The organism is Enterococcus sp. AZ129, from assembly GCF_051714505.1.
Lineage (GTDB): Bacteria > Bacillota > Bacilli > Lactobacillales > Enterococcaceae > Enterococcus > Enterococcus faecalis.
The window spans coordinates 1-57,671 of record NZ_JBIORY010000001.1 but is presented as its reverse complement, the minus strand read 5'-3'; the positions used below and the strand labels follow the sequence as shown (position 1 = coordinate 57,671).

Here is a 57,671-nt window from a genome sequence, read left to right as displayed (position 1 = left end):
AAATTAACTAAATTGTTTGATTTTCTTCTAAATCGTCCTCATTATACCTTTTCTAGTTTATCTTACTCTTTTGTCTTTTTCAACAAAATAAGGCATTTAAAAGGTAGACCAATTTATTTTCTCATCTTTTTTTAAAGGAATAAAACAGAAAAAAAGAACCTGAAAATGGAATGGACCATTTTCAGGTTCTTTTTTAAATTATTTCTCTGTGAAATAGTTTCCTGGGACTACGCTAATCGTTTTTGTTTGTGTATCCACATCTTCCACGTACAATAGCGAAGTGTAGTCATCGATTGCACGACGGCCATTGAATTTTGACTCAGCAAAAACGGTAATGCCCACAAGTTCTGCTTCAAATTCTTCAATCATACTCTTCATACCATTGACGGTGCCGCCGCCTTTCATGAAGTCATCCACGACTAAAACTTTTGAGCCGCGTTTTAAGCTGCGTTTTGAAAGTTCCATTTTTTCGATACGTTCTGAAGACCCTGATACATAGTTCACGCTCACCGTTGAACCTTCAGTAATCTTAGAATCGCGACGAACAATCACAAACGGAACATTTAAGTAATAAGACACAGCTTGCGCAATTGGCACTCCTTTAGTCGCAACGGTCATTACCGCATCAATTTGTTTGCCTAAATATTTAGAAGCAATAATCCGGCCCACTTGTCTTAATAAATTCGGTTCCCCAAGTAAATCTGAAAGATAAACATAGCCCCCAGGTAATAAGCGATCTTGTTCTGACAAACGATCACATAAATCCATAATCAACTGCTCCGCTTCCTCATAAGGAATTTCAGGGATAAAGCGGACACCGCCTGCAGCGCCTGGAATCGTTTCTAAAATACCTGTTCCACGTTCTTTAAATGTTTTTTTAACAATTGCTAAATCTTCACTAATGGAAGACTTGGCAGATTGGTATCGGTCAGCAAAATATGTCAAAGAAACCAATGTATGGGGATGATCTAAAAGATATTGGGTCATATCGATTAATCGTTCACTTCTCCGAATTTTCAAATTCGTCACTCCTTTTCATTCTATCGTTCCTTATTATAAGGGGTTTAACCGAAAAATTCGAGGATTTTTTTCAAATAACTGAAAATAGTTCGCCATTTCTTTTAAAAAAAAGAAATAAAGGAGAAAAACTTTCGTTTTTCTCCTTAGTTTCTTTGCATTTTTTGTTTTCGTTGGACCATGACAACCACTCGGCGATAAATATTGACTAATAAGAATAAACCAATAAAAATTAGGGTAATGCTTGCACTCGGTGGTGTTTCCAAATAATACGAGCTAGTCAACCCTGTTAGCATGCCAATCAAGCCCATAAACACACTGATGATAATCACCGTGTTGAAGCCTTTACCAATTCGCATACCTATCGCAGCTGGTAAGACCATAATTGCTGAAATTAACAAGGCTCCCGCGATCGGAATCATCACAGCAATCGCCACACCAGTAATTACATTAAAAAGCATCGACATCCAATGAATAGGTAGCCCATCAACATGAGCAGTATCTTCATCAAATGTTAAAACATACATTGGACGTTTAAATAACATAAACAATAGAACTAAAACTACGAATAAAATTGCCAACATAACCACTTGATCCCATGTAATCGTGACGATGGAACCAAATAAATACGATTGAATACTAGCAGCTGAATTGCCTCCTGTTAAATTCATTAAAACTAACGCCAAAGCCAAACCGCCTGACATTAAAATAGCAATCGAAATTTCTGAATAGGTGCTATAAATCATTCGTAAATATTCTAGAATGATTGCAGCCACAATCACGACAATTAAGGTCATTAAATTAGGATTCCAATTAAAAAAGAAGCCTAGAGCCACACCGGCTAATGACACATGTGAAAGGGTATCTGCCATTAAAGATTGTCGGCGAATAACTAGAAAGACGCCGAGCATTGGAGCAATCACTGAGATAAACAGTGCTGCTAAAAAGGCCTTTTGCATAAATGCATAAGAAAGCATTTCTGCCATACGATTCACTCCTTACCGCTAAAATGAACACTACCATTGTAGCGACGTTTAAGCGAATTAATTTTTTAATTCCTGCTTATTTTTTAAATTTTTCCAACATTTCTTTAAGCTGTTCCTTGGCTTTCGTTATTATCGAGCCAGATAACGTTTTATTGGAAACTTTACGTATACGATTCTTCACTCATATGGAAACAACGCCATTTCGAATCTTCTTTGCGGACAAGACGAATTTGACGATCCACATAGGTTTTGATATCTTCATGATCATGCGTAATCATCAAAATAGCTTTTCCATGTTCATGCGCACTGTGTTGCAACAATTGATAAAATTCGTTTCGCGATTGTTCATCCATACCTGTTGTTGGCTCATCTAAAATAAACAAATCTGGATCGGTCGCAAACACTCGTGCTAAACTAATTCGTTGCTTTTGCCCGCCAGAAAGCTCGCCAATTCGTTTGTGGCGCATTTCCCACATGTCCACTGATTTCAAAGCTTTTTCCACATGAAGATGATCTTTTTTCGTCAACGGTTTGAACCAACGATTTCTGGGAAAACGACCTGAACGTACTAATTCAATGACGGTGCTAGGAAAGCCCGCATTGAAAGAAGCGACTTGTTGTGGAATGTAGCCAATACTGATTTTTTCACCAGCACTATTTTTTTTAGCGACCGTAATTTTGCCACTTGTTGGTTTTAATAACCCTAAGGTACTTTTGATCAGCGTTGACTTGGCAGCGCCATTTTCTCCTGTTAAAATAACGAATTCCCCTGGATCAACATAATAAGAAACATCTTCTAAAACAGGTTCATCATCATAATAGAAGGTTAAATTTTCGACTTCAATATAATGCATAAGTTGGCTCCTTTCTGTTGCCAGATTAATGAATGCTTTTTTGTAAAGCAGCGAGGTTTTCTTTCATGACAGACACGTAGTTCTCGCCTGCTTCTTGTTCTTTTTGAGTTAAACTCTCTAAAGGATTCAATACAGCTAATTCGACGCCTGTCTCATCTGCCAATGTTTTGGCTACTTTTGTAGAAGCCGATGCTTCAAAATAGATCACAGAAACATTGTTTGTTTTAATATATTTTTTTAATTCGGCTAAACGACTTGGCGAAGGTTCTTGGTCTGGAGAAATCCCAGCAATCGGTTCTTGGGTCAAACCATATTGTTTTGCCAAATAGCCAAATGCAGCATGTTGCGTCACAAAGGTCCGATTTTTAGCGCCTGCAAATGCAGCTTGGTATTCCTTATCTAGCGCAGTCAATTTTTCCAAATAAGCAGCGGTATTTTTTTCAAATACGGCTTTTTTCTCAGGATATTTTTTGATAAGCGCATCCCGAATCGCTGTCACTTCTTTTTGCGCTAACACGGGATCTAACCAGACATGCGGATCCAGTTCGTGGGAATGGTTATGGCCTTCATGACCTTCTTCGCCAGATTCTTCCTCTTCTGTCCCTTGCATCAATTGAATGGATTGACTGGCTTCCACGATTGAAACTTTTTTCGTGTCCAAGTTTTCAATAACATTCGGAACCCAAGTTTCTAGCTCTTTACTATTATAAACAAAGACATCCGCATCAGTAATTTTCGCTAAGTCTTTTGCGCTTGGTTCATAATCGTGTGGTTCCGTTCCAGCTGGAATCAACAGCTCAACCTCTCCCTCATCACCAACGACTTGTTTTGCGAAATCGTACATCGGATAAAAAGTAGTCATTACCGTGAGCTCTTTCTTCTCTTTTGGCGATTGTGTGGTTTGCCCACAGCTAGCTAAAAGAAAAGCACTGATTGCTAAAGTAACGCCGATTATCAAACGGCGGTAGATTTTCGTCATGTTCTGTCCTCTTTTCGATTTACCTATTATAAACCGTAATATTTACGATTTGCCAGGAATAATGTACCAAATGGATCACGGGACGTCAAGGAATAAATTTAAAAAACAACAGAGCGTGGGACAAAAATCACTTTGGATTTTTGCTCCACGCTCTGTTGTTTTTATTTATTTCAATGTCCGAACCAAATAAACTTCTTCGCAAAAGCCTTTGAGTCCATTATAAATCCGTTGTGCTCGTGTTTTCTTTTCACATAAAGCAAAGACTGTCGGTCCACTGCCGCTCATCAACGCTGCATCAGCGCCGTACTTCAGCATGCGATCCTTGATTTGTTGCACGATCGGATGTCTGGCAATCGTGACACTTTCCAACGCATTGCCAACCGTTTGGGTCATCCCAGTATAATCACCATTTTCAATAGCTATTCTTAGTCCAGCAATATCTGGATGGTGCAATTCATCTACCGCTAAATCATTAAAAACGGTACTAGTAGATACACTAATTCTTGGTTTAACTAACACAATCCAACATTGAGGCATGGTCGGTAATGCTTCAATTTTCTCCCCACGTCCGTTTGCAAAGGCTGTTCCGCCCCTTAAACAGTAAGGAACATCCATACCAATTTGGCTGCCAATTTCACAGAGTTCGTCCATCGTCAACCCCAGATTCCACAGCTTGTTCAAGCCTCGTAATGCTGCGGCACAGTCACTGCTCCCCCCTGCTAAACCAGCTGCCACGGGGATACGTTTTTCAATATATATTTTAATTCCTTTATGAATATTATAGGTACGCTTTAATAAGTCAACTGCTTGATAGACATGATTCCGTCGATCCACGGGTAAAAAAGAGCTGTCCGTTTCAATACGAATGATGTCTTCTTCTAGATTTTCAAAAGTTAAATGATCGGCTAAATCTACACTTGCAAAAATAGATTCAACTTCATGATAGCCATCCACACGTTTATGCAGAACATCTAACCCAAGATTAATTTTCGCAGGAGCTCGTTCGATTATTTCCATCGGTTCCCTGATTCACCTTCCTTAATCTTTTGTCTACCAACATTTTAATCTTTTAGATTCTATCATATGTCCATGAAGAAGTACACCGAAGATTGCTCTTTCTCTGACGACAGATGGCTGAAATTAAAAAGAGCTTAGGAACGAAGGGCTCTTCCTTCACTCCTAAGCGGACTTTCTAAATTATACGGCTTGACCGATGAATTCGATTTCAACGGTGCGTGTTAAAACATCTGAATAGCTGTAAGATACACGTTCAAATGAGTTCTCGTCTGGATCCAAGTCAACAACAAAAACAGATGGATAAGTCTCCGTTAAGATTCCTTTACGTTCTGTTTGGCGCTTTCTTCCAGTCTGAGCAACTAACATAATTTCACTGCCGATACGGCCTTCCAAATCTTTCTTAATTGACGATAACGTTGTTGGCATTGCATTCACCTCGAGAAACATTATATCACTTTTTTTAAAAAATTTCAAGTTTATCATACTAGAAGTCTGTTTGCAACTACTTTTGCTCGACAAACCGGCTGTTTTGTCGAATTTTTATTCATTTTCTAATGTATATTTCATTTTTGCTTTGGCACGATCATAGGCACTTCGGACAGCTGAAAAAGTTCCCCCACGTACTTTAGCGATTTCTTCTAACGTGTAGCCTTTTAAGTATGCGTTTAAAATTTGTTGTTCCAACGAGGAAAGACGTGTCGGAAAAGCTGCCAATTTTTCTTGAATCATTAATTGACCTAATGGGTCGGTAGCCGCTGTCCCCAAATAGTCCACTAACTCTTCACCAGCGCTTTCTAATCGTTGTTCCAGAGAAATAGACAAGGTATCTGTTCGCCGCTTATAGGCGCATTGATGGCGAATTAAGCTATGTACGTGATTTTCAAAATTTCGTTTAAAAAACTTTCCTAATGATGCTTGTTTTTCTGAATCAAATCGTTCTAACGTCCGAAAGAAGACAATTCGCCCTTCTTGAAGCCAGTCCTCAGTATCATAATCTTTTAAATAGTATTTTTTCATGCACTTATAAATCACTGGCTGATATTGCCCATATAAGGCTTGAAATTGTTCTTGGTCTCCTGCTAATGCTTGTTGAATCTGTTCTAACATAAAAAGCCCTCCTTTTCGATAAAAGTATCGAATGATTTAGGAGAGCATAGCATGTTAGAAATTTATGACTTAAGCGAACATTTGTTTAATCTTTTTTTTGAGACAATTCTTCTAGCTTCTCAGAAAGTTTTGATAACTGCTCCACGTTCCATGGAGAATTTCGACGAAATTGCTGGAAATGGATATCTGTTGCATGAATGGCAATCGTCTTTTCTGTTTTCTGGACAGCTTTGTAAAGTTCATTGGCCGAAGTCCGCAATGCACCTTGTGAAAAGACCACCCATTGTTCAGCCAAATCACTCGTTGCGACTGTTACTTGCGTTAAACGATCATTTTTTTCACCAGCTAGACGTTCAATATAACTATCTGCTGTTTCATCTTCTTTGGTGAAAACCACGGTCAAAAGGTACTTTTTGTACGTTTGCTGAATACCTGGGACTAATTGGGCATCAAAGACCACAATGATTTCTAACCCTTCATATTTGGCATAATTGGACAGACGACTAAGAAGCAGTTCACGCGCATCCTCTAAACGCTCTTGCTTTTTCAACTGGACCAATTCTGGCCAAGCACCAATCATATTATAGCCATCAACGATTAACAATTGTTTTTTCATACAATCGCCTGCTTCTATAATGGGTTGCGGCCACGATAGACTTCATACATTAGCAAGCCTGCAGCCACACCAGCGTTTAAGCTTTGAACGTGTCCAGTCATTGGAATCGTTAATAATTCATCCACTTCTTTATGAAGACCTTGACTCATGCCACGACCTTCATTTCCGATGATTAAGGCAATTGCGCCTTGTGTATTCCAGCGACGATAATCCGTCCCAGACATATCTGTACCAAAAATCCAAAATTGATTCTCTTTTAGCGTTGCAATACTTTGCGCTAGATTCGTTACACGAGCCACTGGAATATGTTCCACGGCCCCTGTTGACGCTTTGGTTACGGTTGGTGTAATTCCCACTGCGCGATGTTTCGGAATGATAATACCGTCCACGCCTGTCGCATCAGCTGTTCGCAAAATTGAGCCAAAGTTATGTGGGTCCTCTAGACTGTCTAAAATTAGGAAAAATGGTGTTTCTGTCTTTTCTTTTGTTTGTTCCAATAATTCTTCTAAAGTTAAATATTGATACGCTGTGATTGCTAAAACCATGCCTTGATGCACGCCGTGATCACTCATCGTATCTAATTTTGCTTTAGGCACCCATTTAACTGGAACAGCCTGTTCTTTCGCTGCTTGTTTTAATTGCTCAATTTTCTCGCCACGAGCATCTTCTTGTAAAAACAATTTATTCCCGCGTCCTTGCTGCAACGCCTCAACAGTGGCATGGAAACCAAAGACAAAGTTATCTGCTAGCTCTTCTGAGGTTCCATCAGCACCTGCTATCGCTGGTCGTGGGTTCCGTTCTTTTGAACGCTTATCTGAACGTTCTGGACGTTTCTTACCTTTTTTAAAAGGACGAGATTTTTCATTTTTCATTGGTTTCACCTACTTTCTTGATACACCAGTTAATTAATTCTTCTAAACGTTCTTTTTGTTGTGTTAAATGTAAATAACCCATCAAGGATTCGAAACCGGTCGCTACCCGATAGGTCGTCACATCAGCATTTTTGGCAAAGGTGTGACTTTTAGCATTCCGACCGCGTTTGTACATCACTTCTTCTTCCTCCGTTAGCATTTCTCCCGCTAACATCGCTTGCATTAAGCTTGCTTGGGCTTTTGCTGACACGTAGTGTGTCGCCATGCGATGCAAAACATTCGGTTTCGTTTGTCCTAAGGAAACTAAATAATCACGAATGTAAATTTCATAAATCGCATCGCCAACATAGGCCAAAGCTAAACCGTTTAATTGTTTGTAATCTCTCATTCACTTCTTCTCCATCTCGTTCCTTGCGGAGTATCTTCTAAAACAATGCCTTGTTCTTTTAATAAATCGCGGATTTCATCACTTCGGGCAAAATCACGGTCTTTCCGTGCTTGGTTCCGTTCTTCAATTAACGCATCGACTTGTGCATCCACTAATTCTTCGTTTTTAAAGAATAAACCAAAAATAGCTAACCAGCCACTGAAAAGCTTATCCATCGCCACTAGAATTGGTTCCGAAACTGTCGCTTGTTCACTGTACTGATTCATCATCTTCGCTAATTCATAAACGACCGTAATCCCGTTAGCTGCATTGAAATCATCGTCCATTTCCGTAATAAAACGTTGTTCTAATTCGTTTAATTGAGCCAAATAGTGTTCATCCTCTGGCAAACTTGCGACCGCATCTGCTTGTCTAAAACGTAAATTTTCAAACGCATTTTTCAATTTTTGATAATTGGCTGCTGCCTCTTTTAGAGTGCTTTCGCTATAACGAATCGGGCGACGGTACTGGGTGGTGGACATAAAGAAACGTAAAATTTGCGGATCCACTTTTTGAATCATTTCATGAACAGTAATGAAGTTACCTAGGGATTTACTCATTTTTTCATCGTCTTCACCAATTGTGACATAGCCGTTATGCATCCAGTAATTGGCAAAGGTATGACCTGTTTTGGCTTCGCTCTGTGCAATTTCATTCTCATGATGTGGAAATTCTAAATCTTGTCCACCGCCATGAATATCAATCGTCTCTCCCAAGTGTTTTGTCGCCATGACAGAGCATTCAATATGCCAGCCGGGACGTCCTTTCCCCCAAGGAGAATCCCAAGAAATTTCATCTTCTTTGGCACTTTTCCAAAGAGCAAAATCCAATGGGTCTTCTTTTAATTGTTGTTCAACGCCAGTTCGTTGACTTGCCCCCACTTCTAATTCATCAATCGATTGATGGCTTAATTTACCATAATTAGGGAATTTACGGGTGCGATAATACACATCACCTGCGACCTCATAAGCAAAACCTTTTTCAATTAAAACGTCGATAAAAGCTAAGATATCAGGCATGTGGTCCATCACCCGAGGATGTAACGTTGCTGGTTGGACATTCAATGCTTGCGTGTCTTCTTCAAAGGCTTTGATAAAACGCTCCGCCACTTCCGGCGCAGTAATTTTCAATTCTTTGGCTGCCTTGATAATTTTATCATCGACATCTGTAAAGTTCGAGACATAATTCACTTCATACCCACGATATTCAAAATAACGACGAATCGTATCAAAGGCGATCGCACTGCGCGCATTACCGATATGGATATAGTTATACACGGTTGGTCCGCAGACATACATCCGAACTTTATGCGCCTCAATTGGCGTAAATACTTCTTTTTCTCTGGTCAATGTATTATAAATTTTAATCATGCCCTTTTTCCACCTTTCTTCCATTTAGACGAACGACTTTCGCAGGAACACCCACAGCTGTGGCATCTGCTGGGATGTCTGAAATAACAACAGCACCCGCACCAATTTTTGAACGTTCACCAATCACAACTGGCCCTAAAATTTGAGCTCGTGCCGAAATCATCGCTCCTTTTTTCACTGTTGGATGGCGTTTACCCGTATCACGACCGGTCCCACCTAACGTCACTCCGTGAAACAAAACAACATCTTCTTCTATTTCCGCGGTTTCCCCAATCACAATGCCCATGCCGTGATCGATAAAAACTCCCGCACCAATTGTGGCTCCGGGATGAATTTCTACGCCCGTTATGAAACGCCAAAATTGTGCATGAATCTTCGCCAACAAAAACAACTGATGCCTATATAAGAAATGAGACAAGCGATGCCAAAACAGGGCGTGCAAGCCAGGATACGTTAAAAGAACTTCTAGTGTAGTCCGCGCTGCAGGATCGTTTCTTTTAACAGCTGCGACGCTACGTTTCAACCAACTCATAGGGTGAACTCCTTTCTATTATACAAAAATAAAAAACGTCTTTTAAGCAACAAAAAAACGTTGCTTAAAAGACGCCCATGCGTGGTTCCACTTTTCTTCACAAGAACTAGCTCTTGCCTCGATACAGTTAACGCCTGCCGACGTCTTCGGTTACTTTTTTCACCGAAGCCACTCATAGATGCATTTCGACAAAAGATGCTCGCTGTTCTCACCACCCACAGCGTCTCTGAAATCCATCTGATTGTCTACTTCTTCTATTCTTTGTGTTTTTATAACACTTTATTTAAATGATCTAATGCTTTTTCTTTGCCTAATAATTCGATAGTTTCACCTAATTCAGGACCATGCATTTGTCCAGAAACAGCAATTCGAATTGGCATAAACAAGTTTTTGCCTTTAACGCCGGTTTCTTTTTGGACGGCTTTAATCGCTGCTTTAATACTTGGCACATCGAAAACGTCCAAGGCTTCTAATTGTTCTTTAAACGCATGTAACACAGTTGGCACTGTTTCTCCTTGCAAGAATTCTTTCGCAGCATCATCTAAAACTGGATGTTCATTAAAGAACAAGTTTGATAGTTCCACAATTTCAGCTGCATAACTCATTTGTGGTTGATACAAGCTAACTAATTGTTTTAACCATTCGATTTTTTCAGGAGATGGATTTTCTTCAACACGACCGTCAGCGACTAAATAAGGAATACACATATCTGTTAGTTCACTTAAGTCCATTTGTTTCATGTATTGATTGTTAATCCATTCTAATTTTTTCGCATCAAAGGCCGCTGGTGACTTGCTTAAGCGTTGTTCATCAAACAATTTAATCAAGTCTTCTTGTGAGAAGATTTCTTCTTCGCCAACAGGAGACCATCCTAGTAAAGCAATAAAGTTGAACATGGCTTCTGGTAAGTAACCTAATTCACGGTATTGTTCAATAAATTGTAAAATTGTTTCATCACGTTTGCTCAATTTTTTGCCAGTTTCTGAATTAATGATTAAGGTCATATGGCCAAAGACAGGTGGTGTCCATTCAAACGCTTCGTAAATCATTAATTGTTTTGGTGTGTTCGCAATATGATCATCGCCACGTAAAACGTGAGAAATTTTCATTAAGTGATCATCTACTGCAACGGCAAAGTTATACGTTGGCATCCCATCACGTTTTTGGATGACAAAATCGCCACCAATGTTATCTGACTCAAAAGTAATTTCACCTTTTACGATGTCATCAAATTTGTATTCTGTGTTACGTGGCACACGGAAACGAATCACTGGTTCTAGACCAGCCGCTTCTTTGGCTGCTTGTTCAGAAGGTGTTAAATTCGCACAAGTGCCTGCGTAGTGAGGCATTTCCCCACGAGCTTGTTGTGCTTCACGTTCTGCTTCTAATTCTTCTGGCGTACAATAACACTTATACGCACGATTGCTACTTAATAATTGATCAATCAATGGTTGGTAAATTTCTTTACGTTCTGATTGACGATATGGACCATATTCTCCCGGATGAGCAGGTGATTCATCCCATTCCATCCCTAACCATGCTAAGTTTTCCAACTGACTTTTCTCGCCGTCTTCGATGTTCCGTTTTTGGTCGGTATCCTCGATACGAATGATAAATTCTCCGTCATTGTGGCGGGCAAATAAGTAGTTAAATAATGCTGTTCTTGCATTCCCAATGTGCAAGTGTCCAGTTGGACTTGGTGCGTAACGCACACGAACTTTCGTCATGTTCATTCCTCTTTCCATTTTTTAAAAACAGACGGTTTAACGTCGTTTTCAGTTATTTTTCCAATAAAGCAACGGCAATTGCGCCGATTCCTTCTTTTTTACCAACAAAGCCCATCGTTTCCATGGTCGTTGCCTTAATGTTCACTTGTGTGACCGCTAAGTGGCAACTCGCGGCTAGATTCTTTTTCATCTCTGCCAAGTATGGGCTCATCTTTGGCTCTTCCGCTAAAATTGTACAATCAATATTGCCAATAGTAAAGCCCGACCGCCCAACTTTTTCATTTACTTTTTTTAATAAGTTTACAGAATTCGCATTTTTGAACTGCGGATCGGTTTCGGGAAACAGTTGCCCAATATCACCCAGACCAGCGGCACCAAGGATTGCATCAATAATTGCATGTGTTAAAACATCGGCATCTGAGTGACCTAACAGACCTTTTTCATAAGGAAGAGTAACCCCACCAATAATTAAAGGTCGTTGCGGAACTAATTGATGAACATCAAAACCTTGACCGATTCGAATCATACTAAGTCCTCACTTTGCTTAATTTTTATCGTTTTTAGGATGGTTATCCTTGCGATCATTAATCCCGCGACCCGCATGCGCCGGTTTGGCAAAAATCATACGCCCAGCTGCGGTTTGTAAAGCACTTGTAACGACCACTTCGATTTGCTCATTCATGTAATGCTGGCCATCTTCAACCACAACCATTGTGCCATCATCTAAGTAAGCGACCCCTTGTTGACGCTCTGTTCCGGCTTTTACAACCATCACATTCATCGTTTCACCTGGAATCACCACTGGTTTCACAGCATTAGCTAAAGCATTAATGTTTAAAACAGGCACATTTTGAAATTCAGAGACTTTATTTAAGTTGTAGTCATTGGTCACAACCACGCCATCTAATAATTTTGCTAATTTGATTAATTTACTGTCTACTTCAGAGATATCCTCGAAATCTCCGTCATACATCTCAACGGAGATACCTTCTTCTTTTTGTAAAGCATTTAAAATATCTAAGCCACGACGACCTCTCACCCGTTTTAAACTGTCTCCAGAATCAGCAATGTATTGTAATTCATATAAAACAAAGTTAGGGATGAGCAAAACACCTTCTAAAAAGCCCGTTTTAGCGATATCGTAGATTCTGCCATCAATGATGACACTGGTGTCTAAAATTTTGTATTTATGGAAGTTGTCTTCCACTTTACGTTCCAACATTTGTCCTTCGGTGTCTTCCGTATTTGCTTTCTTTTGGCGAGGTGTGAAAACTTTTTTCCACTCCTCAATCCGTGTTGTTCCCATTCGGAAACCTAAGTAACCCAGAATAATCATAACTAGAATTGGTAGTAAACTATTCACGACAGGAATTTGTAAGTTGTACATTGGAATGGAGATAATGACGCCAATTGTTAAACCAATGATGGCACCAATACTTCCAAATAATAAATAGGTTAAACTCATTTCATTTAAAGCTGCTTCGATTTTTTTGACAGCGGAAACAATATACTTTGCTAACCCTAAAGATAAAATAAAGAAAATAATTGCACCGATTAATCCGTTCGTAAAGTTATTGTTTAACCAACTGTTATTGCCTTGCTTAGCCATTTCCCAAGCCATTGGGAAAAGAGAAATTCCTAAACTTGCACCAGCAATGATCATCAGCAACGTGATGATTCGTTTTTGCATATAGCCATCCTCCTCGTTTATTTAATAAAGACGTCTAGTGTTGTGGGGCGTACAAAAATCATACGCCACCAACAACCTAAACGGATTATTTCTACTTTCATTATTTAAAAACTTTTCTTAACGTTTCACCAATTGTTGAAACGCCAATAATTTCAATACCTTCAGGCGCTTCCCAGCCACCAAGGTTATTTTTAGGGACATAGACTTTTGTAAAGCCTAGTTTTTGCGCTTCACGCACTCTTTGTTCAATACTATTCACGCGGCGAATTTCACCAGTTAAACCAATCTCACCAATGAAACATTCCGAAGATGAGGTTCCTTTTTCTTTATAGCTAGAAGCAATACTGATTGCTAACGCTAAATCAATAGCTGGTTCATTAATTTTGACTCCACCAGCCGCTTTTAGATACGCATCCTGGTTTTGTAATAAAAGGCCTGCCCGTTTTTCTAAAACCGCCATGATTAAAGAAACGCGATTAAAGTCCAACCCGGTGGTCGTTCGCTTGGCATTGCCAAACATCGTTGGGGTAACTAACGCTTGGATTTCCACCAAAATGGGGCGTGAACCTTCCATTGCTACCACAATTGAAGATCCGGTGGCTCCTTCTAAACGTTCTTCTAAAAAGACCTGAGAAGGATTCATAACTTCAACCAATCCATGTGTCTGCATTTCAAAAATACCAATCTCATTCGTTGAGCCAAACCGATTTTTGACAGCCCGTAAGATTCTAAAGGTGTGATGCTTATCTCCTTCAAAATAAAGAACCGTGTCTACCATATGTTCCAACATCCGTGGCCCTGCGATAGACCCTTCCTTCGTTACGTGTCCGACAATAAAAATGGCAATCCCATTCGTTTTTGCCAGTTTCAATAATTCGGCAGTTGTTTCTCGGACTTGACTGACACTACCAGCAACGCTGGTAACATCTGGCTGCGTCATTGTTTGAATCGAGTCAATAATGACATAGTCTGGTTCTAATTTTTCAATGGCTCGTGATATTTCGTGCATATCTGTTTCTGCGTATAAGTAAAATGTCTCGTTGACGGTGCCTAAACGCTCCGCTCGCAATTTAATTTGCTCAGCACTTTCTTCACCAGAAACATATAAAACCGTACCACCTGTGGCTGCTAATTGTTGCGATACTTGTAAAAGCAATGTTGACTTACCAATTCCGGGATCGCCACCGATTAAAACTAACGAACCTGGAACAACGCCACCACCTAAAACCCGATTCAGCTCCACTAATTCAGTTTTTACACGCGGCTCTTTTTTAGGTACAACTTCAGATAGCCGTTGTGGTTGTGTCTTTTTACCAGTCAAACTTACTCTAGCACGACGATCAGAAGTATCTTGAATAACCTCTTCCACCATCGAATTCCATTGTCCGCAATTAGGACAGCGGCCGAGATATTTTGGAGACACATACCCACAGCTTTGACATTCAAATTGAACTTTTGCTTTTTTTGCCATGTAGAATCTCCTTATCTGTTGTTTATTTTAACATTTATTAAATGGTTTGAATAACGTTGCCTACTGAAAAAATGGGCTTTATTTTTGTCCAGACGAACCAAAACCGCCCGTTCTTTCTGCATCGACTTGGTCATCATCCGCTAATAAAAACGGCTTAAAAATCCCTTGGCCAATTCGTTCACCTTTTTCAATGACAACATCTTCATATCCAAAGTTTAAAAATTGGAACATGATATGTCCTTCGTTATTCTCGTTATTATAATAATCACTGTCAATGACTCCGACACCATTCGCTAAAAGTAGGAACCGTTTTAGCGGGTTCGAAGAACGACTCACCAATTCTAAATATTCAGAATCAGGCATATACGCCTTAATTCCTGTTTTAACTAAAATTGGTTTGGGATTTTCTCCAGCTTGTTGTAACTTCCAAAGACTTGGTACAACGACCGTTTCGGCTGCTTGAAAATCATACCCCGCGGCACCTTTTGTTGCTCGTTGTGGGACACTCAAGCCCTCTTCTTGATACTTAGAAATAATCTCAAAACCACGTTGTTTCATATTCATTCTCCCCTACTGTCTAAACTACTCCTATTTTACCATAATCTCTGATACTCTGGTTGTTTTTAGTAAGTTTCTCATTTCTAAAAGCCCAGTTAATCTAGACTACGCAAAAAAGAGGAGAATTTTTGTTTATTTTCCTTCTTTTAGTCTATCATCTTCTCTTAAAATAAACAGACCAAATCCCAAAAAGTCCCAAGATTCCCTCAAAAAGTTCACACTTTCATTAAACTTTCTTTACTATTCATTATTTAGCACTTTCTAGTAGCCGCTGATTTTGTTATAATGAGTGTCAAATTTTACTGTAAAAAGAAACGAGGCACTTATGAGAAACAAACTCCAACAGGCCAAACGAATTGTGATCAAAGTCGGAACCAGTTCTCTGATTTATCCCAATGGCAATATTAACTTAAAAGCAATTGATCAATTAGCCTTTACTTTGAGTGATTTAAGCAACCAAGGCAAAGAAATTATTTTAGTTTCTTCTGGCGCAATTGGTGTCGGACTGAATAAATTAAATCTATCTGTGCGCCCAACGACAATTCCAGAACAACAGGCAGTCGCTGCAGTCGGCCAAGCAGAATTAATGAACATTTATAATCAGCGGTTTTCAACCTATAGCCAACAAATGGCACAAGTTTTATTAACACGTGATGTTATTGAATACCCTGAAAGTCGCAATAATGTTACCAATACTTTTGAACAACTGTTAAAAATGAATATTATTCCTATCGTCAATGAAAATGATACTGTCGCAATTGAAGAATTGGATCACTTAACCAAGTTCGGGGATAACGATCAATTGTCTGCCATTGTCTGCCAAATTGTTCAAGCTGACTTGTTAGTTATGTTATCAGATATTGATGGTTTCTTTTCAGACAACCCTACTGTCAACAAAGAAGCCACGTTATTTTCTGAAATCAATGAAATTAATGAAGACTTGTTCCAATTAGCCGGTGGTAAGGGGAGCCGCTTTGGCACTGGTGGGATGTCTAGTAAATTAAAAGCTGCTGAACGTGTGTTAGCTAATCAACAGGCGATGATTTTAGCAAACGGAAAGCAGCCAAAAATCATCTTTGAAATTTTAGAAGGAAAAGATATCGGTACGTTATTTATTAAAGGAGGGCATGAAAGTGACTGATTTAAAGCAACTAGGGCAACAAGCTAAAGAAGCCTCTTATACGCTAGGCTTGATGGATACTCGTCAAAAAAATTCATTGTTAAACAAAATGGCCGCAGCCATTGAAGCCAATGCACCCCGCATTTTACAAGCAAACGCATTAGATTTAGAGCAAGCCGCTACCCACGGAATTTCTGAAACAATGCAAGACCGCTTACGTTTAACAGAAGAACGGATCACAGCGATGGCTGAGGGCATACGCCAAGTCGCTACTTTACCAGATCCAATTGGGGAAGTAGATAAAATGTGGCGCAATGAAGCGGGGCTGTTAATTGGGCAACAACGCGTGCCTTTAGGTGTTATTGGAATCATTTATGAATCGCGGCCAAACGTGACAACAGATGCCGCTAGCCTTTGTTTCAAATCAGGAAATGCTGTTATTCTTCGAGGCGGAAAAGAAGCGTTTCACTCCAATCAGATATTGGTGACAATTTTACAAGAAGCGCTAATACAAGAAGCCGTTTCTCCCCATCTCATTCAATTTGTTGATGATACTTCTAGAGAAACAGCCCAACAACTTATGCGCTTAAATGACTACTTGGATGTCCTCATTCCGCGTGGCGGCGCCAACTTAATCAAAACTGTTTTGACAACAGCCACTGTTCCTGTTATTGAAACAGGCACAGGCAATTGTCATATTTACGTGGACAAAGACGCCCAGTTAACAATGGCAACTGAAATTATTGTCAATGCTAAATGTCAACGTCCTTCTGTCTGTAACGCCGCCGAAACGTTATTAATTCATCAAAAAGTGGCTGAAGCCTTTTTACCAACAATTGAAAAAGCCTTGAAGGAGTTTCACGTGGAACTTCGGGCAGATGAACGTGCGTTAGCAATTTTTGAAGAAGCCATTCCAGCGACTGAACAAGATTGGGAAACGGAATTTCTCGACTTTATCTTAGCAGTGAAAGTCGTTGATTCTTTAGACGAAGCCATCCAGCATATTAATCGCTACAATACAAAACATTCTGAAAGTATTATTAGTGATAATTACTTTGCCACACAACAATTTTTACAACAAGTGGATGCAGCCGCTGTTTATGCGAATGCTTCAACTCGTTTCACGGACGGTTTTGAATTTGGATTTGGCGCCGAAATCGGCATTAGTACGCAAAAATTACATGCCCGTGGACCTATGGGCTTAGCAGAGCTTACTTCGACAAAATATGTTATTTATGGAAATGGGCAAGCACGTTCTTAGAAAGAAAAACCCTTGATTTAAAAATCAAGGGTTTTTCTTTCTCCTCTCCAATGTGCATTTTTACACATGAGATTGTTCACAGTTCCACAATCTATTCTTGATATTTTTTTTGAATCCTCATTATACTTTCTACATATGCTTGTTTCACTTGGACTGGCTCTAAAATTGTCACTTCTTCACCAAAGCCCATAAAATAGTTGGCTAAAAATTGTGTTTCTGTTGGATGAATCTGTCCAACTAAAAAACACTGCGTGGGCGTTTCTTCCAACTGAATATTGTCAAAGCGATGTTTATAAAAAAATTCTTTGCCTTTTTCTGTAATGATTGCTTTAAATGGAATCGTACGTGCCGTCGTTTGTTGATGGCGATACGATTCTTTCAGTTCTTCAGTCGTAAAATCCAGTGTTTGGTTTAACTGCTGAATAGCCTCCATAAAATCACAGCGGTAAGTACGCCAGGCCTTTTTAGTCACATCATAGCCTGAACAATACCAATACCCTTCTAAAATAGTTAACCGGGTTGGTAAGATTTTTTTCGTTGTTGCTTCATATCTGGTATAGTTAAACTGAATTACTTGTTGCGCCAAAATACAATGAAACAGCTGCTCTAAATTGCCTGGTGCTTCTACTTGTTCAATTCCTTCGTAATAGACAACCTTACTCATTTGACTGATTTTAAATTGGGTTGGTTCATCTAAAGAATGCAATAATTTTTGCTGAATTTGCTGATAGGAATGACCAAACGGTGACTCTGCGACTAATTTCAGTAATTGTAACGAAAAAAAGATCGCTAACACTTCATTTTCGTTAAAATAAATCGGCGGCAACAACGGTTTGTTTAAAACTCGATAGCCACCATAACGACCATTCTCCACATATAGCGGCACGCCTAAATTTTCCAAAGCTTCAATATCCCGCAAAGCTGTGCTTTTAGAAATCCCAAAAGTTTTCATTAACTGATTTAAATTAAACTGAGGATGGGTTCTCAAGAAAAAAAGTTCCTGATTTAAACGTTCTGATTTTTTCATTTTCCCCTCCATCGGTGTCACTTTTTGACACCTTTTGTTGTTATGCTTATCTTATCAATCTTAGGAGGTTCAAACAATGAAAAACACACAATTTGCCCTTTTTATGGTCTTAAACGGACGAGCAACGGAAGCCTTGACGTTTTACCAAGAAGCCTTTGCTGGTGATATTCTTTTTAAAATTACTAATCAAGAATTTAAAGAGCGTTTAAATCCTTCTTTGACCATTCCCGCTGGCGAAGAACACTGGCTTTCTCACTCGATTTTACAAATGGACACTTTTCAATTACAACTAGCTGATAATCCTTTGTTTGCAGGAATGAATACCACGCCCACAGAACAATTGACCCTCAGCTTAACCGTCGAGAGCCGTCACTCTGCCAAAACAATTTTTGAAAAACTCACGCGCCATCCCGAATCCTGTATTATCCAAGAACCAATTGAAAATGAATTTGCAACGTTTTATGCGATTGTGAAAGATCCTTTTGGTTTAGTCACTCAAATTACTCATGAAAAACAAGCAGATCCTACCAAGAAAGGACGTTAGCCGAAGAATGCGAACCTATGAATCAAAAGAAGCCTTGATTGAAGCCATTCAAATAGCTTCACAAAAATATTTAGCTGAATTTGCAGAAATTCCTGAAACACTTAAAGATCACCGAATTGAAACAGTAGCTAAAACACCTTCAGAGAACTTAGCCTATCAATTAGGTTGGCTCAACTTGCTGCTTTCTTGGGAAGAACAAGAACAACGTGGTCTGACCGTTCAAACGCCAGCTGAAGGTTATAAATGGAATCAACTGGGCGCTCTCTATCAATCATTTTATCAAACCTATGGACAAATGAGTTTAGAAAGTCAGCTGATTGTGTTGCAAGACACCTTAGAAAAATTACTTCATTGGATTGACTCGCTTTCCGAAGACGAATTATTTTTACCTCAACAACGGGCTTGGGCGACTACCAAAGCACAATGGCCTCTTTGGAAATGGATTCACATTAATAGCGTTGCCCCTTTTACTAGTTTCCGAACGCAAATTCGCAAATGGAAAAAAGCTTGTCTTTAAAAAGTTATCCACATTTTTTCAAAAAAAGCTTGACAAGCATTTTTAAATTCTCCACAGAAAACTTTGTGGATGAAATTTCTTATTTTTTCCAAAAAACTTTTCCACAGTGCATATTTGTTCGACATTAAATCTTTGTAAATTCTAGAAAAAAGAAGATGAAAACGTTGTTTTAATAACGTTTTCATCTTCTTTCAACTTTAGGGGCTCCTTTACTTTTAGCAAGCAGGCCTTCTGAACTTGCGTCTATTTTTTTAGCAACTCGAAAACTTATCCTTGTGGATAAACCGAGATAAAAAGCTTTTTTGTGGTTTTCAACAGAGTTATGCACAAAGTTATCCACAGGGTGTTTTCAGCAATTTTTCGGAGAATATTCGTTGTTTGATGTGGTGATTGGAAAATCGACTTCATATAACCGTTTGAGAGTCTTTTAATCCCTCGCTAGAAGCTATCTTGGGTGTAGGACAATTGCTTCATTTCAACTTAATTTATAACCACAAAACTTGACCTACTTTAAAAACATGTGATACTGGAAATGCGAATGAAATGAATTGATACACAATAACACCCCATTCAATAGTAAATCCTTCAGTAATTTGTTTATTCGCCCCTACGCTCTTTTCTAAACATAGCTGGTGATTTAGCATTTGAATGTCAATCCCTTACTCCTAATTCTTCTTCACTCCATCCTTAGGATCCTAATAAAATTTTAAAGTTTTTCTTCTATTGGTACATCAAATAAAGAGTATGATAAACTATAGGTACTTTCGAAAAATCAGGTGAGGTTATTTATGAAAAATAAAAGTAGGCAGTTTTTAAAAAACAACTGGCCTTATATGTTAGCCAGTTTCTTCATTCCATTTTTAATTATGGCAATTATCTATTTGAGTATTGGGATTTATCCAGGAAGTAGTCGCAGTGTTTTAGCCAGCGATGCCTTTTCTCAATTTTCAAATTTTCACGCAAGCTTTAACAATGTTCTTCATGGAAAACAAAGTCTTTTCTATACGTGGAATGCTTCTTTGGGACTAAACTACTTGTCCTTAATTTCCTATTATCTTGGTGGCTTATTTACGCCGCTCGTCTTTTTCTTTAACAATCAAAACATGCCTGATGCGCTCTATTTCCTAACGTTGTTGAAAATTGGGAGTGCTGGCTTGAGTTTTTGGTTCTTGGCAAAACAAACCTTTAAGATTCCTAAATGGTCCCATGTGACTTTAAGTGTGTCTTATGCGCTAATGTCCTTCATTGTGGCCCATTCAGAATTAATTATGTGGCTGGATGCCTTTATTTATCTGCCACTCGTAATTTTAGGAATTCATCGTTTAATGGACCAACGAAAACCGACATTATTGTTTGTCAGTTATTTCTTGCTTTTCATTACAAATTATTATTTTGGCTTTATGATTGGGTTGTTTTCCTTCCTGTACTATTTTGCACGAACGTTTACAGACTGGCAACGATATAAATCTCGAATCGTTGCGTATTTTACTACTTCTCTTTTAGCTGGTGGAGCATCTATGATTATGGTCTTACCTGCTGTCTTAGATTTACGAACCAATGGTGAAACTCTTTCTGAAATTACAACCTTTAAAACAGAAGCGACTGCCTTTTTAGATATTATTATGAAAAATATGATTGGCGTTTACGATACAACCAAATATGGGTCCATTCCTTTTATTTACATTGGGTTGTTGCCTTTGATTTTTTGTCTCTTTTATTTCGTTACGAAAGAAGTTCCATTGAAAAACAAACTACTTTTTGGCAGTTTGTTTGTCCTATTGATTGCTAGCTTTTACATCACGCCCTTAAATTTATTCTGGCACGGTATGCATGCGCCGAACATGTTTCTTTTCCGCTATAGTTTCCTCTTTTCATTCCTAGTTATTTTGCTTGCTGGTTATGGTTGGGAAAAATTTGAAAAGGATGATCTCGGCGTCTTAAGCGGCTTGATTTTGATTCTTTTAGCAATTTTTGCTCTTGCAATGGGCACAAAAGGTGCTACTAGTTATACGTATGTGACTTTAACCTCTTTCGTATTAACGGCAACTTTTTTACTATTATACTTTTTCGGGATTGCTTTTTATCAATTGAAAAAAGCGCCTATGCAATACTTAGTGATTTTACTATTGCTGCTCGTTTCTGGTGAAGCAATCATTAATACACGGGCGATGGTCACTGGTATTTTAGATGATTGGAACTACGCATCACGCAGCTTGTATTCTGAACCTTATCCTGACTTAAAAAATCTAGTCGATCAAACAAAAAAAGAAAATGATACCTTTTACCGCTTGGAAAATTTAAATGGTGTTTCGGCCAATGACGGCATTAACTATGGCTACAGTGGCATTAGCATGTTTTCTTCCGTGCGGAACCGACATTCTTCAACATACCTAAACGCCTTAGGTTTCCGCTCGCGAGGCACGAATTTAAATATTCGTTACCAAAATAATACCTTGTTAATGGATGCTTTGATGGGCATTAAATACAATATTGCTGAAAACAATCCAATGAAATTCGGCTTTGAGCGACAAGCAGCTGCTGGTAAATATCAGCTTTATCGTAACGAAAATGCTTTGCCGTTAGGATTTTTAGCAGACAAAGAGATTTACAATGTCCGGCAACCTCTCAATGATAATTTAGGTAGTCAAACAAATTTACTAAATGCTTTAGCCAATACCAATGAACGGTATTTTACCTTTTATCAACCAACGATGACGCTTCAAAATAACGTGACAATTACGCAAAATACAGCTGGCGTAACTTTTACGGAGAAACAACATAACGTAGCCAAAGAGATTTCTTATACAGTCAATGTGCCCGCCAATACGCAAGCTTATTTGAGTTTATTCCCAACGGATTTTGCTCAATTGGAAAGTTCCACTGCGACGGTCACCGTGAACGGCTCAAGTCAGCAATCACAAATTGGCATTACTGGCCAATATTATAATTTAGGTTACTATCCCAAAGATACAACTGTTAACTTCAAAGTAAGTTTTTATGGAACCAAAGCAGTAAGTTTTGTTCAGCCGCAAGTGGTTGGCTTAAATACCAATGCATTTGAAAAAGCCATTTCCGCCGTACAAGAAAAAGGCGTTGATTTAACCACTGGCAAACGCTCTGCTTCAGGTACTTTTACCGCCGACAACGATCAAGTACTCGTCACTACAATTCCTTATGACAAAGGTTGGCGTGTCAAAATTGACGGCAAAAAAGTTACCCCAAAAGCCTTTAAAGATGCCTTTCTAAGCGTTCCTGTCAGCGCTGGAACCCATACTATTCAGTTCTCTTATTTACCAGAAGGATTGATTCCTGGCATCGTGTTATTCGTTCTATGTACTGGTGGTTTCGTTGCCTACGTAACCTTGATTCCTGCTAGACGAAACCGTAAAAAAGAAGACAAATAAAAAATCACGCGATGGCTAAGTCATCGCGTGATTTTTTTAAATTTCAGTCATTGCTTCTTCCACAAGCGAAACACTTTGATGTCTTCCTTTCGTAATCAACAAGGAAAGTTGCACAAAAGCAAAGAGTACACTGGTCCGCTTAGGATAAGCAAAATAACGTGGTTGCCAACTAGTGACATATTGTTCTTTGCGCTTGCGTGTATCTTGAAACGCATAAATTTGATAACTATACTTGTAAAAAATATTAACAAAGCGTTCTTTTAAGAAAGAGTACTTGCTCTCCCCTACGTTAGCCAACGGCGCCATCCCAATATCAATTAATTGATAGCCCTGCTGTTGATAGGTTTCAATAAAATGAGTGAACAAATATTCTCTAGTAAAAGCAGGTGCTTCTGAACGAATACGTAACAAATCATACGAAATACTTTTGCCTTTTTCCATTTCTTTTCCCGTAATAAAACCGATGACCGTTTGTTTCTGTCTCACCAAGCCCACGCTACTGCATTTCAAGTACTCAGGATCCAACCGTCCACCAATAAAGTAGCGCTCTTTTTGATTCCGTGACCAGTCCGCAGAAACTCGTTCTAACTCTTGATATAAGGCCTCACTAATCGTTTCGGGATAAAATTCAAACTGAAAATCCGCTGCTTCTGCTGCTATTTTTTCAGTCACTGTTTCCGTCCAGGCTGTTTGATTCACTGTTGACGGCTCATCAAATTGAATCAAGCCTTCTTCCCCAACTTTCATAAATTCAAAGCCGCAATCGTGAAGATTCATAACATATTCTTCCGAAATACGATAAAAAACTAATTGATAACCTAACAAATCAGCTTGATCCATAAACGCCAGTGTCGCCGCTGTCCATTTCTCTCGTTGCCCAATCGGATCCGCCAAGACAAAGCATTTATTAAACTTCATTTGAAACCCAAAAAGTACTTGATCTTCGCCTTCTTCTTGGTAGTAAAAATGACCATAATCCTTTAAATATAAAAATTGACTGCCTTCGTTGCCACCAAATTTTTCCAAAAAGCGTGTCAACCGCGCTTCCTCAAATCCCTCACCTAAAGTAACAGTTGTTTCGGCTAAATATTGATACAAAAAGAATAAACCAATCAAGGAAATACTTAATCCAATCAATCCGTTAAACCAAACATCATCTGACGGAAACAACAAAAAGTGATTGATAACTTGATTGCCACCAGCTGGTCGTGCGGCGTAATAGCCAGCAACCGCATAACCGATAAACAAGCAGCCAAACAAAATACTATCTACCGTTAAAGCGCCCCATGAATAAACAAACTTTTCACGATAAAATTCTTTACGAGCCAAAATAACCGCCAATAAAATAACAGCATAAACAGCAATCAACTGCCACGAAGTCGTTCGTGCCACCGTATTTACAATACAAAATCCTAGTAAAATAATTGTAGGCCAATAAGCTTTTTTCACTTTCATAGAAATGCCTCGAGCTAAACCTAATAACAAGAATCCTACAAATAAATTCAATGTTTGATCTAAAAAATTAAAAGAAAAGGGAAGTAACACTTGGAATAAACGACTGACATTCGACAAATTCGTCACAGTCGACAATAGAACCATCATAATTCCTGCAAAATATAACGCCGCCACCAAAATAAAATGCGCCACTTTTTGTGAAAATAACCGAGGTAAATTATCAAAAAATTGATTAACTTTCATGCCTGCTTGTTGCAAGAACAAAATAACTCCTGTCATAAAAGGCGTCACATAATAGAACAAACGATAATACAACAACCAGACGACCGCTTGTGATCGATCAATCCCTAATTGTGACAAGCCCAAAATCATTAAGACATCAAACGTTCCCATACCACCAGGAACCATGGTTAACATCCCGATTAACGTAGCGATAACAAACATTGGGTAAACAGAAACCATCGAAACTGGCACCTGCATCAAGCGACCTATCATCAAGAAAGCAAACATCCCACCTAGCCATTGACCTAATGAAGCGCCGAATAAAAGGAGCACCGCTTTTGGAAAAAATGTTTTAAACAATGTTCGCCGTTTTAAATACGTGAAAAACCAGAGCGCTGGCGCAATCAGGCTGCCCAGTAATAACCAAACCCAATATTCACGAAAAACATTTTGGGTTCGAATAAAAAATAAATCAACAAACGCCACAAAAGATAAAATAGATAACCCTGAAATCAAGAACAGAGCAACTTTTGAGACCGTTGCTACAACCTTGCCTCGTGGTACATCTTTTCCGTAAAAATTAATCCGTAGCGTTGCTCCAACCACGCCGCCAAAACCCGCTAAGTTATTAATGGTATTAGTGACCCAAGCCGAAGTTAACCAATCCATTCGTTTCATTGGTGGCTTACCTTCTTTTTCCAATAACTTAACGACTACATAGTCATAAAGGAGCATTGGAATAACCCCTAACAGTCCTGCCAAGACCATGCCAATTAAACGCCCCGTACTTTGTTGTTCCATCGTGGAAAAAATATCCGCCCAGGTCATGCCTTGAGCGATATGTGTCACTTGGTTAGCCACGAAAACTAATACAGAACCAAGAAAAATTAGTTTCAATAATAAACTGTGTTCTTTCAACCACTGCGTTAGTTGGCTAATATTTTTTTTCATCTTATAGCCTCTTTCATATCTCTTTTCTATTCATTTAACTTTCGTTTTATCGATTTTCTTCCATGGTAGCCTATTTGCTGAAAATTTTCCAGCACGGCTAGACATTTTGGCTGAATCGTATTGTTTTATTGAAAAAAAGAGTGAGAAAAAAATCTAAGACGATTTTTTCTCACTCTTTTAACTGTATTTTTACGCCACTACTTCTGCGATAATCTCAATCTCCACCAACACATCCATCGGTAATTTAGAGATTTCAATCGTTGTGCGTGCAGGATATTCCGCACTAAAATATTCAGCATAGACTTCATTGAATGCCGTGAAATCCGCCATATTTTGTAAATAGCATGTCGTTTTGACTACATGAGCAAAATCACTACCAGCTTCTGTTAAAATCCCTTGAATATTTTTCAGTACTTGATTGGTTTGTTCTTTAATCGTTGTCCCAACCACCTTGCCTGTTTCAGGATCCAGTGGAATCTGACCAGAAGTAATCAATAAACCATTCACAATTTTTGCTTGTGAATATGGCCCAATTGCTTGTGGTGCTTGCTTTGTTTTAATTGTTTTCATTTCTTTTCCCCCAGTAAATGACAAGTTGTTACTTTTTGTTATTTTATTTGTTTCTATTTTTCCATTGTACTGCAACCATTTTCGGAATGCTATCTTTTCTCAATTATTCCTAAGCGCTGATGCTGTGCCATCCTTTTGTAAAACAGCTTCAAAACCTTGACGCATCCGTTCAAGTCCCTCGTGTAGTTTTGCTTGCGAACAGCCAATATTTAACCGTAAAAATCGCTGTCCATTACCGCCATAAATCGAGCCGTCCATAATGGCGACTTTCCCCACAGAAACTAAAGCCTCTTGTAAGCGGGCCACATCTGGAACTGCCGCTGATACATCCAACCACATTAAGTAAGTTGCCTCCAGCTCCGTCACTTTAATTTTTGGCAAATATGTCTGTAAAAAATCTTTCACGTAACGTTGGTTCTCCGCTAAATAATCATTCAACTCGTCAACCCAAGTACCACATTTTTGATAGGCCGTCATGGTTGCTAGCATTCCCAAAATACTTGTTGATGATAGACCATCGGCGTTTTTTAATTTGAGCTGAAAAGCGTCACGTAATTCGTTATCTGGAATTAAGGCGTAAGCAAAAATCAGCCCTGGAAAATTAAAGGTTTTCGTGCCACTGGTAATAATGGCAGATTTTTTATAATCAAATTGCGTAATTGGTCGATGAACATGGCCTTTATTAACGATATCCATATGAATTTCATCAGAAAGTAAAAACACATCATACTGTTGGCACAATGAAACCATTCGCTCTAATTCCCATTGCTCCCAAACACGTCCTGTTGGATTATGCGGAGAACATAAAAGTAAACAGCGATTTTCTGGTTGCGCTAGTTTTTTTTCTAAATCAATAAAATCAATGCTGTAGCGCTTCTCTTGATAAAGCAATTCATTTGCCACTACTTGCCGCTTATTTTCCTGAATAACTTTAAAAAATGCATCATATGCAGGTGTTTGTAAAATAATGCCCTCCCCTTCGTTAGTCAATAATTGAATCAAAGCAGAAATACCATAGATAACGGTCGGAGTATACATAATCCAGTGTTCTTCAATCTTCGTCTGGAATCTTGTCTGGTACCACGTTTGAATTGCTTCTTTTAATTGCGGATGGTTCCACCTCGTATAGCCAAATACTGGATGTTTCAAACGCTCCTGTAATGTTGCCAGAACTGCCTCTGGCACAGCAAAATCCGTATCGGAAATAGTGAAGGGAAGCAAGTACGCTTCCCCAAATCGGTCTTCTACAAAATCCCACTGTGTACAATACGTTCCTCGTCGATCAATTGCTTTATCAAACGACACACTCTTCACCTTCTGTCTTTTTTCTAACCTAAAATCATCTCTAATTGATTACGGACCGTTGTCACTTTGGTTCCGATAATCACTTGCACATTCTGCGCATCTAAATGCACGACGCCTAAAGCCCCTAATTGCTTTAATTTGTCATCATCTACTTTATTAGCATCTGCTAACACTAAACGTAAACGCGTAATGCAATTATCAATAGCTTGAATATTCTCTTGCCCACCCAAAGCCGCTAAAATCCCAGGCGCATCATAGCCACCCGTTTTCTTATATTGAACTTCTTGATCGGTATATTCAGTCTCATCTAAGACCTTGTCTCGTCCAGGTGTTTTTAAATCAAAGGTTACAATGACTGTTTTAAAGACGAAATAATAAACAACAAACCAGATAGCGCCGACAATGAGAACCCACCACCATTTTGTATAAGTTCCTTGTAACAAGCCAAAAATAACAAAGTCCAGTAGCCCGCCATCAGTGTTCCCAATCACAACACCCAATAAAGCCATTACCATGAAACCTAGACCAGTCATAATGACATGAAACAGCCATAATAATGGACTAATAAATAAAAATAAAAATTCAATTGGTTCTGTAATGCCAGTGATAGCCGTTGCAATCACACCTGAAAGGAGTAAGCCTTTAATCTTATGTCGATTCGCCGGAGCTGCAGTATGATACATCGCAAGCGCCGCCGCTGGTAGGCCAAAAATAAAGGTCGGCATTTTCCCTTGTGACAAGAAAGCTGTTGCGCTTGGTGAAATCGGTAAATTATTTTGCAATTCTGCATAGAAAATATTTAACGCACCAAACACTTCTTTGCCAGCCACCACCGCTGAACCCCCTGCTTCAGTAAAACGAATCATGGAAACCAAAATATGATGCAACCCAAACGGTAACAGTAGACGTTCCCCTGAACCAAACAGAAAAGGCCCAAAAATACCAGAACGTTGGATAAGTTGGCCAATCGTCATAATCATTAGCGCGAAAAGTGGCCAAACTAACGGAATTACTAAGCCCACGAATGCCATCACTAATGAAGTAATAATTGGTACAAACCGTGCGCCAGAAAAGAAGGCAAAACTATCTGGTAGTTGCACCGTATAAAATCGATTATGCAACTTATATACAATAAGCCCAGCGATAATTCCACCAAGAACGCCCATTTCAATCGTTTGAATCCCAAAAACCATTCCTTGGCCGGCTTCCCGCAACTGTTCAGGATCCACGAGACGATTCGTCTGCACTAAATAGAAATTAATCGCTAAATTCATCACCGTATAGCCTACGAAACCTGAAAACGCAGCAATTCCTTTTTCTTTCCGAACTAACCCCAACGGAATGGCCATTGCAAACATGACAGGTAAATAGGCAAACGCAAAACCACCAATTGTCGACATAAATTGGAAAATAATTTTTACTGCGGGCTTTCCTAAAAACGGGATCGTTTCAATCATGGATTCACTGGAAAAAGAACTTCCTAATCCCAACAAAATCCCCATAAAAGCTAATAAAGCCACTGGCAACATAAACGTTTTACCTAATCCTTGGAAAAACTCCCAGAAAGTCGCTTTCTTTTTCTTTACTGCCATTTCTTAACTCCTCCATTCATTCTTTACAAAACTAAAAATGATTGCGTTTACATTCATTGCCCTCATTATAACTAGCCCAAAACAAAGAAAAAAGAGGCTACACTCTTTCTGTATCCCCTTACATCATTTAGTATGGTGTTGCATAAAATTACCGCGGCTGCTTTGCCTCTGCATACATTAATAAAACCGTATCGAACAAACAAATGACAGCAATTCTTGAACTTAAATCTACGCGCTGATGATAACGTGTCGTCCCTTTGGCAAATAACGTCGTCGTCGACAATTTTTCCAAGGTGCTTCCTTTAGTCGAAATCAAACTAATCATCGGCACTTGCTGTTCCTGCGCTACACGTGCATACGCTAAAATCCCCTTAGTTTCTCCTGTATAACTGACAAAAATGGCTAAATCCTGTCCATCCAGATTCTTAACTGCTACCGCTTGTTCATCCCAATCAGATCGTGCATAGGCTTTTTTTCCTAAAAATGTTAGCTTTCGTGCAAAATCAGTACAAATAGGAAAACTGCCACCAACACCGAACACTTCAATCGTATTCGCACGCTCAATCATTTTAAGCATTTCCGCGACTTTGGCTTCATCCATTTGTTGAAAACTGTCTTGCACATTGGCGATCAACTGTTGTGTAATGGCTTGAAAACTACGACTATCGCTTTCTGTGCTCTCGCTCTGCACCGATTGGACGATCGCGTATTTTAATTCTTGGAAGCCTCGATAACCTAAGTGTTTTGCTGTCCGAGAAATAGTGGCTGTTGAGACAAACAACGCCTGCGCCACCTCATAAATGGTTTGTGAACTAATTTCCGTCATATGCGTCAAAATATAATCCAGTACTTGATTTTCAATTTTACTTAAATGATTTCGTTTCTTTTCTAACAAAGCGATTAATCCCTCAGTCGACATCCAATCCCTCACTTTAAATCCTTTTTTATAATTATACACCAGAATATTCTGATTATTTCAATAAGAAAGTCCAAAATAACCAACAGCGGCTCCATCATTCGCCAGAGAAAAAAATCAGCCTTCCGATGGAGGTACTTGTTGCGTGTTCTTGCTATACTCTGTATATAGAAAACAGGAAAAATTTGGAGGTAGTACGTATGAATAATCAACGACCAATGTTTATAAATATTCTTTTAGTGGTCCTTTTATTTTTAGTTGTCGGTTCACTCTTTAGTGCCGTTGTCGGTATCGTGGGAAGCTTATTGTGGCTAGCAGTAAAAATTTTAGTTCCCGTAGCGATTATCGTGTGGCTTGTTCGAACAATTTCGGGAAATAATGGCAACTGCCGCCGTCGTTATTAAAAAAAAACAGGTTTTCCTTTTCGGAAAACCTGTTTTTTTTACTTCTTTTATCTAAAAGCATATACAATATTGCTAATACCAAACATCATAAAGTAGAAGCCAACTAAGAAGCTTAGAGTTAATGCTGAAGACAATGGATTAAATAATAACATTACACCTAAGATAATCCCTAAAACGTCAACAATTAATGTGAACCAGAAGTAACCTGTGCTTACTCGTTTAGCAAAATCTAAAGTAAATAAGCCGAAAATTGAGTCGAATAAAAACCAAATTGCAAAAACAAATGGTAACACAGCGACACCAATATTTAAGTTAAACAATAAGTAAACACCAATTAGGATATCAATAATCCCTAAGATGATTGGTGCATAAGCTTTGTAGCCTAGCAATTCTTTCATACGATTACGTACAAAAATTTCGAAAATCCCTTTAATAATAGCAAAAATCGCAAAAACCATCACAATGGCAATTAAATTACCGGCAGGATTTTGGAAAGAAATTAATGCAGTCAGAACAAATAGAATTCCTAATACTAATGAACCCCAGTCCATTCCATGATGTTGTCGTTGTTCCATGACACTCACTCCTCTATAAAATAATTTATTACACTTATTATGTTACTACTATTTTACAAGGTGTCAAATATTTTCATCGTGCTTTCTGAAAACCATTTCAATGATAACTCCATTAAAAACAACGTATCACTTGATTGTCTCTTTTTTGGTGCAAAATTGTGCCTTTTTTGTATAAATAAGTCCCTCGTTTTCCCACAAAAAAACCGCTACTTTTTCATCTAGTTTATAAAAAAGTAACAGTTATAAATTATTTTTTCTTTTTCCCAATCGAGAGAATCCCTCTTTTTATGACATCAAAGAAACTCAAAGATTGGACCATATGATCTGGGTCAACATATTCACGAATAGCTCGTAACACTCGCTTCGGCTCTTTTGAAGCAAACGTATACGTCCCATTTTTCTTGGTTTGAATCGCATAACGAGGAATCCATTTTCCTTTGAACATTACTGAAGCCAACACGTAATCGACTTCTTCCCACGGAATTTGGATAAACTTACGTGGATCTTTGGCATGGTAAAATTCAAACCCGCGGTCACCTATCATAATTTGTCCATAATCTGTTAATCCTGTAAATGCCGTCGCATCTATAACTAAATCAACTTTTGTGTTTAATGATTGTACCATGTTATCTGCTCCATTTCATTCGACTAATTCCTCTTTATTATACGTTTCTTTCCTGATCGAAACAAACAAAATTACATCTTTGTTTAAAAAAGCGGAAGAAAAGTTTCTCGACTTCTCTTCCGCTTTTTTTGATTAGAAGTAATAAACTTACCTCGTCATTCTTATAATAAGCCGATTAAGTGGCCGACTACGCCGACTACGAATAAACCAAGAATGATAACGATTGGGCTAACTTTTTTCTTCAATAACCACATACATAAGAATGTAAGTAGTAATGGTGCTAGACCTGGAATCAATTGATCTAAGTTATCTTGTAAAGTAGTAACTTTCGTTGGTGAAAGCGCCAAGCCTTGGTTCACTTGTTCAAAGGCTTTATGCATTCCTTCACCGCCAGCAGGAAGTTTATCCCACTCGATATAAGCACCTTTGTCTAACTTAACTTGTGAGACAATTGGTAAGAACTTAATCGATACCCAACGTTGAACCAATGCGGCCAGTACGAACATCCCTAAAATAGAAGCACCTTTTGTAATATCTTGTAGTAAACCACCTGAAAGGTCATCAGTAATTTTAGAACCTGCTTTGTAACCAAACTCTTGTGTATACCACATGAATGACCAACGAATTAAGTTCCAAGCAACGAAGAATAAGATTGGGCCTAAGATGTTACCACCCATTGCTAAGGAAGCACCTAAAGCGCCTAACATTGGACGAACAGTAAACCAGAAAACTGGGTCACCGACACCGGCTAAAGGACCCATCATCCCAACTTTAACCCCTTGAATCGCTACGTCATCAACTGGTGCGCCATTGGCACGTTCTTCTTCCAAAGCTAATGTTACACCAAGAATTGGTGAGGCAATGTATGGGTGTGTATTAAAGAATTCTAAGTGACGTTTTAACGCCGCTGAACGTTCTTCTTTCGTTTTATATAATTTTTTGATTGCTGGAATCATTGAGAATGCCCAGCCGCCGTTTTGCATACGTTCATAGTTCCAAGAACCTTGGATAAATGTTGAACGCCAAGCTACAGCTAAACGATCTTTTTTAGTTAATTGAATTTTTTCTGCCATTTTCTTTGCTCCTCCTTCAGAATTAGTAGTCGTTTAAAATATCGCCTAATGGGTCGCCAGAGTTGCCTCCGCCATTTGAGTTAGAAGAACCGCCCATTTTAGATAAGTTCAAGTAAATAAGAGCTAAAGCGACACCTAAAGCACCTAATGCGATTAATGTTAATTGAGAAATCGCTGCGACTACGAAACCGATAATGAAGAATGGCCATACTTCTTTTGTTGCCATCATGTTGATTACTAATGCATAACCTACGGCAACGACCATACCACCACCGATAGCCATACCATCAGTTAACCAAGCTGGCATTGATTCTAAGAAATTACGAACAGTGTCAGCAGGAATGAATAGTAACGCACCTGCTGGAATCGCAATACGAATACCTTGTAAACATACAGCGAAAATGTGTAACATTTCAACTTGTTTAATGTTGCCTTTTTCAGCAGCCGCGTCCATCATGTGAACGATTGGCACCGCAACTGTCCGAACGATCATTGTTAAGAACAAACCTGCAACCGCTAAAGGAACTGCGATAGCAATCGCTGAAGGAACACCTTTAACACCTTGGCCACCTAAAACTAAAATAATTGCTGAGGCAACAGATGCTAAAGCGGCATCTGGTGCAACGGCAGCCCCGATGTTCGCCCAACCTAACGCGATCATTTGTAAAGTACCACCTAAAACAATTCCGGCTTCTAAATTACCAGTAACTAATCCGATTAATGTACATGCTACTAACGGTTGGTGGAATTGGAACTCATCCAAAATCCCTTCCATACCAGCTAGAAAGGCAACGAGTAAAACTAAAATAATTGATATAACAGACATGATAAGCCTCCTATTTTGATTTGTATTTGGCGAGTTACGCGTTTGCTAACTCATTTTTTGCTTTTTTCAAAATTTCGTCCATATTCGCTTTTGAATCATTTGGCACTTTACGCACATCAAATTTGATGCCTTTGGCTTTTAATTCATCAAACGTATCAACGTCTTCTTGACCCATTGATAATACTTTGCTTACAACGACTTTTCCAACAGAGTGAGCCATTGAACCAACGTTTACTTCTGGGATTTCTACGCCGCCTTCAACCACTTTTAAGACGTCTTCAGGATTTTCAAATAATAATAATGCTTTTGTATTGCCAAAACGTGGATCTTTCGCTACTTCAATCATTTTACTGATTGGAATAACATTGGCTTTTACTCCTGGAGGAGCTGCTTGTTCGATTAATTTCTTACGTAAGTCATCTTTTGCAACGGCATCAGAAACAACAATAATTCTGTTTGGTTGTGTTGCTTTTGTCCAAGCTGTTGCTACTTGACCATGTAATAAACGTGAATCAATACGTGCTAGCACGAATTTAATTTTGCCATCGCCAACAACTGTACCTGGTGGTAACGAACCTTTTGGCTGTGCATCTTCTGTCGCAGCAGCTTTTGGTGCTTCTGCTGGTTGTAACTCTTCTGGTTTAACTTTGACACCATCTTTTGCTGTTTCAAGAATGTGTGTCGCAATTTCTTGTGCTGATTCCATAGAGAAACGAGAAGCATATGCTTCAATAACCATTGGTAAGTTCATACCTGCAACGATTGCCCATTTGTCTTTATGATCTTCTAACAATGAGTTCGCTTGGTTAAATGGTGTTCCCCCCCATAGGTCAACTAAAAATAGTACTTCGTCTTGATTGTCAAACGATGCAATGGCTTCTTGCATTTTTGCTTTTACATCATCGGGACCTTCGCTAGGCATTAACGTAACTGCTTTTACATTTTCTTGTTCGCCAAAGATCATTGCACCAGATTGCAAGATCCCTTCAGCAAATTCACCGTGACTTGCTAGGATAATTCCTACCATTTTTATACCTCCTGTATAATTGATGTTTTTTTTCATGGTTGTACTGCTAAACGCTTTCACTTTTTGAAAAAAATCAGATAAATCAGATTCTGACAAAAATAAATGAAAAAATTTCAATAGTTCTTGATTTTTTTCAACATCAGCACTTGCCTTTATCAATACAGTTCATGAAGCAATGATGTTGGTCCTAGGCCACCACATCCTTTCAATGTCTTTCGTCTGTAAAAATGAACGTCAGCTGGCGTTATTTTCTTTGCTACGCTCTTTTTTCAGTAAATCCATCAAATTCACTTGGCTGTCTGCTGCGACTTTTCGAATTTCCAATTCAATACCTTGTTCATTTAAAAACAGAAATGCTTTTAAATCGTTGGCATCCACTGCGACTGCATTCGTAATCATTCGCTTGCCTGTGCTGAAACTCATTCCGCCAATATTCACAGAAGTTAGTTGTACACCGCCTTCGACCACTCGTTTCACGTCCAAAGGATTAGTGAATAACAACATGGCTCGAAACGAATCAAAACGAGGATCAGGGTAAACATCAATCATTTTTTGAACAGTGATGACATTTACTTTGACACCAGGTGGAGCAGCTTGAACCAACAAGGCTTTTCTCAAATTGTCATGAGCAACGGAATCACTAACCACTAAAATGCGATTAATGTTCGTCAATTTTGCCCAAACAGTTGCTACTTGGCCATGAATTAATCGATCATCAATTCGAGCTAAACGAATATCCATTACCATCGGGAATGCTCCTTTAAATTCATTTTTAAAGGTTAGGACCTTTGTCTTTTTACTTAAAAATTTTAGGTAAAAAGGGACACCTTATTATAAGCAAGTTTCGTGCCAACTTTAGTGTATCGGTTTGAAACCTAGAAAATTATAGGTTTTTTTAAGAAAATTAAAAAATCGATACACTAATAAATAGTGTATCGATTTTTCTGTATTAATCTAGTGTATCAATTTCGGTGATTTTATCTTCGATACACTGGGCATTTTTGACTAACTGTGCGATAAAATAAACTTCTTCTGCTGGAATATCCATATTAAGAGCTTCTTCCATAGTCTCAATTGAGGCCACAATCACTGGATAAATTGGTTCTTGAACCAATCGACCAAGTTCCTTTTCTGAAACCGTCAGTGTATCATTCCGTAAAATACGCTCCAACATGCCCGATGTGTGCATAATCAAATTGATATAAAATGTGTACTCTTCTGGCATCGCTAATTGGGTTTGGATATTTTTAGCGAATGACCACAACAGATCAATGATTTTTTTTCCATTAATGAAAGTGAAACTTTGCTCCATATATTTTAGACAAATTTCTTTTGCTGCCGCTTCGTCCAACGGCTTATTCATTACTTCTTCTTTCCGCTCTGCTAGTAATTGCTGAATAATTTTTTCTGCTTCACCGGAAAAGAAATTTTCCATGGAAATATAAGGAACTCCAATTTTGGGATTGGTAATCCCAGTTGTCGCAATAATTTCATAGTCTTCTTGAATTTTAGGCAAGACTTCTTTCATATTTACAATGGACAAAGGAATCACTTCTAAATGCCAGTCTATTTGTGGCAAGACAGCTTCCTCAATAAGCTCTTTCATTCGGCGCGCAGTTCCTTCTCCAGAAGCGCAGATAGCAATAATTGCTCTTGTTTTCCAATTTTCAATGATTTGTTTCGTTTCACTTTGGCGAATATCGGCATAGCCATGAAAGTTTTTTAAAGACTCGTGAAGTGTTTCCAATTGCGTATCAATTAATGCGGTTTTGCGGGCCGCTTCAAGAACAATTGGCGTGGTCACCATGTCTACTGTCCGCACATCAATGCCTGTCTGGCGTACAATTTCTTCTGAAAACGTACTTAATGAACCCATGTCCACTAATAATAGTACGCCATTTTCTTCATTCACTTCACCAACTGCTTCAACGATTTTACGCAAAGCTTCTTTCGGTGGCATATCTAACGGCATATCCACAGCCTTCAAATTATCAACATTTAACAATTGAGAAACCACTTGTACCATACTGCTAGCGGTGCTATTTCCGTGCGCAGCCACGACAATGCCAATCCGGCCAGCCTCAGGATTTTCTCTTAAAGAAATGAGCAAAACAGCTAAATAGTAACTTTCAGATTCAGGAATCTCCATCTGATAACTACTTTCAATAATATTTTTAATTTCTTTTGCTGTTTCAAACTCTGTTGGATAATCTAAAACCATATTTCGAATACTTTCATTTAAAGGATGCTTAGGATCTTTGCCTAATTGGATGCGTTTCAAGAAAGAACTAATGTGTAAACTCATTGCATAAATAAAGTTGGGTTGAAACGAATACGATAACCGCTTCGCTGCAAAATTATAAATTTTCTTAGTGACATCAATAATTCGTTGGTCAACAATTTCAGCCAATTTATTTTCTGTATCAAAGGTGAATCCATAATCTTTGTAGAAAGATTTTAAATGAACATTGATATCCGTTGTAATAAAATTATTAATTAGTTCTTGGTCCAAGCCGTCTGCTTTTAAGAGAGCCGCTTTATCTCCAATAATCTCATATAGATTGTAAGGCAATTCATAGGCATCTGACTGAATAGCTACTAAAGATTCATTTGGTGATACCACTAATTGCGGTTCCAGATATTTCGATAACTCCGACAATACTTCTCGATTACTGGCAAGTTGCATAATGCCTTCTTTAATATTGTCCGTTAATTCGTCCATCGTAATCATTAATTCCTCTTGTTCCATCTGATTAAGGAACCCTCGCGCAGTCACAAGTTGCACATTCGATTTTAGCTGACCGACATTTCCATAAGAAACACTTCCAATTAACGCTTTGACCACATCTTCTGACAAAGAGATTCGCCGTTGAATCCGCGCTGCTTCCATTGAAACCATCACTTTTAGGAGGTCAATTTTTTCTTTCGCAGGACGGTCACTAAAGTTCGGTAATTGAATGATAATCGGAATGCGTCGCACAAAAGTATTCAATAAAGAAGAAGTAGGATTCTCCGTCGTAGCACAAATAATCCGAACATCCGCATGATGTGATTTCACTGTTTCACCTAAACGCGCGTACACGCCGTGATCCATAAAATAAAAAATCATTTCTTGTCCTTCGGGTGGTAACCGATGTACTTCATCTAAAAACAGAATGCTGCCATCTGCTTCATCAATAATCCCTTCTTTCGCTTTCGTAGCGCCTGTGAAGGCCCCTTCTACATACCCAAATAAATGCGACATCAAAAGTTCTGGATTATGCGCATAGTCTGCACAGTTAAATACCACAAACTCTTTTTCTTTGGCCACAATTTGGTTCAGCTTCGCAAATTGAAACATGGCATGAGCAAAATAAGTTTTCCCAGAACCTGTTGGTCCAGTAATTAAACAATTCAAGCCTTTTGGCGGATATAAAATCGCTGCTTTGGCTTGTTCCACCGGCGTTTTCATGCTTCCAGCTGAACCGATAATTTTTTTGAAAATATCTTCAACTTCTGGGGTTTTGCTGGTCGTGACTACTGGTTCAACCAATGGTTCGATAAAAGTTTTTGTGGAGTGATCCATTGATTTTTCCCGATAACTTTTAACTGGCTTGGTTAATGGTCGATGCTGAAACGCCACCTGCGCGACATATTTTACTGGTCGACCAGATAATTTTTTCAAGCGCCCTTCACGAACGAGTTGATTCAAATCTTTACTAGCATTGGTCCGCTGAATGTTTAAACGTTCTGAAATTTCTTGTGTCGTGACTCCCGCATCACTTGTTAAGGTCATTGGCGTTAAATTCTTCGTTTGCTCTTTAACATATTGATAGATTTTTTCAATCCGCTTCATTTTTGATGGCTCCTTTAATCGATACACTAATTAATTTACATGATACAGTGTATCATTAAAAAAATACACTAAAAACCCTTTCATGAAAAAAATTTCTGTTTCACATGAAACATTTTAAAAAAGCGCCTTTTTTCTATAAAAAACCCACCTTTTTATTCGTTTCTGTAAAAAGATTGAAACTCCTTGAAAAAAGGTTCTGTAGCCGATATAATGCAGAGAGGTTCAAGAATATATTAAAAGCGAGGAAAACAATTGATTACTGTTAATGATGTAAGTTTACAATTTCCAGATCGTAAACTTTTTGAAGAAGTGAATATTAAATTTACTCCTGGCAACTGTTACGGCTTAATCGGCGCAAACGGTGCAGGAAAATCAACGTTTCTTAAAATTTTATCAGGTGAGATTCAACCGACAACTGGCGTGGTTTCAATGGGTCCTAATGAGCGACTAGCGACGCTGAAACAAAATCACTTTGACTACGAAGACTACACTGTTTTAGAAACTGTAATTATGGGACATAAACGTCTTTACGAAGTAATGAAAGAAAAAGATGCTATCTATATGAAAGAAGATTTTTCAGATGAAGATGGGATTCGTGCCGCAGAACTAGAAGGCGAATTTGCTGAACTTGACGGTTGGGAAGCAGAACCTGAAGCAGCTGTTTTACTCCAAGGGCTAAACATTCCAGAAGAATTACATGATCAAAAAATGAGCGAATTAACAGCTGGTCAAAAAGTCAAAGTATTATTAGCTCAATCTCTTTTTGGTAAACCAGATGTCTTACTATTAGACGAGCCGACAAATGGTTTAGATACCCGCTCAATCAATTGGTTAGAAGAATTTTTAATCAACTTTGAAAATACCGTTATCGTGGTTTCCCATGACCGTCATTTCCTAAACAAAGTCTGCACTCACATGGCAGATTTAGACTTTAGTAAAATCAAACTTTACGTGGGTAACTATGATTTCTGGTTGGAATCAAGCCAACTAGCGACAAAATTGCAAGCACAATCTAATGCCAAAAAAGAAGAACAAATCAAAGAATTACAAGACTTTATCGCTCGTTTTAGCGCCAATGCCTCAAAATCAAAACAAGCAACGTCTCGTAAAAAAATGTTAGATAAAATTACCTTAGATGACATTCAACCTTCCTCTCGTCGTTATCCATTCGTTGGTTTTACACCAGAACGTGAAATCGGCAATGACTTATTACAAGTTGAAAATGTCTCTGTAACGATTGATGGCAAAAAAATCTTAGATAATATCTCGTTCAACTTAACAAAAGATGATAAAGTGGCATTCATCGCTGACTCAGATATTACAACGACTACGTTATTCAAAGTGATTATGGGCGAAATTACTCCCGATACAGGTTCTGTTCGTTGGGGCGTTACAACTAGCCAAGCTTATTTACCAAAAGACAACAGCAAAGACTTTGAAGAGCCATTAACCATTTTAGATTGGTTACGTCAATTTGCTGGTAAAGAAGAAGATGACAATACGTTCTTACGTAGTTTCTTAGGTCGGATGTTATTCTCTGGTGAAGAGGTACTAAAACCAGTCAATGTTCTTTCCGGAGGCGAAAAAGTGCGTGTCATGCTTTCAAAATTAATGCTTTCCAAAGCCAATGTCTTAGTTTTAGATGATCCAACGAACCACTTAGACTTAGAATCAATCACTGCATTAAATGATGGGTTGATGGCTTTCACTGGTTCAATTCTTTTTGCTTCACATGACCACCAATTTATCCAAACATTAGCGAACCGAATTATTGCTGTTTCTGATAAAGGGGTCATTGATCGAGCAGAAACAACCTATGATGAATTCTTGGAAAACCCAGAAATTCAAAAACAAATGGACGTTTTATTCAGTTCAGATTATTAAAAAAATAGAGAAGTCATTAAAAAATGACTTCTCTATTTTTTATTTTCTTTTTTCACCAAAAGAAAACACAGCAATACAACCTATTCCGGTATGACTAGTAATGGTGGGTCCTAGAGGATAAATCAGTATCTCATTAACTTCTATTTCTTTTTCAATTAATTCTTTGACTTTTTCCGCGTCATCTTTCGTTCCCGCATATGCAATCAATAGTGTTTGTTTCATTGGCTCTACAATGCCTTGAATCGTTTCTTGCGCAATCTTTTGCAAGGACTTGTTTCGTCCACGAGTTTTACCAACGGATGCTAGTTTGCCTGCCGCATCCACGCGAATAATTGGTTTAATGTTCATTAAGCCACCAAGTGCTGCCGCTGTTTTAGAAATCCGTCCGCCACGTTCTAAATGTTTTAAATCATCTACCGTTACCCACGAGTGAAGTTTCATTTTTTGCTCTTCAAGATAGGCAACAACTTCTCCTAATGAATGACCATCTGTTTGTAATCGAATGGCTTCTCGGACTAACATCCCTTGACCTAAGCTAGCTGCTTTTGTGTCAATAATATGAATTTCTACATTATCATACTCTTCTTTTAACATCTCTACTGATTGCAACGCACTTTGATAAGAGCCACTTAACCCAGATGAAAAAGCTAAATAAATCACCGGTAACCCTTGCTCCACAAAAGGACGGAAAAATTCATTGTAGCGTCCTACATTAACTTGAGAGGTAGTGGGCATACTTCCATTTTTAATAGCCGTTAAGAAGTTCTGATAATCAAACGTTTCACCTAAATCATCGCGATATTCTTTCCCGTCAATTTGAATATTCATGCTAATAAAAGGTACTTGGTTTTCTTTTAAGTATGTATACGGCAAGTCACAACAAGAATCTGTCACTAATTGATAATTCACGGACAATTGCCCCCTTCATGTTTTCTTTTATTTTACCATAGTTTTTCATTTTTATATAAAATTAAAAAAGAACGTAAAGGCTGAATTGGCATAAGCCATCCTTTACGTTCCCTTAAAAATCTGCTTAAATTTGTGCCCAAACGCTTTCTAAAACGTTCGTTTGGTTACGGTCTGGACCTACAGAGAATGTTGAAATGCGCACACCAACTAATTCTGAAATCCGATGCACATAGTTACGAGCATTAGCTGGTAAATCAGCTAAAGTTTTGCAACCAGTGATATCTTCAGACCAACCTGGTAATTCTTCATAAACTGGTTTACAGCGGCTTAATTCTTTCAAGCTTGCTGGATAATGATAAATTAATTCACCATCAAGTTCATAAGCTGTACAAATTTTCACCGTTTCTAAACCACTTAACACGTCAATCGAGTTTAATGACAAGTTTGTAATCCCTGATACACGTTTTGAATGACGCATAACTACTGAATCAAACCAACCGACACGACGCGGACGTCCTGTTGTTGTTCCGTATTCTTTACCGACACGACGAATGGTTTCTCCTGTTTCATCAAATAATTCTGTTGGGAATGGGCCGTCACCGACACGTGAAGTGTACGCTTTGCAGACACCAACCACTTTATTAATTTTTGATGGACCAACGCCACTACCGATAGTTACGCCACCAGCTACTGGATTAGAGGAAGTAACAAATGGATAGGTTCCTTGATCGATATCCAACATGACACCTTGTGCCCCTTCAAATAAAACCCGTTTCCCAGCATCTAATGCATCGTTTAAAATAACCGAAGTATCTGTAACATATTGTTTAATTTGTTGTCCGTATTCATAGTATTCTTCAAAAATATCATCAAATTCAATGGCTTCGCTATCAAACATTTTAACGAATTGACGATTTTTTTCTTCTAAGTTAATTTGCAAACGTTCCGCAAAAATTTCTTTATCCAATAAATCAGCGATACGGATTCCCACCCGTGCTGCTTTATCCATGTAGGCTGGGCCAATTCCTTTAATCGTTGTCCCAATCTTGTTTTCACCTTTCGCATCTTCTTGCAATTGATCCAATTTAATATGATACGGCAAGATGACATGGGCACGATCTGAAATACGTAAATTATCAGTGGCAACATTATTTTCTTTTAAATAAGCTAATTCTTTTACTAAAGATTTTGGATTCACAACTACGCCGTTACCAATTACACTAATTTTTTCTTTATAGAAAATCCCTGAAGGAATTAAATGTAATTTATACGTTACGCCGTCGAATTTAATGGTATGTCCGGCGTTATCTCCGCCTTGGTAACGAGCGATCACTTCTGCGTTTTCACTTAGAAAGTCTGTAATTTTTCCTTTACCTTCGTCGCCCCATTGCGTTCCAACAACTACTACTGATGACATTCGAACACCTCGTTCATAATTTTTTTGTCCTGAATCATTGTACCAGTAAAACCAGTCCCTTTCAAGGGTAAAAATCGAATATTCTTTCACAATCAAAAGCGTTTCTGTCAAAAATACGAACATTTTTAGTTATGTTTTTGTAAAATAATAAAATATACGAATATTGTTCGTGTTTTACTCTCTGATTTTAATCCCTTAATAAGCAAAAAAACGAACTCAAAAAATGAGTTCGTTTTTTTAAAATTCTGTCCTCGGCGAAAGCGAAGAAAATTTATTATATTCTTTAATGAAAAGTAATTCGACCGTTCCACGCGCACCACTACGGTTTTTCTCAATGATGACTTCTACAACATTGTCAACTTCTGGTGGCTCATGATCGCCGTCTTCTCCTTCACCACGATCATAGTAATCATCACGATAAAGAAAGGCAACGATATCGGCATCTTGCTCAATGGAACCTGACTCACGAATATCACTTAACACAGGACGTTTATCTTGACGTTGTTCCACGCCACGAGAAAGCTGTGACAAAGCGATAACTGGGACTTTTAACTCTTTCGCTAATTTTTTTAATTGACGTGAAATATCAGAAACCTCCTGTTGGCGGTTCTCTTTTCCAGTTCCTTCAATCAATTGTAGGTAGTCGATCAAAATTAGACCTAAGTTGCCTTTTTCTTGTGCTAATTTACGACATTTCGCACGAATTTCGGTAATTTTAATCCCTGGTGTGTCATCAATATAGATATTCGCACGGGACAAACTACCCATCGCAATAATTAAGTTTTGCCATTCTTCTTCAGATAATTGCCCTGTTCTTAAATGGCTGGCCTCAATGGATCCTTCTGCACAAAGCATCCGGTTCACTAATGATTCTGCCCCCATTTCTAAACTAAAAATAGCGACAGCTTTATCTGTTTTGGTGCCGACATTTTGGGCAATATTTAATGCAAAAGCGGTTTTCCCTACCGCTGGACGGGCCGCTAGAATGATTAGCTCTTCCGCTTGCAAGCCAGCAGTCATTTTATCCAATGCTTGATAGCCTGTAGGTAAACCAGTAATCTCTTCATCATTTTGGTATAATTGGTCAATATTCGCAATAGTTGTATTTAGAACATCTGAAATTGATAAAAAGCCACTACGATTCCGCTTTTCGGAGACTTCTAAAATGCTTCGTTCTGCATCATCCAAAATAGATTCAACATCTTCACCTTGCTCAAAGCCTTTAGTTACAATCTCTGTAGCGGTTTGGATTAAGTTGCGCAGCAACGATTTTTGTTCAACAATTTTTGCATAATAAATGACATTGGCAGCTGTCGGTACAGCTAAAGCTAAATCTGACAGATAACTTAGTCCGCCAACATCTTCTAACAAATTCTCTTGTTCTAGGCGATCTTTGATTGTTACCACATCAATCGCTTCATTTCGGTCGCTTAAGGTCATCATCGTTTGGAAAATCAACTGATGACTACGACGATAGAAATCTTTAGGTTCCACATATTCCATCGCTTCTATTAGCACATCTGCATCTAAGAAAATAGAACCTAAAACGGCTTGTTCCGCTTCAATATTTTGTGGCGGTACCCTATCTTGCAATAATTCATTCATTTTGTTCTCTCCCACGATGTCTTACTTTCTGGTTCATTTAGTCTATCCATTTTAACACAATTTCATTAAAAAAAGTACATTTTTTCTCTGCTGATTTCTCTATTTTTAGTTCACTTTCCAATTTTTAAAAATATATAATTAATAAAAATATAATATTTTTATTAATTTAAAATGTTGTGCATTTGATTTCCAAACGTCATAAAAATAATTACTGTAATTTATTTGATATAAAAAAGAAGCCGGAGAAATCGGCTTCTTTTTTATCGATTGTATTATTCCGCTACGACATGAACCTTAATTTTCGCTGTAACTTCATGATGTAGTTTGACTGGTACGTTAGTGTAACCTAGAGAACGAATTGGGTTGGCTAATTCGATTTTGCGTTTATCCAATTTTACATTGTATTGTTTATTTAAGGCTTCTGCAATTTGTTTTGAAGGAATTGAGCCAAATAAACGGCTATCTTCTCCAGCTTTTGCCTTGATCTCTACAACAGTCTTTTCATCTTCTAAAAAGGCTTGCATTTCTTTTGCTTGTGCTAAAACTTCTGCTTCATGTTTTTCTTGGGCTTTCTTTTGACCCGCTAATGCACTCATGCTCCCTTTATTGGCTTCTTTCGCATAACCATTTTTAATTAAAAAGTTTTGGGCGTAACCAGTTGGCACTTCTTTTACGTCCCCTTTTTTTCCTTTTCCTTTAACGTCTTGTAAAAAAATGACTTTCATTTCCTTCACTCCTGTTCATACATTTCATTAATATTTTGACGAATTACATCAAGTAGTTGCTCTTTTACTTCTGCTACTGTTACGTTTGATAATTGTACTGCCGCATTAGTAAAGTGACCGCCACCACCTAAATTTTCCATAATAATTTGGACATTAATTGAACCATTACTCCGAGCACTAATGCCAATCTGTTGATCCGTCCGCCTGGTAATGACAAATGCTGCATTAATCCCTGCCATAGAAAGTAATGTGTCCGCTGTTTTGGCAGCTGTGACACTATCATATTCTTTGTCTTCACTCCCTGCAACAACGACGGTATCTTTTGTGACATATTCGCTTTTAGAGATTAAATTGTTCATTTCCAGATAGCTTGTAAGATCAGAACTTAATAGATATTGTACTAAAGATGAGTCTGCTCCACAAGTTCGTAAATAACTAGCCACATCAAATGTTCGCGCCGTCGTTCGTGTATTGAAACTTTTCGTATCAACCACAATTCCCGCCAACATCATGGTTGCTTCAAAGGCCTGCAGTTTATTTGCGCTATTACTTTGGTATTCGATCAATTCTGTGACTAATTCTGAAGCAGAAGAGGCAGAAGATTCAATATAAGAAAGCAAGGGTTTTGCTGGAAATTCGTCTCCTCGTCGATGGTGATCAATGATTACTACTTTATCAAAACGCTCATAGAGCTCTTGTGAGATCGATAGAGACGGTTTATGGTAATCTACCATAACTAATAAGCTACTTTCTTTCTTGCGCTTCATGGCCTCTTTAGGACTAATAATACGCTCTTCTAATTCTGGGTACTCTTTAATCGCCTCTAACACTCTTTTGACATCGGGAATGATTTCATTTTCATCTAAAACAATCCACGCTTTTCGATTATTAAACGAGGCTAAACGAGCAACACCAAATGCTGAACCTAACGCATCCATATCTGGATAACGATGGCCCATAATATAGATGTCAGCAGATTCCGCAATAATTCCCTTAATTGCCATGCTCATTGCGCGAGAACGTACTTGGGAACGTTTCGTCGTTACTGCCGTTTTTCCACCAAAAAATAACGGCTTCGCTTCATCTTTGGCTTCTTTTACAACCACTTGATCACCACCACGAACTAAAGCTGTATCTAGGTTTGTTTGAGCCGTGGTCCCGGTTTGATCTAATGTTGGCCCCCCATAAGCAATCCCCATACTTAACGTAATGGCTACTTCATGGTTAGCTGATTCCTTACGGATCGTATCCAAAATAGAAAATTTTTCGTCCATCATTTTTTGAATATCTTCCCATTGGGCAATGAAAAAATAACGTTCTGCGTTGATTCGCTTATAAAAAACTTTGTATTGGTCCATCCAATCAGAAACCATCGTTGTAATGAAACTATTCAAATAAGAAATTTCTTTCTCATCCATTGTATCGGTGACATCATCATAATTATCGACAGACACAATGCCAATAGCCGTTTGCATTTCGACTTTTTCTTGATACAAATTACTTTCTTTAGTGATATCTTCAAAAGTAATTGTATGTTGTTCTTTATTGACGCTAAAGCGATAGGTATTTTCGTCAATCGTAAAAATATCTTGGTTTCGTTCTGCTAATTCTAAATAAGACGTAACTTGGCTAGCGGTTAACGTTAGCTGATTGTCTTTATTAAAAATAGAAGCAGCATAAGGATTAAGCCATTCTACCGCGCGTGTTTCCCCGTTATACGTAATAATCCCCACAGGTACTTCATTTACAACATAATCCAACGATTGTTCAGCAATGGAACTTGCTTCTTGAATCTTTTCTACGTTTGTAATTTCTACATCTCTAATCAACAGCCGAATAACCACTAAGAGAAAGATATCTAATGCGATAATTACCGCCAATAGCAGCCATTTATTTGTTAGTAAGAAATAGAGGAGAAATTCTACTAAGAGAAGACCCACAACAATTAAGAAACCGTTTTTTTGAATTCTCTTCTTTTGCATTTTTTTTGCCTCCAATCTTTCTGCAGACCTTTGAGGCGACTTGTTCCAACGAGCATATTGCTCTGGTGATTCACTAGTTATTTCATCCTTTATTTTATCACAAAACACTTCATTCTGCGAACCTTGTTATGTTTCACGTGAAACACTAGTCAAGATAAAAAAAGAACCAAAGAGCAAGCTCTTTGGTTCTGGAAATTGTCATAAAATTATTGTTCGTCACTAACGAATGGTAATAATCCCATGATACGTGCGCGTTTAATAGCAATCGTTAATTTACGTTGGTTTTTAGCGCCAGTACCTGTAACACGACGTGGTAAAATTTTGCCACGTTCTGAAATGAATCGTTTTAACAATTCAGTATCTTTATAGTCGATGTATTCGATGTGGTTTGCTGCGATATAGTCGACTTTCCGACGTTTACGTCCGCCTCTTCTTTGTTGTGCCATTCTTGTTCCCTCCTATCAAATTCGTTTAGAATGGTAAATCATCATCTGAAATGTCGATAGATGAACCTGAGCCACCAAATGGATCAGAATCTTTATCGAAATCAGGCATACCGTTATTGTTTTGCGACTGAGAAGATGATGGATTGAAACTATTGTTGTTGTTATTAAATCCAGAACCGGCATTGTTATTACCAAAGCTACGATTTTGTGATTGATAACCATTTTCGTTGTTATTAAAGCTACCGCCGCCAGTTCCTCTTTGTTCTGAAGCAGAACGAGATTCTAACAATTGGAAGTTTTCACAAACCACTTCAGTTACGTAGACACGTTGACCTTGTTGGTTCTCGTAGTTACGAGTTTGAATTCTTCCGACAACACCTAATAATGTACCTTTACGGGCATAATTAGCCATTGTTTCTGCGGGTTTACGCCAAATCACACAGTTGATAAAGTCTGCTTCACGGTCACCATTTTGATTCGTAAAGTTACGGTTTACAGCAAGTGTAAAGGTCGCAACAGCTGAACCACTAGCGGTGTAACGTAAGTCAGGATCTTTTGTCAATCTTCCGACTAATACAACGTTATTAATCATTCAAAACATCTCCTTTCGTCAATAAATGTTTCATGTGAAACAAATTATGCTTCTACCTTCACGATCATATGACGGATAATATCGTCATTGATTTTTGCTAAACGATCAAACTCGTTGATTGCGCCAGCTGTTGATGGAGAAGTAACATTAACGATATGATAGATGCCTTCACGGAATCCGTTCATTTCATATGCTAAGCGGCGTTTTTCCCAATCTTTAGATTCGATAACTTCTGCTCCGTTATCTTTTAAGATTGTGTCGAAACGTTCTACTAAAGCAGTTTTTGCTTCTTCATCAATGTTCGGACGAATAATGTACATGATTTCGTACTTCGTATCTTGACTCATTGATTTTCACCTCCCTATGGACTTCAAGGCTCTTAGTTGGCTAAGAGCAAGGAGAACATACCTAAAAAGGTAGTTCACAATCTCTAATTATATGCTAATTGATGGACAAAAGCAAGAAATAGTTTTGAAAAGCCCCAATAAAAAAGTTTCGCCAGTTGGCGAAACTTTTTTATGTTATTCTTCTGTTTCTGATGTTGTTTCGTTTTCTGTTGTTTCTACAACTTCAACGATTTCTTCTTCCACTTCTTCTGGTTCTACAACAGCCATTGTTACCACTTTGGCACCATCTTCCATTCTCATTAAACGAACCCCTAATGTTGCGCGTCCTGTTTGAGAAACAGAATCAACGTTAAAGCGGATAATGACGCCTTTGTTCGTAATCAATAAGATATCTTCATCCCCATTGACCGTGGTTAAACCAGCTAATGGACCATTTTTCTCAGTGATATTTGCTGTCTTAATCCCTTTACCGCCACGTCCTTTAACTGGATATTCAGAAGCTTTTGTACGCTTACCATAACCATTTTCAGTAATGACTAGGACTTCTTTATTTTCATCCAGAATCGCTGCGCCGACCACATAATCATTTTCGCGGAGACGGATTCCCCGAACGCCTGATGCTGTCCGGCCCATATCACGTACAGTATTTTCATCAAATGTGACAGAGTATCCTGCATGTGTTCCGATAATCATCTTCTGATTGCCATTAGTCGTTACTACGTTAACTAACTCATCATCTTCTTTTAAGCTAATGGCGATTAATCCATTACTACGGATATTAGAAAAGGCTGTTACGGCTGTCCGTTTGACGGTTCCTTTTAAGGTTGTGAAGAACAAGTATTTACCTGCTTCCGCTTTGCCCTCAACAGAAATAATCGCTTGAATTTTTTCTGCAGAATCAATTCCCAGTAAGTTAATCACTGGAATTCCTTTTGCTGTTCTACCGTATTCAGGGATTTCGTAACCTTTTGCTCGGTAAACTTTCCCAGTGTTCGTAAAGAATAATAACGTGTCGTGTGTTGAGCAAGAAACTAGGTTTTTCACGAAATCATCATCATGAACGCCCATGCCTTGGACACCACGTCCGCCGCGGCGTTGCGCCCGGAATTCGGAGTTTGCCATCCGCTTAATGTAGCCGTTATTGGTTAACGTAATCACGACTTCTTCTTCTTCGATTAAATCTTCATCTTCAAGACTTAAGACTTCACCTACTAATAATTCTGTGCGTCGTGCATCACCAAATTTTGTGCGAACGTCATTTAACTCTGTTTTAATGATTTCAATGACGCGTTCTGGGCGGGCTAAAATGTCCTCTAAGTCCGCAATGAATATCAATAGCTCTTGATATTCATTTTCAATTTTATCGCGTTCTAAGCCTGTTAAACGGCGTAAACGCATATCTAAAATCGCTTGCGCTTGACGATCTGAAAATTCAAAGCGTTCAATTAACGTTGCTTTTGCTTCGTCATCTGATTGTGACCCACGGATAATGGCAATGATTTCATCGATATGATCTAAGGCAATTCGTAGACCTTCTAAAATATGCGCCCGTGCTTCTGCTTTGTTTTTGTCAAAAATCGTCCGGCGAGTAATGACTTCTTTTTGATGCTCGACGTAGTTTTCTAAAATACGTTTCAAGCTTAAAATTTTCGGTACGCCTTTTTCAATGGCTAACATGTTAAAACCAAAAGATGTTTGTAAGGCAGTCATTTTGTACAAGTTGTTTAACACAACAGAGGCACTCACATCTCGACGAACATCGATGACAATCCGCATGCCTTCACGAGAAGATTCATCCCGCAAATCAGTAATTCCTTCAATTCGTTTATCTCTGTGTAATTCAGAAATTCGTTCGATTAATTTGGCTTTATTCACCATATAAGGCAATTCAGTTACTAAAATACGTTCTTTTCCATTCGGCATTTCAGTCAATTCAACTTTTGCACGAACTGTAATCGAACCTTTCCCCGTTTCATATGCTCGGCGAATCCCTGATTTCCCCATCACTAAACCGCCTGTTGGAAAATCTGGTCCAGGTAACACTTCCATCAATTCATTCGTCGTTACATCAGGATTGTCCATCAATAAACTTGTTGCATCAATCACTTCACTTAAATTGTGTGGTGGAATATTTGTTGCCATCCCCACCGCAATCCCCGTTGTTCCGTTAACTAGTAAGTTTGGAAAACGAGCAGGTAAAACTACTGGTTCTTGTTCTGAATCATCATAGTTTCCTTGGAAATCGACTGTATTTTTGTTAATATCTCGTAGCATTTCTAAAGCAATTTTACTCATACGTGCTTCGGTATAACGCATAGCGGCAGCGCCGTCACCATCGACAGAACCGAAGTTTCCGTGGCCGTCAACTAACATAGCCCGATAACTAAAAGGTTGTGCCATCCGCACCATTGATTCGTAAATCGCACTGTCCCCATGGGGGTGATATTTACCCATAACATCCCCAACAATCCGGGCTGATTTTTTGTGTGGTTTATCAGGGGTTACCCCTAATTCGTTCATTCCATATAAGATTCGGCGATGAACAGGTTTTAAACCGTCACGAACGTCAGGTAACGCGCGGGCTACGATAACACTCATTGCGTAGTCAATGAAAGATTCTTTCATTTCGCTGGTCAGATTGACGTCTTGAATGTTTTCTTTAATTTCTTCACTCATGAATTTTTTCCCCTCTAAATATATGTTCTAGCGTCTCTTACAACGTTGCGACACATTAAATATCCAAGTTTTTCACGTAATGGGCATTTTCTTCGATAAACGCACGACGTGGTTCCACACGATCGCCCATTAGCATTTCAAAAATTTGGTCAGCTTCAATGGCATCATCGACACTCACTCGCGCCATTAATCGTTTTTCTGGGTCCATTGTTGTTTCCCAAAGTTGGTGATCATCCATTTCACCCAACCCTTTGTAACGTTGAACACTTGGTTTTGGTGAAGCAGGTAATTCTTCTAACACTTTTGCTAGTTCCTCTTCAGCATGTTTGCCCGGTTGAACGTAGGTGATGTTTTTCCCTTGTTTCACACCATATAGTGGTGGTTGGGCAATATACACATAACCAGCTTCAACAATTGGCCGCATGAAGCGATAGAACAAGGTTAATAACAACGTTCGAATATGCGCACCATCGACATCGGCATCGGTCATAATCACTAGTTTGTGATAACGTGCTTTAGAAACATCGAAATCTTCGCCGAAGCCTGTTCCCATAGCTGTAAATAATGACCGAATTTCTTCATTGGCTAAAATTTTATCCATGCTGGCTTTCTCGACATTCAAGATTTTCCCACGAATTGGTAAAATGGCTTGGAATTCACGGCTGCGGCCTTGTTTTGCTGAACCGCCGGCCGAGTCTCCTTCGACGATAAATAATTCGCATTTTTCCGGATCTTTACTTGAGCAATCAGCCAGCTTCCCTGGCAAGTTGCTAATTTCTAACGCGCCTTTACGACGGGTGACTTCACGGGCTCTTTTAGCGGCTAAACGAGCTTTTGAGGCCAACATACCTTTTTCGACAATTTGTTTGCCGACTGTTGGATTTTCCATTAAGAATTTTGTAAAGTATTCTGAGAATAAACGATCCGTAACGGTCCGTACTTCTGAGTTCCCTAATTTCGTTTTGGTTTGTCCTTCAAATTGAGGATCTGGATGTTTGATGGAAACCACTGCGGTTAAACCTTCACGAACATCTTCCCCAGTTAATTTTTCATCGTTTTCTTTCATCAATTTTTGTTTACGTGCATAGTCATTAATCACACGTGTTAAAGAAGTTTTAAAACCAGATTCATGCGTTCCGCCTTCATAAGTATGAATATTGTTGGCAAAACTTAAAATATTTGAGTGGTAGCCATCTGTATACTGCATTGACACTTCCACTGTAATATCTTGTTGCTCTCCTTCAATGAAGATTGGCTCTGGGAAAATAACGTCTTTATTGGCATTTAAATGCTCAACATAACTCTTAATCCCGCCTTCATAGTGATACTCTTTTTTATCTTCTTGTCCTTCACGACGGTCTTCAATTGAAATGTGTAAGCCTCGATTTAAAAAGGCTAATTCACGAACCCGTGTTGCTAATTTATCAAAATCATAAACGGTTGTTTCTGTAAAAATTTCAGGATCTGGAATAAAGTGAACAGTAGTTCCGTGACGATCCGTTTCTTCGATAACTTTTAGGTCATCAACAACCGCACCACGACGATATTCTTGGTAATACACTTTGCCATCTTTATAAACACGAACATCTAAACTGGTCGATAAAGCATTAACAACAGAGGAACCAACACCGTGCAAGCCACCTGATACTTTATAGCCGCCACCGCCAAATTTCCCGCCGGCATGTAGCACTGTAAACACTGTTTCCACAGCTGGGCGACCTGTTTTGGCTTGAATCCCGACTGGAATTCCACGACCATCATCGATAACAGTAATACTATCGTCTGGTTCGATAATTACTTGAATTGATTTAGCAAATCCTGCTAAGGCTTCGTCGATAGAGTTGTCAACGATTTCCCATACTAAGTGGTGTAACCCTTCGCCACTAGTAGAACCTATGTACATACCAGGACGTTTCCGGACAGCTTCTAAGCCCTCCAAAACTTGAATCTGACTAGCGTCATATTCTTGCGCACGTTCTCTCATGTTTTTTTCTTCTTCTGTCATGTCGCTGAATTCCTTTCTATCTTGCCTTGTTGAACATAAAAAATATCTGGTTCAACTGTTAGCTTGTCTTTTATGTGATCTAAACTAGTTGTCGTTAAGAACGTTTGAACTTTGCCTTCAATCGTTTCTAACAAGTGAATTTGACGTTCATTATCTAATTCACTCATGACATCATCTAGTAATAACACAGGATATTCTCCTGTTTCTGAATGCATCAAATCAATCTCTGCCAATTTAATACTTAAAGCTGTCGTTCGCTGTTGGCCTTGTGAGCCATACGTTTGAACATTTTGACCATTGACAATAAACAGCAAATCGTCACGATGAGGGCCTAAAAAAGTATTCGCTTTAAACAATTCACGCTTACGATTGTTCATTAATTGTTGGAGCAATTGATTTTGAAGTGCTTCTAAGGAAAGATCCGTGTTGTCAATTGGGATGCTTGATGCGTAGTCAATGGTGAGCGTTTCGCGTCCATGACTAATTTTTTGATGGAGTAAGTTTGCCCAGTGTTCTAATTTTTTAAGAAAACCTAACCGAGCGTATAGAACTTTCCCGCCAAATTCAGCTAGCTGCTCTGTCAAAATATCCAGATAAACAGTATCTGTTTGTTTCTTTTCAGCTAGTTGTTTTAGGTATTGGTTCCGTTGCTTTAAAACAGACTGATATTGGACAAGATCATAAAGATAAATAGGACTCACTTGTCCGAGTTCCATGTCAATAAATTTCCGGCGGACTTGAGGTGAGCCTTTCACCAAAGATAAATCTTCTGGGGCAAATAAAATAACATTCAGTTGCCCAATGTACGCACTGAGCCTTTTTTGCTCAATGTGGTTAACCTTGGTTTTACGTCCTTTGTTGGAAATTAAAATTTCCAACGGTACGGTGCCTGTCTTTTTTTCAACCACGCCGCTAATTTTAGCTGCTGCTTGCTCCCAGCCAATTAATTCTTTTTCATTGCTGGTTCGATGACTTCGTGTCATTGCTAGAACATAAATGCTTTCTAACAAGTTGGTTTTTCCTTGGGCGTTTTCGCCTAAAAAAAGATTTAACGTTTTTGGAAAATCTAAGCTGACTGTTTCATAATTACGATAATGCTGAAGTGTCAGCTCATTCAGCCGCATCGTCGGACTCGTTTCCGTTTTTCACCATAAAAAAAGTACCTTCTTCAGGTATCTCAATCATCATGCCCGCATAAAGTTTCCGTCCGCGACGATTTTCCAACTCGCCATCAACAAACACGCTATTGTCTGCCAAATACCATTTGGCTTGGCCGCCACTACCAATGACGTTGATTTCTTTAAGAAACTGACCAAGCGTTATATACTCAGTTGCTAAAACAAACGTTTTTTTCAATGTGCATCCCTCTTTTTTCTAATACGTTCTCATATATATTATACCCTTTTTCATAAGAGAAAACAAATTTATCTGTCTAATTTTCATTCTAAGCAATTTTAATTCTAAATGACCGAAAATATTATTAGGATAAAAAAACTCTTAAAAAGCATTTTAAAACGGAAATTGATATTTTCTTGAGAAAAAAGGGGCCTGATTTGGCAGAAATGACGAGTAGCGTTTAACTAAAAAACAATTAGGGGTAACTCAAAGACAAACGAAGAGGGCGCGCAATGAAGAAAAGTAGCTTGTAGAGGTCTGAGCGTCGTTTTAAGCAACGTAAACTTCTTTCACTAGGAAATATTCATAAAAAAATGAACAGCCCTTAAACGAAAAATTAAAGGGCTTTTTTCTTTATCCACGAAAAAAAAGGCAGAATTTATTCGTCAAACGATAGTTCAAACATTCACAATTATATTAGCGTAAAAGCTATTCTAGTTATAAAAAGCTTATCTAGCAGCGTTTATCGGCTTTAAACAGACGACAAAAAAGAACCTTCGGCGATCATAGTGATTTTCCGAAGGTCTTTTTTAAACATGATTAATTTGTACGAACCGGTGTAATTAGTTGAATGAAATCTAGTTCTGTTTCGGTTGGCTCCAATGTAAACGGACGAATTGGAGAAAGGAATTTCACGGTAATATTCATATCGCCAAACGCTCGCAACGCATCTTTCATATAATCTGGGTTGAAAGAAATATCCAACGCTTCACCAGAAACATTTTCATAGTTTAAAGCTTCTTCGACTTTTCCAATTTCAGGTGAATTTCCATATAAAACAACAGAGTCTGGTGAAATTGAAAGGCGAACAATATTGTTACGTCCTTCATGAGAAAGTAAAGAGGCACGTTCGATTGCTGAAAGCAATTCTGGTACATAAAATTCAATTTGCGTGTTATGGCTAGTTGGAATTAAACGGTTGGTATCAGGATAATTTCCTTCTAACAAACGAGAATAGAAGTACATTGTTTCTGTTTTAAATAGCACTTGGTTTTCCATAATGCTGATTTCAACCATTTCTTCTTCATTGGTTAATGAACGAGAAAGTTCAGTTAAACTTTTTCCTGGAATTACAATGTTAAAGTCTTCTACTGCTTGTTCTGTCGGGATCACACGTTGACTTAAACGATGTGAATCTGTCGCAACGGCAAGTAATTTTTGATTTTCTAAAATAAAGTGAACCCCAGTTAAAATTGGACGACTTTCGTGCATCGAGACAGCAAAACCTGTTTCACTAATAATTTTTGTCAATAAATGAACAGGTAATTTCATTTGGTTTTGAGTATCAATTACTGGTAAGTGCGGATAATTGTCAGCATCTAATCCATTAACCGTAAAATCAGCTTTTCCTGAAGTAATTGCAACTTGATTGTTATCTAGAACTTCCATTGTGAACATATCTTCTGGTAATTTACGAATAATTTCGCCAAAGAAACGAGATTGTAAAACGATGCTACCTGTGCGTTCAATGGTCATTTGAGCTTTTTCATCGTCTTTACTTAAAAAACTTTCAATTGAAATATCCGCGTTACTCCCAGTAAGTGATAAGCCATCTTCTGATAACACAATTTTAACACCTGTTAAGATTGGAATCGTTGTTTTAGAAGAAATTGCTCGTTGAACAGTTTGTAATTCTTGTAAAAAGACACTTCGTTTGACCGTTAATTTCATAATGTAAACTCCTTTTTAAGTATTTTCAATACGTTCTAATTTTGTACGCCACTGTTTTGTATATTATATATAAATAAATAATAAAAGTAATAGGGCATGTTGATTCTGTGGAAAAGTCAAAAGAGCATTGATTTTACTAAGTTATCCACTTGTGCATAAGTTGTGGATAACTTTGTTCTTTTTTGTTTAGTTTTCCACATCCTAAGAGTTCAATAAATTTTTAATTTCACTGACTTCTTTTTGAATCGCTGGATCTTTTTCCAATAATTGCTGAATCTTTTCGTGCGCATGAATCACCGTTGTATGATCTTTGCCGCCAAATTCGGCACCAATTTTTGGCAAGGAATTGTCGGTCATTTCTCTAGCAAGATACATTGAGATTTGACGAGGAACCACAATTGTTTTCACCCGTTTTTTCCCTTTTAAATCTTTAAGAGGCACATGATAATATTTGGATACTTCTTCTTGAATTTGTAAGATGGACAATTGATTTTTACTACCAACTGATTTTAGAGATTTCAAGGCGTCCGCCGCTAAACTAGTGGTAATATCTTCTCCATTAATAGTTGCAAAGGCTTGAACACGGACCAAAGCACCCTCTAATTCACGGATGTTGGAATCAATTTGACCAGCGATATAACTTAGTGTATCATCCGGAATTTCTAAACGCTCGGCATCTGCTTTTTTGCGCAAAATTGCAATCCGTGTTTCTAAATCAGGCGGGGTGATATCGACAGACAAACCCCAAGCAAAGCGAGAAACTAATCGTTCAGGTAATTTTGGAATATCATTCGGCGGGCGATCACTTGTTAAAACAATTTGTTTATTTTCATTGTAAAGATCGTTGAAGGTATGGAAAAATTCTTCCAATGTTGCTTCTTTTTCCGCCAAAAATTGAATATCATCGACTAATAATAAGTCAACATTGCGATATTCTTTCCGAAATTGTTCGGATGTCTTTGTTTGAATTGAGTTGATAAATTCATTCGTAAACGTTTCGCTACTAACATATTTGACTTTGGCATCTGGTTGATTCACTAACATTTGATGACCAATAGCATGCATCAAATGGGTTTTCCCTAACCCTACACCACCATAGAAGAAAAGGGGATTGTAAATCGAACCAGGATCCTCGGCAACAACAAGCGCTGCAGCGTGCGCCATTTGGTTTCCTTTACCAATAACGAAGGTGTCGAAAGTGTACTTAGGATTAAGCATCGCTTTTTTACTTTGTTCACTAAAAACAACTTCTTCTTCGGCAGGTTCTTCGAGTTCTTGTGCCAGTGCTGCGTCTTTTTCATCGGCAACAACAAAATGGGGCATCACTTCTGCACCGGTCAATTTAAATCCAGTTTCGACAATTTTTGCCGAAAGATTTTTTTCCCAGTAATCACGATGAACTGCAGAAGGGACTTCTAGCCACAATTGATTGTTGTCTAATTTCAAAGGGCGTGTGGTTTTAATCCAAGCATCAAAACTTGGCGCCGACAAAATCGCTTGATAGGCTTCTTCAAGGCTATGCCAAAAACTTTCCACGTCGGGCAT

Annotated in this window: 51 protein-coding genes and 1 other annotated feature; of the genes, 7 read left to right on the top strand and 44 right to left on the bottom strand. The window is 38.4% G+C overall.

Annotation, left to right across the window (positions count from 1 at the left end; all coding sequences use genetic code 11):
* Positions 1–198 precede the first annotated feature (198 nt).
* From purR to IGJ90_RS00175, 17 genes are all read right to left on the bottom strand, one after another.
* Positions 199–1,020, bottom strand: a complete 822-nt coding sequence (gene purR, locus IGJ90_RS00255) for a pur operon repressor (RefSeq protein ID WP_002381336.1) — start codon at positions 1,018–1,020, stop codon at positions 199–201.
* A gap of 143 nt (positions 1,021–1,163) precedes the next feature.
* Positions 1,164–2,003, bottom strand: coding sequence for a metal ABC transporter permease (locus tag IGJ90_RS00250; RefSeq protein WP_002383493.1), 840 nt, complete (start codon positions 2,001–2,003; stop codon positions 1,164–1,166).
* A gap of 161 nt (positions 2,004–2,164) precedes the next feature.
* Positions 2,165–2,857: a metal ABC transporter ATP-binding protein gene (locus IGJ90_RS00245; protein ID WP_002356064.1), complete on the bottom strand. Its 693-nt coding sequence runs from the start codon at positions 2,855–2,857 to the stop codon at positions 2,165–2,167.
* 25 nt (positions 2,858–2,882) lie between these two features.
* Positions 2,883–3,836 (bottom strand): metal ABC transporter substrate-binding protein, encoded by a 954-nt coding sequence (locus IGJ90_RS00240; RefSeq protein ID WP_002367576.1) that lies wholly within the window; start codon positions 3,834–3,836, stop codon positions 2,883–2,885.
* A 165-nt stretch (positions 3,837–4,001) separates the two neighbouring features.
* Positions 4,002–4,853: a 4-(cytidine 5'-diphospho)-2-C-methyl-D-erythritol kinase gene (gene ispE, locus IGJ90_RS00235; protein WP_002356061.1), complete on the bottom strand. Its 852-nt coding sequence runs from the start codon at positions 4,851–4,853 to the stop codon at positions 4,002–4,004.
* A 180-nt stretch (positions 4,854–5,033) separates the two neighbouring features.
* Positions 5,034–5,336 carry a Veg family protein gene (locus IGJ90_RS00230; protein WP_002383497.1) on the bottom strand — a complete coding sequence of 101 codons (303 nt, stop codon included), beginning with the start codon at positions 5,334–5,336 and terminating at the stop codon, positions 5,034–5,036.
* Between the two features lie 57 nt (positions 5,337–5,393).
* Positions 5,394–5,960, bottom strand: a complete 567-nt coding sequence (locus IGJ90_RS00225) for a sigma-70 family RNA polymerase sigma factor (RefSeq protein WP_002356059.1) — start codon at positions 5,958–5,960, stop codon at positions 5,394–5,396.
* A gap of 85 nt (positions 5,961–6,045) precedes the next feature.
* Positions 6,046–6,576, bottom strand: coding sequence for an NYN domain-containing protein (locus IGJ90_RS00220; RefSeq protein ID WP_002356058.1), 531 nt, complete (start codon positions 6,574–6,576; stop codon positions 6,046–6,048).
* A 14-nt stretch (positions 6,577–6,590) separates the two neighbouring features.
* Positions 6,591–7,448, bottom strand: a complete 858-nt coding sequence (gene rlmB / locus IGJ90_RS00215) for a 23S rRNA (guanosine(2251)-2'-O)-methyltransferase RlmB (protein WP_002367572.1) — start codon at positions 7,446–7,448, stop codon at positions 6,591–6,593.
* The gene (locus IGJ90_RS00210) at positions 7,438–7,836 is read right to left on the bottom strand and encodes a Mini-ribonuclease 3 (RefSeq protein WP_002356056.1); all 399 of its coding nucleotides are present in this window, start codon (positions 7,834–7,836) and stop codon (positions 7,438–7,440) included. The genes rlmB and IGJ90_RS00210 overlap by 11 nt, the downstream gene beginning before the upstream one ends.
* A complete protein-coding gene (gene cysS, locus IGJ90_RS00205; protein ID WP_002367571.1) occupies positions 7,833–9,245 on the bottom strand; it encodes a cysteine--tRNA ligase in 1,413 nt (470 codons plus the stop codon). Before cysS ends, IGJ90_RS00210 begins: the two co-directional genes overlap by 4 nt.
* Positions 9,238–9,777 (bottom strand): serine O-acetyltransferase EpsC, encoded by a 540-nt coding sequence (gene epsC / locus IGJ90_RS00200; protein WP_002356054.1) that lies wholly within the window; start codon positions 9,775–9,777, stop codon positions 9,238–9,240. The genes cysS and epsC overlap by 8 nt, the downstream gene beginning before the upstream one ends.
* Before the next feature lie 64 nt (positions 9,778–9,841).
* Positions 9,842–10,048: a binding site (T-box leader), on the bottom strand.
* Complete coding sequence (gltX, locus tag IGJ90_RS00195; protein ID WP_010706819.1) at positions 10,047–11,504, bottom strand: glutamate--tRNA ligase; 1,458 nt, start codon at positions 11,502–11,504, stop codon at positions 10,047–10,049. (Overlaps the previous feature by 2 nt.)
* Before the next feature lie 52 nt (positions 11,505–11,556).
* Positions 11,557–12,030, bottom strand: a complete 474-nt coding sequence (ispF, locus tag IGJ90_RS00190; protein WP_002367570.1) for a 2-C-methyl-D-erythritol 2,4-cyclodiphosphate synthase — start codon at positions 12,028–12,030, stop codon at positions 11,557–11,559.
* A gap of 18 nt (positions 12,031–12,048) precedes the next feature.
* Positions 12,049–13,194: a PIN/TRAM domain-containing protein gene (locus IGJ90_RS00185; protein ID WP_002368622.1), complete on the bottom strand. Its 1,146-nt coding sequence runs from the start codon at positions 13,192–13,194 to the stop codon at positions 12,049–12,051.
* 100 nt (positions 13,195–13,294) lie between these two features.
* Entirely contained in the window at positions 13,295–14,665 is a 1,371-nt protein-coding gene (gene radA / locus IGJ90_RS00180; protein ID WP_002356050.1) for a DNA repair protein RadA, read from the bottom strand.
* 78 nt (positions 14,666–14,743) lie between these two features.
* A complete protein-coding gene (locus tag IGJ90_RS00175; protein ID WP_002367569.1) occupies positions 14,744–15,229 on the bottom strand; it encodes a dUTP diphosphatase in 486 nt (161 codons plus the stop codon).
* Positions 15,230–15,548: 319 nt separating this feature from the next.
* Between IGJ90_RS00175 and proB the strand changes: the two genes are divergently transcribed.
* Positions 15,549–16,364: a glutamate 5-kinase gene (proB, locus tag IGJ90_RS00170; RefSeq protein ID WP_002389550.1), complete on the top strand. Its 816-nt coding sequence runs from the start codon at positions 15,549–15,551 to the stop codon at positions 16,362–16,364.
* Positions 16,351–17,604 (top strand): glutamate-5-semialdehyde dehydrogenase, encoded by a 1,254-nt coding sequence (locus IGJ90_RS00165; protein ID WP_025186722.1) that lies wholly within the window; start codon positions 16,351–16,353, stop codon positions 17,602–17,604. Before proB ends, IGJ90_RS00165 begins: the two co-directional genes overlap by 14 nt.
* 91 nt (positions 17,605–17,695) lie before the next feature.
* On the opposite strand, the gene IGJ90_RS00160 is transcribed toward IGJ90_RS00165, so the two are convergent.
* Positions 17,696–18,643 carry a helix-turn-helix transcriptional regulator gene (locus tag IGJ90_RS00160; RefSeq protein ID WP_002385468.1) on the bottom strand — a complete coding sequence of 316 codons (948 nt, stop codon included), beginning with the start codon at positions 18,641–18,643 and terminating at the stop codon, positions 17,696–17,698.
* 64 nt (positions 18,644–18,707) lie between these two features.
* Here IGJ90_RS00160 and IGJ90_RS00155 point away from each other — a divergent pair, with 64 nt between their 5' ends.
* The 3 genes from IGJ90_RS00155 to IGJ90_RS00145 all read left to right on the top strand — a co-directional run bounded on the left by IGJ90_RS00155 (position 18,708) and on the right by IGJ90_RS00145 (position 23,096).
* Positions 18,708–19,175: a VOC family protein gene (locus IGJ90_RS00155; RefSeq protein WP_002367567.1), complete on the top strand. Its 468-nt coding sequence runs from the start codon at positions 18,708–18,710 to the stop codon at positions 19,173–19,175.
* Positions 19,176–19,182: 7 nt separating this feature from the next.
* Positions 19,183–19,692: a ClbS/DfsB family four-helix bundle protein gene (locus tag IGJ90_RS00150; protein WP_104659704.1), complete on the top strand. Its 510-nt coding sequence runs from the start codon at positions 19,183–19,185 to the stop codon at positions 19,690–19,692.
* A 788-nt stretch (positions 19,693–20,480) separates the two neighbouring features.
* The gene (locus tag IGJ90_RS00145; RefSeq protein ID WP_002367563.1) at positions 20,481–23,096 is read left to right on the top strand and encodes a YfhO family protein; all 2,616 of its coding nucleotides are present in this window, start codon (positions 20,481–20,483) and stop codon (positions 23,094–23,096) included.
* 36 nt (positions 23,097–23,132) lie between these two features.
* Here IGJ90_RS00145 and mprF read toward each other — a convergent pair whose 3' ends face one another.
* From mprF to IGJ90_RS00120, 5 genes are all read right to left on the bottom strand, one after another.
* Positions 23,133–25,724, bottom strand: a complete 2,592-nt coding sequence (mprF, locus tag IGJ90_RS00140) for a bifunctional lysylphosphatidylglycerol flippase/synthetase MprF (RefSeq protein ID WP_002367562.1) — start codon at positions 25,722–25,724, stop codon at positions 23,133–23,135.
* A 189-nt stretch (positions 25,725–25,913) separates the two neighbouring features.
* The gene (locus IGJ90_RS00135) at positions 25,914–26,294 is read right to left on the bottom strand and encodes a RidA family protein (protein WP_002356039.1); all 381 of its coding nucleotides are present in this window, start codon (positions 26,292–26,294) and stop codon (positions 25,914–25,916) included.
* A 99-nt stretch (positions 26,295–26,393) separates the two neighbouring features.
* The gene (locus IGJ90_RS00130; RefSeq protein WP_438767398.1) at positions 26,394–27,608 is read right to left on the bottom strand and encodes a MalY/PatB family protein; all 1,215 of its coding nucleotides are present in this window, start codon (positions 27,606–27,608) and stop codon (positions 26,394–26,396) included.
* A 14-nt stretch (positions 27,609–27,622) separates the two neighbouring features.
* A complete protein-coding gene (gene malX / locus IGJ90_RS00125) occupies positions 27,623–29,191 on the bottom strand; it encodes a maltose/glucose-specific PTS transporter subunit IIBC (RefSeq protein ID WP_002367558.1) in 1,569 nt (522 codons plus the stop codon).
* 148 nt (positions 29,192–29,339) lie between these two features.
* The gene (locus IGJ90_RS00120) at positions 29,340–30,110 is read right to left on the bottom strand and encodes a MurR/RpiR family transcriptional regulator (protein WP_033593352.1); all 771 of its coding nucleotides are present in this window, start codon (positions 30,108–30,110) and stop codon (positions 29,340–29,342) included.
* Positions 30,111–30,307: 197 nt separating this feature from the next.
* On the opposite strand from IGJ90_RS00120, the gene IGJ90_RS00115 reads away from it, so the two are divergent.
* Complete coding sequence (locus IGJ90_RS00115; protein WP_002381332.1) at positions 30,308–30,511, top strand: hypothetical protein; 204 nt, start codon at positions 30,308–30,310, stop codon at positions 30,509–30,511.
* A gap of 47 nt (positions 30,512–30,558) precedes the next feature.
* Here the strand turns inward: IGJ90_RS00115 and IGJ90_RS00110 are convergent, their stop codons facing one another.
* From IGJ90_RS00110 to IGJ90_RS00080, 7 genes are all read right to left on the bottom strand, one after another.
* Positions 30,559–31,086, bottom strand: coding sequence for an HdeD family acid-resistance protein (locus IGJ90_RS00110; protein ID WP_002356034.1), 528 nt, complete (start codon positions 31,084–31,086; stop codon positions 30,559–30,561).
* 247 nt (positions 31,087–31,333) lie between these two features.
* The gene (locus IGJ90_RS00105; RefSeq protein WP_002356033.1) at positions 31,334–31,711 is read right to left on the bottom strand and encodes a DUF956 family protein; all 378 of its coding nucleotides are present in this window, start codon (positions 31,709–31,711) and stop codon (positions 31,334–31,336) included.
* A gap of 161 nt (positions 31,712–31,872) precedes the next feature.
* Positions 31,873–32,784, bottom strand: coding sequence for a PTS system mannose/fructose/sorbose family transporter subunit IID (locus IGJ90_RS00100; RefSeq protein WP_002356032.1), 912 nt, complete (start codon positions 32,782–32,784; stop codon positions 31,873–31,875).
* Positions 32,785–32,806: 22 nt separating this feature from the next.
* On the bottom strand, positions 32,807–33,610 hold the full coding sequence (locus IGJ90_RS00095) for a PTS mannose/fructose/sorbose transporter subunit IIC (protein WP_002356031.1): 804 nt from the start codon (positions 33,608–33,610) through the stop codon (positions 32,807–32,809).
* Positions 33,611–33,644: 34 nt separating this feature from the next.
* Positions 33,645–34,637 carry a mannose/fructose/sorbose PTS transporter subunit IIA gene (locus tag IGJ90_RS00090; protein WP_002356030.1) on the bottom strand — a complete coding sequence of 331 codons (993 nt, stop codon included), beginning with the start codon at positions 34,635–34,637 and terminating at the stop codon, positions 33,645–33,647.
* Between the two features lie 234 nt (positions 34,638–34,871).
* Entirely contained in the window at positions 34,872–35,384 is a 513-nt protein-coding gene (locus IGJ90_RS00085) for a mannose/fructose/sorbose PTS transporter subunit IIB (protein WP_002385473.1), read from the bottom strand.
* A gap of 202 nt (positions 35,385–35,586) precedes the next feature.
* Positions 35,587–38,472 (bottom strand): sigma 54-interacting transcriptional regulator, encoded by a 2,886-nt coding sequence (locus tag IGJ90_RS00080; RefSeq protein ID WP_002370598.1) that lies wholly within the window; start codon positions 38,470–38,472, stop codon positions 35,587–35,589.
* A gap of 252 nt (positions 38,473–38,724) precedes the next feature.
* On the opposite strand from IGJ90_RS00080, the gene IGJ90_RS00075 reads away from it, so the two are divergent.
* Entirely contained in the window at positions 38,725–40,356 is a 1,632-nt protein-coding gene (locus tag IGJ90_RS00075) for an ABC-F family ATP-binding cassette domain-containing protein (protein ID WP_002359215.1), read from the top strand.
* A 39-nt stretch (positions 40,357–40,395) separates the two neighbouring features.
* On the opposite strand, the gene IGJ90_RS00070 is transcribed toward IGJ90_RS00075, so the two are convergent.
* The 14 genes from IGJ90_RS00070 to dnaA form a co-directional block, all read right to left on the bottom strand.
* Entirely contained in the window at positions 40,396–41,265 is an 870-nt protein-coding gene (locus IGJ90_RS00070) for a DegV family protein (protein WP_002359214.1), read from the bottom strand.
* 124 nt (positions 41,266–41,389) lie between these two features.
* Positions 41,390–42,682 (bottom strand): adenylosuccinate synthase, encoded by a 1,293-nt coding sequence (locus IGJ90_RS00065; protein WP_002359213.1) that lies wholly within the window; start codon positions 42,680–42,682, stop codon positions 41,390–41,392.
* A 237-nt stretch (positions 42,683–42,919) separates the two neighbouring features.
* Positions 42,920–44,287 (bottom strand): replicative DNA helicase, encoded by a 1,368-nt coding sequence (dnaB, locus tag IGJ90_RS00060; RefSeq protein WP_002381331.1) that lies wholly within the window; start codon positions 44,285–44,287, stop codon positions 42,920–42,922.
* A gap of 272 nt (positions 44,288–44,559) precedes the next feature.
* Positions 44,560–45,012 (bottom strand): 50S ribosomal protein L9, encoded by a 453-nt coding sequence (gene rplI / locus IGJ90_RS00055; protein ID WP_002356023.1) that lies wholly within the window; start codon positions 45,010–45,012, stop codon positions 44,560–44,562.
* Between the two features lie 5 nt (positions 45,013–45,017).
* Positions 45,018–46,994: a DHH family phosphoesterase gene (locus tag IGJ90_RS00050; protein ID WP_025186719.1), complete on the bottom strand. Its 1,977-nt coding sequence runs from the start codon at positions 46,992–46,994 to the stop codon at positions 45,018–45,020.
* Positions 46,995–47,200: 206 nt separating this feature from the next.
* Positions 47,201–47,440 (bottom strand): 30S ribosomal protein S18, encoded by a 240-nt coding sequence (gene rpsR, locus IGJ90_RS00045; protein ID WP_002356021.1) that lies wholly within the window; start codon positions 47,438–47,440, stop codon positions 47,201–47,203.
* A gap of 25 nt (positions 47,441–47,465) precedes the next feature.
* On the bottom strand, positions 47,466–48,032 hold the full coding sequence (gene ssb, locus IGJ90_RS00040) for a single-stranded DNA-binding protein (protein ID WP_002364599.1): 567 nt from the start codon (positions 48,030–48,032) through the stop codon (positions 47,466–47,468).
* A 44-nt stretch (positions 48,033–48,076) separates the two neighbouring features.
* A complete protein-coding gene (gene rpsF, locus IGJ90_RS00035; RefSeq protein WP_002356019.1) occupies positions 48,077–48,379 on the bottom strand; it encodes a 30S ribosomal protein S6 in 303 nt (100 codons plus the stop codon).
* A 174-nt stretch (positions 48,380–48,553) separates the two neighbouring features.
* Positions 48,554–51,055 carry a DNA gyrase subunit A gene (gyrA, locus tag IGJ90_RS00030; protein WP_002367552.1) on the bottom strand — a complete coding sequence of 834 codons (2,502 nt, stop codon included), beginning with the start codon at positions 51,053–51,055 and terminating at the stop codon, positions 48,554–48,556.
* A gap of 55 nt (positions 51,056–51,110) precedes the next feature.
* Positions 51,111–53,060 carry a DNA topoisomerase (ATP-hydrolyzing) subunit B gene (gyrB, locus tag IGJ90_RS00025; protein ID WP_002359210.1) on the bottom strand — a complete coding sequence of 650 codons (1,950 nt, stop codon included), beginning with the start codon at positions 53,058–53,060 and terminating at the stop codon, positions 51,111–51,113.
* Positions 53,057–54,184: a DNA replication/repair protein RecF gene (recF, locus tag IGJ90_RS00020; RefSeq protein ID WP_002356016.1), complete on the bottom strand. Its 1,128-nt coding sequence runs from the start codon at positions 54,182–54,184 to the stop codon at positions 53,057–53,059. The genes gyrB and recF overlap by 4 nt, the downstream gene beginning before the upstream one ends.
* Complete coding sequence (yaaA, locus tag IGJ90_RS00015) at positions 54,171–54,416, bottom strand: S4 domain-containing protein YaaA (RefSeq protein WP_002356015.1); 246 nt, start codon at positions 54,414–54,416, stop codon at positions 54,171–54,173. Before yaaA ends, recF begins: the two co-directional genes overlap by 14 nt.
* 579 nt (positions 54,417–54,995) lie before the next feature.
* On the bottom strand, positions 54,996–56,126 hold the full coding sequence (dnaN, locus tag IGJ90_RS00010) for a DNA polymerase III subunit beta (protein ID WP_002356014.1): 1,131 nt from the start codon (positions 56,124–56,126) through the stop codon (positions 54,996–54,998).
* A 201-nt stretch (positions 56,127–56,327) separates the two neighbouring features.
* Entirely contained in the window at positions 56,328–57,671 is a 1,344-nt protein-coding gene (gene dnaA, locus IGJ90_RS00005) for a chromosomal replication initiator protein DnaA (protein WP_002356013.1), read from the bottom strand.

What these genes read in the sequence shown, in the direction of transcription:
- IGJ90_RS00160 (WP_002385468.1), bottom strand. Translation starts at nt 18,643, where the DNA reads ATGGAGGGGAAAATGAAAAAATCAGAACGTTTAAATCAGGAACTTTTT.
- dnaA (WP_002356013.1), bottom strand. Translation starts at nt 57,671, where the DNA reads ATGCCCGACGTGGAAAGTTTTTGGCATAGCCTTGAAGAAGCCTATCAA.
- IGJ90_RS00230 (WP_002383497.1), bottom strand. Translation starts at nt 5,336, where the DNA reads ATGATAAACTTGAAATTTTTTAAAAAAAGTGATATAATGTTTCTCGAG.
- epsC (WP_002356054.1), bottom strand. Translation starts at nt 9,777, where the DNA reads ATGAGTTGGTTGAAACGTAGCGTCGCAGCTGTTAAAAGAAACGATCCT.
- IGJ90_RS00250 (WP_002383493.1), bottom strand. Translation starts at nt 2,003, where the DNA reads ATGGCAGAAATGCTTTCTTATGCATTTATGCAAAAGGCCTTTTTAGCA.
- cysS (WP_002367571.1), bottom strand. Translation starts at nt 9,245, where the DNA reads ATGATTAAAATTTATAATACATTGACCAGAGAAAAAGAAGTATTTACG.
- IGJ90_RS00085 (WP_002385473.1), bottom strand. Translation starts at nt 35,384, where the DNA reads ATGGTAATGGATATTCGTTTAGCTCGAATTGATGATCGATTAATTCAT.
- ispE (WP_002356061.1), bottom strand. Translation starts at nt 4,853, where the DNA reads ATGGAAATAATCGAACGAGCTCCTGCGAAAATTAATCTTGGGTTAGAT.
- rpsF (WP_002356019.1), bottom strand. Translation starts at nt 48,379, where the DNA reads ATGAGTCAAGATACGAAGTACGAAATCATGTACATTATTCGTCCGAAC.
- IGJ90_RS00110 (WP_002356034.1), bottom strand. Translation starts at nt 31,086, where the DNA reads ATGGAACAACGACAACATCATGGAATGGACTGGGGTTCATTAGTATTA.
- rpsR (WP_002356021.1), bottom strand. Translation starts at nt 47,440, where the DNA reads ATGGCACAACAAAGAAGAGGCGGACGTAAACGTCGGAAAGTCGACTAT.
- IGJ90_RS00240 (WP_002367576.1), bottom strand. Translation starts at nt 3,836, where the DNA reads ATGACGAAAATCTACCGCCGTTTGATAATCGGCGTTACTTTAGCAATC.
- gltX (WP_010706819.1), bottom strand. Translation starts at nt 11,504, where the DNA reads ATGACGAAAGTTCGTGTGCGTTACGCACCAAGTCCAACTGGACACTTG.
- mprF (WP_002367562.1), bottom strand. Translation starts at nt 25,724, where the DNA reads ATGAAAAAAAATATTAGCCAACTAACGCAGTGGTTGAAAGAACACAGT.
- IGJ90_RS00245 (WP_002356064.1), bottom strand. Translation starts at nt 2,857, where the DNA reads ATGCATTATATTGAAGTCGAAAATTTAACCTTCTATTATGATGATGAA.
- IGJ90_RS00165 (WP_025186722.1), top strand. Translation starts at nt 16,351, where the DNA reads ATGAAAGTGACTGATTTAAAGCAACTAGGGCAACAAGCTAAAGAAGCC.
- IGJ90_RS00135 (WP_002356039.1), bottom strand. Translation starts at nt 26,294, where the DNA reads ATGAAAACAATTAAAACAAAGCAAGCACCACAAGCAATTGGGCCATAT.
- IGJ90_RS00095 (WP_002356031.1), bottom strand. Translation starts at nt 33,610, where the DNA reads ATGTCTGTTATATCAATTATTTTAGTTTTACTCGTTGCCTTTCTAGCT.
- IGJ90_RS00065 (WP_002359213.1), bottom strand. Translation starts at nt 42,682, where the DNA reads ATGTCATCAGTAGTAGTTGTTGGAACGCAATGGGGCGACGAAGGTAAA.
- gyrA (WP_002367552.1), bottom strand. Translation starts at nt 51,055, where the DNA reads ATGAGTGAAGAAATTAAAGAAAACATTCAAGACGTCAATCTGACCAGC.
- dnaN (WP_002356014.1), bottom strand. Translation starts at nt 56,126, where the DNA reads ATGAAATTAACGGTCAAACGAAGTGTCTTTTTACAAGAATTACAAACT.
- ssb (WP_002364599.1), bottom strand. Translation starts at nt 48,032, where the DNA reads ATGATTAATAACGTTGTATTAGTCGGAAGATTGACAAAAGATCCTGAC.
- IGJ90_RS00090 (WP_002356030.1), bottom strand. Translation starts at nt 34,637, where the DNA reads ATGGTAGGAATTATCCTAGCAAGTCACGGTGAATTTGCTGAAGGGATC.
- ispF (WP_002367570.1), bottom strand. Translation starts at nt 12,030, where the DNA reads ATGATTCGAATCGGTCAAGGTTTTGATGTTCATCAATTAGTTCCGCAA.
- IGJ90_RS00175 (WP_002367569.1), bottom strand. Translation starts at nt 15,229, where the DNA reads ATGAATATGAAACAACGTGGTTTTGAGATTATTTCTAAGTATCAAGAA.
- IGJ90_RS00100 (WP_002356032.1), bottom strand. Translation starts at nt 32,784, where the DNA reads ATGGCAGAAAAAATTCAATTAACTAAAAAAGATCGTTTAGCTGTAGCT.
- IGJ90_RS00080 (WP_002370598.1), bottom strand. Translation starts at nt 38,472, where the DNA reads ATGAAGCGGATTGAAAAAATCTATCAATATGTTAAAGAGCAAACGAAG.
- radA (WP_002356050.1), bottom strand. Translation starts at nt 14,665, where the DNA reads ATGGCAAAAAAAGCAAAAGTTCAATTTGAATGTCAAAGCTGTGGGTAT.
- IGJ90_RS00115 (WP_002381332.1), top strand. Translation starts at nt 30,308, where the DNA reads ATGAATAATCAACGACCAATGTTTATAAATATTCTTTTAGTGGTCCTT.
- IGJ90_RS00050 (WP_025186719.1), bottom strand. Translation starts at nt 46,994, where the DNA reads ATGCAAAAGAAGAGAATTCAAAAAAACGGTTTCTTAATTGTTGTGGGT.
- IGJ90_RS00210 (WP_002356056.1), bottom strand. Translation starts at nt 7,836, where the DNA reads ATGAGAGATTACAAACAATTAAACGGTTTAGCTTTGGCCTATGTTGGC.
- IGJ90_RS00220 (WP_002356058.1), bottom strand. Translation starts at nt 6,576, where the DNA reads ATGAAAAAACAATTGTTAATCGTTGATGGCTATAATATGATTGGTGCT.
- proB (WP_002389550.1), top strand. Translation starts at nt 15,549, where the DNA reads ATGAGAAACAAACTCCAACAGGCCAAACGAATTGTGATCAAAGTCGGA.
- IGJ90_RS00145 (WP_002367563.1), top strand. Translation starts at nt 20,481, where the DNA reads ATGAAAAATAAAAGTAGGCAGTTTTTAAAAAACAACTGGCCTTATATG.
- IGJ90_RS00155 (WP_002367567.1), top strand. Translation starts at nt 18,708, where the DNA reads ATGAAAAACACACAATTTGCCCTTTTTATGGTCTTAAACGGACGAGCA.
- malX (WP_002367558.1), bottom strand. Translation starts at nt 29,191, where the DNA reads ATGGCAGTAAAGAAAAAGAAAGCGACTTTCTGGGAGTTTTTCCAAGGA.
- gyrB (WP_002359210.1), bottom strand. Translation starts at nt 53,060, where the DNA reads ATGACAGAAGAAGAAAAAAACATGAGAGAACGTGCGCAAGAATATGAC.
- dnaB (WP_002381331.1), bottom strand. Translation starts at nt 44,287, where the DNA reads ATGAATGAATTATTGCAAGATAGGGTACCGCCACAAAATATTGAAGCG.
- IGJ90_RS00225 (WP_002356059.1), bottom strand. Translation starts at nt 5,960, where the DNA reads ATGTTAGAACAGATTCAACAAGCATTAGCAGGAGACCAAGAACAATTT.
- IGJ90_RS00150 (WP_104659704.1), top strand. Translation starts at nt 19,183, where the DNA reads ATGCGAACCTATGAATCAAAAGAAGCCTTGATTGAAGCCATTCAAATA.
- IGJ90_RS00185 (WP_002368622.1), bottom strand. Translation starts at nt 13,194, where the DNA reads ATGCAAAAACGAATCATCACGTTGCTGATGATCATTGCTGGTGCAAGT.
- rplI (WP_002356023.1), bottom strand. Translation starts at nt 45,012, where the DNA reads ATGAAAGTCATTTTTTTACAAGACGTTAAAGGAAAAGGAAAAAAAGGG.
- IGJ90_RS00105 (WP_002356033.1), bottom strand. Translation starts at nt 31,711, where the DNA reads ATGGTACAATCATTAAACACAAAAGTTGATTTAGTTATAGATGCGACG.
- IGJ90_RS00120 (WP_033593352.1), bottom strand. Translation starts at nt 30,110, where the DNA reads ATGTCGACTGAGGGATTAATCGCTTTGTTAGAAAAGAAACGAAATCAT.
- rlmB (WP_002367572.1), bottom strand. Translation starts at nt 7,448, where the DNA reads ATGAAAAATGAAAAATCTCGTCCTTTTAAAAAAGGTAAGAAACGTCCA.
- recF (WP_002356016.1), bottom strand. Translation starts at nt 54,184, where the DNA reads ATGCGGCTGAATGAGCTGACACTTCAGCATTATCGTAATTATGAAACA.